A 57,671-nucleotide genomic window follows, 5' to 3' on the forward strand; every position below is an offset into this window, starting at 1 on the left:
AACGAACGATCCAGCAAACTATCCGGACTGTTTACAAAGCTGTCATTAATCGTATCCATGCGAAATTGCACGATCTGATAATCTCCACGTTTATACACATCGAATCCGAAACCTGCGCCATACAATTGCTCTAACTGTTCTCTGAATTGTGTAGTCTGCGGATACGATTCTGTACCCCGGCGCAGAACGAAAGGTACCAGCCCCACTCGAGTTACGGTTTCCTCCCGTAGCGGAGTGCCTACATACAATGATATAGCAAACGTCTTAAAGCGCTTGGTTGGCAGTACATGAATCCTCAGTTGTCTGCGTGTGCCACGCTCGAAACCTGTTTTGTTCAAGTCCAAAACTCCTTTGTGACGTCAATTGGCGTCTAGCCTTTGATTAGCATTAGCTGCTGTAAATCGTCCTCCTGTAAAGAGGTAAAGTGTACCAATCTTTATTCTAACCATGCAAAAGCCAAGAAGCAACCGGAGACAAGCTCCCGGCTGCTTCGGCGTTTTACATGCAAAAAATATGTTCCCCGATGGTTTTCACCTGCGGACGGGTCCAAATCCATTTGGAGGTGGCTGTTTTTGGATTAAAATAATAGAGACATCCTCCGCTTGGGTCCCAGCCGTTCAGCGCCTGTCGTACTGCCTTCTGTGCAGTTTCATTCGGCGTAAGCCAGATTTGTCCGTCTGCTACAGCTGTAAAGGCCCCCGGCTGGAAAACCACCCCAGATGGTGTATTTGGAAAACTAGGTGACTTAACCCTGTTCAAAATAACCGCTGCCACGGCAACCTGCCCTTCAAAGGGCTCGCCACGGGATTCACCGTAGACCGCATTAGCCAAAATCTTAAGATCGTTTGCAGATAGTCCCATGGTGTTGGCCGATCCCATCGTTTCATCTTTTTGATCCGCTTTATCATTATTGTCCGCTGTGTGTCCCTGAGCGGAACCTTGATTGTTACGATGCATAGGAGTTTCCGTTGGTTTCCAGTTAGGGGTAGCATTCACCAGCTTTAATTTCGTCTTTGCTCCGACCACTCCATCGGGACGGATACCAAATTCCTTTTGAAAACCTTTAACAGCTTTTAGTGTACTGCTGCCAAAATGGCTGTCCACTTTCCCGCCAAAAAAGCCCAGCAACTTCAAACGTGATTGCAACTCATATACATCCTGACCGTAAGATCCAAAATCAACCGCTCCCGAGCTGAATGTCGGCTCGGAAGGTTGCGCCGCTTGTACTTTCTGCTGTGTGCTGGACGGCTCTGCTTGCTGCTGTGCAGAGTCATTTTTAAAAAGTCCTGTGTACGTAATAGCCGAGGCTGCGAGGATACCCGTGCAAATCCAGACCATTGTCTTTTTCATATGCTGCGCTCTACCTTTCTTTTGTGGGATTAACAGGATGGCTACGTTTATTATGACAAGCTCCGCTTAAAGCTATTCACCCTTTTAATCTTCTTTCAGCAGGTAGTCGCCACACCTCAAAAATACATCATAAAAAACGCTGTTTGTGCACTTGGAGTTGTCATTTTAGAACAACTACCTTGCGAACGAACAGCGTTTTAATGTAGTGCTGGATAGAGATAATGCTTAGGAACTAACTTTATTTTGCTGATATTGCTCCATTGAGATAAGAACCTCACGGGGCTTGCTGCCCTCGTAAGGGCCGATGACTCCGCGAGCTTCCATGGAGTCAATCAGTCGAGCAGCACGTGTATAACCGATCCGCATACGGCGCTGAAGGAGCGAAACGGAAGCTTGTTTAGCCTCTAAAATGATGTTGACAGCCTGATCGTACAGCTCATCCAGCATTTCATCTGCATCAGCCGATACCTCTTCCACCTCCGGCACTAGCGTCTCATCATACTGCGCTTCACCCTGTTCACGTACGTAGTTAACAATATTTTCGACTTCTTGATCGCTCATGAACGCTCCCTGAACGCGGACTGGTTTAGAAGCACCCATTGGCATGAAAAGCATATCACCACGTCCGAGCAGCTTCTCGGCTCCACCCATATCCAATATAGTACGGGAATCTACCTGCGAGGAAACGCCGAAGGCAATACGTGAAGGAATATTGGCTTTAATTACCCCGGTAATTACGTCAACCGAAGGTCTTTGCGTTGCAATGATAAGGTGGATGCCTGCTGCGCGCGCCATTTGGGCAAGTCGTGCAATCGCATCCTCCACATCTCCCGCAGCTACCATCATTAAATCTGCCAACTCGTCCACAATAACGACGATGTAAGGCAGAAATGCATCCGGGTTATCTTTCATCAAATTATTGTATCCCTCAATATTACGGGTTCCTGATTTGGAAAATAACTCATACCTTTTTTCCATTTCAACTACAATTTTCTTCAATGCAAGTGAGGCACGCTTTGGATCAGTCACGACCGGAGCCAACAAATGTGGGATTCCGTTGTACACGTTCAACTCCACCATTTTAGGATCGACCATCAAAAATTTGACCTCATCCGGCTTTGCTTTGTACAAAATACTCGTGATGATCCCATTGATACACACTGATTTACCCGAACCTGTTGCCCCAGCTACAAGCAGATGGGGCATCTTGGCCAAATTACCGACAATCGTCTGTCCTGCAATATCACGTCCGAATGCAATAGACAAGCTGGAAGCTGACTCCTGGAAAACGGTTGTCTCCATTACCTCACGCATCGTTACAATGGAAACTTCATTATTCGGAACCTCAATTCCGATAGCAGATTTGCCAGGAATTGGAGCCTCCATACGGATATCTTTGGCAGCAAGCGCAAGCGCAATGTCATCCGTCAGACTCACAATACGGCTGACCTTCACTCCAATGTCCGGCTGAATTTCATAACGTGTTACGGCAGGGCCACGGACAACCTCCAGCACCTTCGCCCGCACACCGAAGCTTTCCAGCGTTGCTTCCAGTTTGCGTGCCGTTTGCATATAATCCTTTTGTCCCATACCTTTGCCTGCATTTTGTGGTTTAGCAAGCAAACGAAACGATGGTAGCTTGTACGGTTTAGGCGGCGGCGGAGCCGGGATAGCTGTATGGGTACCTTCAACCTCTTCGCCTGCCACCCCAGTTGCAATCGTCTGAGCTTGTCCCTGAGCACCTTCTAATGTCCCCTGGATCGTAGTCGAATCATCCATATCCTTATTCGCATTGGCACCCACAAAGTCATCATCCAGGGGTTCGTCAATAACGGAAGTCGTCTGCTCTGCCGCTGTCAGGGACTCTCCAAATTCAGCTTCCGTTCTTCTTTCCTCATGCTTTACTTGTTCGAAGAAATCCCTAATAATCGGCGACCTTTTTACCGGAATTGCAGCTTCCTGCTCAGCGTGTTCGACTACGTCAGACAGCTCTTCACTCTGGTTGCCGTTTCTCCACTGGGCCTGCGCGTCCTCAGCTTCATATGGAAAATCATGATCATCCTCATCGACGGAATGCTCTTCCTTGTCCGCTTTATCTGAATTCTTAAGACCAAACAACTGAAAGAAAATCGGTTGTTTGCGTGCAGGAGGCTGCATTTCGTCAAAGTCATCATCCATGTCTTCCTCATAGGCAGGAATCGGCTCAGACTTGATCTTTCTATTTCCATTACCTTTGCTAGATGCCGAAAGCGGAGTAGCTTTACCAGTCCATTTTTTGCGCACACTTCCCCCAGCTGCTAGCAGCTTGGTCTTTACAATCCGCACCAAATCCACATAGGATAGTTGGGTCATCAGCATGAAACAAATGACGAACATAACAATCATGATCAGTTTAGCTCCCGTGAGACCAAACAACCACAACAGAACAGTAAGCTGCAACGCGCCTACGTAACCCCCGCTGATATCCTTGTTCAGCATTGAGGAATGGCCCTGCTGATCAGGCGACAGCAACTGCTCGCGCATATCTATATGTATCTGGGTCATCACTCCGCCCGGCTGAAGCGCGTTGATCGGCCCCAAACGCTGCTCCATAGATGAAATAGAACTCATAAGTGTAAAGGCAAATACCAACAGGAGCAAACCCGTTTTACGCGAGTTCCACTGGTTCGGCCACTTGCGGTGAATCATCACCATCAGACCATAATAAATGCCAATCAGAGGGATAACAAAATAGAATTTCCCCAATACGAGCCCAAACATCTTGGATAGCGACCGACCAACTGCCGCTTCACCCGACAACGCAATGACCGCTAATGTAATCAGCACAATGCCGTAAATTTCAAATTTTAGAACTCCGCCAAATGCGGCTTTCTTTGTTCTTTTTCTTCTTCTGGACATACAAGGTCACCCCCCAGAAGAATATTATACCACGTCACCTGGTATCCGCACATATGTTCTTTTTCAGCAGTAAATGACCGATTTCTATACTATTCGACACCTTCTACGACCATTCGATGACTTGACCGGGTCCATAACGCGGATTCAGGTAGGCTTCCAGCGGGCAGTCCAACAACCGTACAATGATCCCCCGACGACTTTCAAGCGGCTGTACCTGCATAAGTAGACCGTCTACTCGAACCTCTGCAAGCTCCTCAGCCTCTTTCCACATCCCTTGCCACACCATTTCCATTGGCATTACAGTATATAATGTCATTGAGATAGCTCCCCGCTATGCTCCCCTGACAGTGTCTCTGTAGGAGTTCCTGTGGCACTGGGAATAAAAGGAGCATACGGAGCCTGCTGTTGGATCCCAGCGTTCCCGTTTTGCTGACGCCGCGTTTCAATAATGGTGTTCAGCTGTTTTAAAGCCTCTCCGATCCCTCCAACCGCGTCCATCAATCCATACTTCACTGCATCGGCTCCCCCAACCGCTGTACCAATATCGCGGTTTAACTCACCGGTTTTAAACATCAATTCCTTAAACTGCTCTTCTGTAATACGAGAATGAGAAACGACAAAGCGTACGACACGCTCCTGCATTTTTTCCATATATTCAAAAGTCTGTGGGACTCCAATGACCAGGCCGCTCATACGAATAGGATGAATGGTCATCGTCGCACTCTCCGCAATGTAGGAATAAGTGGAAGACACAGCAATCGGCACACCGATGCTATGCCCCCCGCCTATCACAATGGTCACCGTTGGTTTACTCATCGATGCGATCATTTCAGCAATAGCCAGTCCTGCCTCTACATCACCACCAACTGTATTCAGCAAAATCATTAATCCTTCGATACGAGGATTTTGTTCTGCCGCTACCAGTTGGGGAATAATGTGCTCATATTTTGTCGTTTTGTTTTGAGGCGGTAAAATGAGATGCCCTTCAATCTGACCGATAATCGTCATGCAAAAAATATTGGACTCGCCTCCAGGCATGGAGGTTTGACCCAGTTGCTGCAAAGCCTCCATAGCAGGTAACGCGGGTCTTTGCCCAATTTCTGGTTGATCTGGCGTTTCCGTTTCCTCGTTGCCAGATGATAGATTGCTGTATTGTTCCATATGGGTGATCTTCCTTTCGCTTTACGCATCTATATGACCCGTAGTCACCCTATAGTATGGGATGTAAATGGAATATTTTATACCTACCCCCATGCTTTTCCTTGCCCTGAAAAATCAAAAAAGCCTCTCCTTCCGCGGAAACCGTCCAATATTTCCTGCGGGAAGAGAGGCGACTGTGTGCCTGTGACTTAAGTTTTTAATTCAGGTTTTTGAACAAATTTCAATTGAATCACACTTCCATTATAATTGGCAGGATCATCGGTCTGCGACGAGTTTGCTCATACAAGAAGCGACCCAGTGCATCCTTGACATTTGTCTTGAGGGAAGCCCATTCATTTACATTTTCACTCATGAGCTTATGCAGTGTACTTGAGACAATACGATTCGCTTCATCGAGCAAACCTTCCGATTCACGGACATAAACGAAACCGCGGGAAATGATATCTGGACCCGATTTAATCGTTCCGTCTTGCTTGCTCAGCGTGACAACCACCACCAAAATACCGTCCTGTGACAGCAATTTACGGTCGCGCAATACGATATTTCCTACATCCCCTACGCCTAGTCCATCAATCAGTACGTTACCTGCTGTAACTTTACCAGCTCTGCGTGCTCCGCCATTCTGAATTTCAATGACTTCACCGATATCCGTGATGAAGATATTTTCAGGCTCAATACCTACGCCTTCAGCAAGAAGGGCGTGACGACGTTGCATTCTGAACTCACCATGAATTGGCAAGAAGAACTTTGGTTTCATCAGATTCAGCATCAGCTTAAGTTCTTCCTGGCTTCCGTGTCCAGAAACGTGAATACCTGGATTAGCTGCGCTGTAATATACATTGGCACCCAGACGGAACAGTTCATCAATTGTGCGTCCAACGTATTTTTCATTACCCGGTACCGGAGTAGCTGCAATGATGACTGAATCCCCTGGAAGAATGTCAACCTTTCGATGTGTGGAACGAGCCATTCTTGTCAAAGCGGACATCGGTTCGCCCTGACTGCCTGTGCAGAGAATAACTACACGGTCCGCTGACATTTTGCCAACTTCTTCAGGCTCAATCAGCATTCCATCCGGAATTTCCAAATAGCCCAAGTCCGAAGCAATGCCTACGACATTAACCATGCTTCGACCAATAACTGTTACTTTACGTCCCGTTGCTTCAGCAGCATTAATTACCTGCTGAATACGATGTACGTTAGAAGCAAAAGTGGCTACGACCACACGCTGTCTCGACTTGCGGAAAATGTCTTCCAGCACAATACCAACGCTCTTTTCCGAAGGTGTAAAGCCCGGTTTCTCGGCATTCGTACTGTCTGACAAAAGAGCCAGTACGCCACGTGTGCCAATTTCAGCCATACGCTGCAAATCTGCATATTGTCCGTTCACCGGAGTATGGTCAAATTTGAAGTCACCTGTATGAACAACAGCGCCTTCAGGAGTATCAATACATACACCTACAGAATCTGGAATACTATGGTTGGTTCTGAAGAAGGTTGCTTTTAGTGTGGAACCCAGCTTGATTTCGGAATCAGCATTGATCAAAATACGTTTGGTTTCACCAAGCAGATTCGCTTCCTTCAGCTTGTTTTCCACCAATCCCAGCGTCAATTTGGTACCATATACTGGTACATTCAAATGTTTCAACACGTAAGGCAAACCGCCGATATGGTCCTCGTGACCATGAGTCAGCACAATGCCTCTTACTTTGTCGCGGTTCTCTGTAAGGTAGGAAATATCAGGAATAACGATATCAATGCCCAGCATGTCCTCTTCCGGGAATTTCAGACCGGAATCCACCACGACAATGTCATTGCCGTATTGAACGACATACATATTTTTCCCGATTTCACCGACGCCGCCCAAAGCGAAAATCATCAATTTATCGTTGTTTGTTTTTTTAGACAAATGAATCTAAACCTCCTATGGTAGTTGGACGTCGTACCTTGATTTGTTATTTAATTTTCAAAAAAATACCGCACCCAGTCACTTGACCCCATTATACATGATTAAAATACGAAAAAACAAGTCATCCTGTTCGTTACGCTAGGTTTCCCATTGCCGTCTCAAACCATTAGTATCTGTCATTTTATCTATATGCATGGTTAAAAGCACAGCAAAAAGGACGTCCTATAAGAACGTCCTTCATGCTGGAGGACCTTGTCAGACAATAAACTCTATCGGTTTTGTACCTACCGACTGCCCTTAACAAGGTTACTCCTTAGTATTAATTAATATCCTACATTCCTATTTGTCTTTAGCGGGTAAATAATTTCTTAATAAATTCCGCTTCATCCTCAGTTGGAGGAATGAGCGGCAACCGAACCGAACCAACCCTAATCCCCCGTAATTCCAATGCATATTTTACTGCCACTGGATTAGGCAGAGGATGAGGACAGCCAAACAAACCCTTGAAAATCGGGAACAACTGCTGATGCAACTTTGCTGCCTCCTGCGAGTGTCCTCCTACAAGTGAATCGATCATCTGCTTCATTTCAGCACCTACCACATGGCTCGCTACGCTGATAATACCATAAGCACCTACAGCCATAGCAGGCAACCCAGAAGCATCATCCCCGGAATAAACCAGAAAACCCTCTGGCGCTGCCGCTGCAATCTGTGTAACCTGCGCAAGTGATGCACATTCTTTGGTTCCCACAATATTTGGAATTTGTGCAAGACGCAGCGTTGTTTCAGCTGTTAGACTCGCTCCAGTACGGCTTGGAACATTATACAGTATAGCTGGAAGGGATGTGGAGTTTGCAATACTTTCGAAATGCTGATACATCCCTTCCTGATTCGGTTTATTATAATATGGCACTACCAGTAGAACACCATCTGCTCCTGCCTGCTCCGCGGCACGGGTAAGATGAATGGAGTGACGCGTATTGTTGCTGCCAGTCCCGGCAATAATTTCACATCGTCCAGCTGCTTTTTCTACAACAAAAGCAAACAACTTGATTTTCTCATCATCGCTCAGGGTAGGAGACTCTCCTGTTGTTCCAGATACAACAAGTGACTCTGAATGCTGTTCTTCTATTAAATAATCAATCAACGAGGACAATGCAGTCCAGTCAATCTCTCCTTGCTGATCAAAAGGTGTCACCATCGCGGTAATCAATCTGCCGAAGTTCACCATGCTGCCTCCTTTTTGCAAATCCGAGCACGGACCATGCACCTATTGATGGAGTTCAAATTTATTATGCAATGCGCGTACAGCCTGCACCATATCTTCTTTTTTAACAAGTACCCAGATCGTCGTGTTGGAATCTGCGGATTGAAGGATCTGTACGTCTGATTCTGCCAATGCCTCCACAATCGTCGCCATAATGCCCGGTACCCCGTTGATACCACCGCCTATGACAGAAACTTTAGCACATCCCGCCAGTATCTTAGGTTCTAGACCCAAACCGTTCAATACTTCAACCGCTTTGCTTCCATCATAATCGAACACAGTATAAACTGCCCCCGATGGCGTTACATTAATAAAATCAACGCTGATTCCATGTTCAGCCATAGATTTGAACACTTGTAGTTGCAAGTGCTCCATACCCGGCTTTAATTCAACATTAATCTGAGTGACATTGCCAACATACGCAATACCGGTCACGAAACGGTCTACGATGTCTGCCTGCACGTCTTTAAAGCCTTCCGGATGGGTAACTAACGTACCTTCTCCTTCGGAGAAGGTAGAGCGAACACGGACCGGGATATTAGCCTGCATGGCGATTTCAACAGCACGAGGATGGATAACCTTTGCTCCCTGATGAGCCATATTACAAATCTCCGTATAGCTAACATGTGTAAGCGGCTTTGCGTTTTCCACAATGCGCGGATCGGCGGTCAATATACCATTCACATCCGTATAAATATCAACCATATCCGCATGTAGAGCAGCACCTAGAGCAGTAGCTGACGTATCGCTGCCTCCCCGACCCAAGGTAGTCATATCACCGTCTGCTGTTTGTCCCTGAAAACCTGTCACAATGACTACTCTGCCTTGGTTCAACTCTTCAACAACACGGTCTGGCTTTATATCCAAAATACGAGCATTGCCGTATTGATCATCCGTAATAAAGCCCGCCTGTGCCCCAGTTAGCACTGTAGCAGGAATACCTTCCTTCTCCATCAGGCTGCATAATGTAGCAGCAGAAATAATTTCACCACAGCACAGCAATAAATCCCGTTCGCGCTTTGGCAGACTGTCGCCGTTAGACACCGCCCAATCCAGCAGCGTGTCGGTGGCATAAGGCTCTCCTTTTCTCCCCATGGCCGACACAACAACAACCAATTGAAGATTTTGTTCCAGCTCCCTCTTCACATGTGCCAACACAAGTTTACGTGCTTCAGGTGTGGAAAGCGAGGTTCCTCCAAATTTTTGCACCAAAATACCCATTATTTTTCCCCCATATTGGAACGTTACTCCGCGTTTGCAGCAATAATTTCCGCGATTTGCACTGCGTTCCATGCCGCTCCTTTGAGCAGATTGTCGGATACGACCCACAAATTCAATCCACGGCTATTGCCCAAATCACGGCGTACACGCCCCACAAATACGTCAGGTTTTCCTGCAGCTTCAGATGCCAGTGGATAAAGCTGAGCAGCAGGATCGTCCACTAGCGTTACTCCCGGTGCTGAAGCCAGCAAATTACGGATTTCTTCTAAATCATAATCTTTTTTAAGTTCTACATATACAGATTCCGAGTGACCATATACAACAGGAATACGTACACACGTTGCTGTTACGTCCACCGATTCGTCACCCAGTATTTTTTTCGTTTCACGTACCATTTTCATTTCTTCCAGTGTATAACCATTGTCCTGGAATTTATCAATTTGCGGAATAGCATTGAAAGCAATCTGATGTTTTACTGGCAACGAGCCTACTGGCAACAGATCAGGCTGAACTTCATCACCGTTAAGAATCGCTGCGCTTTGACGATTCAATTCATCAATAGCTCGGCTTCCAGCCCCGGAAACGGCCTGGTATGTGGATACTATGATACGAGAAATGCCATACTGATCATATAATGGTTTCAAAGCAGCTACCATCTGAATGGTGGAGCAGTTCGGGTTCGCAATAATGCCTTGATGCTCGGCAATTTTGTCGCTGTTCACCTCAGGCACTACAAGAGGAGCTGTCGGATCCATTCGGAATGCATTGGTGTTGTCAATACAAACTGCCCCATGACGAACAGCATGCGGCGCCAATTCCTTACTTACGTCTCCACCTGCACTAAACAAAGCAATGTCGATTCCCTCAAAGCTGTCGGGGGTAGCAATCTCTACTGGAATTTGCTGACCTTTAAAGCTAATTAACGTGCCGGCAGAACGAGGCGAAGAAAGAAATTTGATTTTGTCCACAGGAAAATCCCGTTTTTCCAGCAGATTTACGATCTGTTCTCCTACAGCGCCTGTTGCTCCAACGACAGCTACATTAAACTTTCTATTGCTCATCTGGTATATCTCCCCTTCTCGACTAAAAAACCATTTTTTATTCTGAAAGCATCCACCGCCAACAAGAAATTAGACCCGATACAATATCGAATCATCTTCTAGGCGAGGGATGCTCAGCAGTTAACTATAATACTTCATGGGGTCTTGCGTTCCACAATCATCGGCTGAAGCTGTTTGCCCTGTAATGCTTCATAAGCAGCCTCCGGAATCAACTCCATGTTAGCTACAAGCGAGTTCGGCTTTTTAACTGGATTGTCCTGTCCGAACGGTACAAAAAAGATATTTTTGGCTACGAGTAATTTGGCGATATTGGCAGCATTTAGGCCCAGTCCATCATTAGTAGATATGGCTAAAAGAAGTGGACGGCCGTTGCGCAATTGCGCCTTGGCAGCCATCAAAACCGGACTGTCTGTCATCGCATTCGCTAACTTACTCATCGAATTCCCCGTCAAAGGTGCAATCACCAGCACATCGAGTATTTGGGAGGGACCCAGTGGCTCAGCCTCCACAATTGTAGAAATGATATCATTCCCTGTTATATCTTTCAACTGTTTTTGCCAACTTTGCGAAGTACCAAAGCGAGTATCCGTTGTTAGCACTGTATTGGATATAATAGGGACGACCTTTGCACCCTCATCAACAAAGCGCTGTATAACAGGCATTACCTCTTCAAATGTGCAATGTGAGCCTGTAATTGCATAACCTACTGTTTTCCCTTGCCAACTCATTGTGCATCCCCCCGATCAGGATTATCTTCCATTAACAACTGCACCAGCGTATTCGCTATAATGGCACCAGCAGTTTTGGGAGCAACAATACCGGGAAGACCAGGGGCAAGCATAGCCTTGATTCCACGCTTTTCCGCATAACGGAAATCACATCCGCCCGGGGCGGAAGCAAGATCTATAATCACGGTGCTCAATGGCAATTTAGACAGGATTTGCGCTGTGATAATCATAGAGGGTATCGTATTAAAAATCAAGTCAACTCCCTTTGTCTCATGCGCTAAATCCCTTGTCATAAAAGGCTTCCAACCCATTTCCACGGCTCTCGCTGCATCCTCTGCCCGCCGTACTCCAACCTTCACTCTAGCTCCCAATCCCTGTAGTGCCCTTGCCATGGTAAATCCAGTCCGTCCCATGCCTAGAACCATACAATCTGCACCGTGAATCGTAAAATCAGTATGCTGAATGGCCATCATCAGTGCGCCTTCGGCCGTAGGTATAGAGTTGTATATGGCCACATCATCTCGCTCCAGCAGCTCTACCAGCTTCAACTCATGTCTGGTACAAATTTCTTTTAAGTACGTCCGCGCCATTCCTGTATATACAATACAATGAGGTGGAAGAGCAGCAGCATGCTCATTCAGGAACTGAAGCTTCTGTGCTCCGAAAAGTGCATTTACGTTGCCTTCCTCATCGCATCCCACCACCGGCAAAATCAATGCATCTGACGATTCCAGCAGCTTGACAGACAGTGGTTCTAGTGTCACTCCTTTGAGTGGTACTTCAAGCTTGTCAAAACCGACCACACTGACGGTAGCATCCATGTCCACACATTTACGGATTACCTCAAGCTGCCTCGCATCGCCACCCAAAACAACGACGCGTATTCCTGTTAGCATCCGGATCACTCCTTTCCGAGACACGATATGCTTTTAGTCTATGCGAGTGCCCGGAAAGGGGTGAAAAAACACAAAAAAAAAGCCGCCTCTTTATGAGGCGACCTTTATATGCATACATGCTCTTAAGCAAGTAAATTCGAAGCTTTTACAAAATAGATATTCGTACATTTTAAACCAACCATCGCCTCAGCGTCCTGTATGACCAAAGCCTCCAGCACCACGCACTGTTTCAGATAATTGGTCTACTTGTTTCAGCTCTACCTCAGGTACAACTTGAAATACCATTTGTGCAATTCGCTCATTGCGCGTAATCGTGAATGATTCCTCGCCCAAATTAATAAGAAGTACCTTAATCTCCCCACGATAATCCGCATCAATTGTTCCCGGTGTATTGAGACAAGTAATACCATGCTTAAGAGCCAGTCCACTTCGCGGACGGATCTGTGCCTCCAATCCCGCCGGCATAGCTATTGCAAATCCGGTTGGAACGAGGCAACGCTTGCCGGGTTCCAGTACCAGATTTTCCTGTACTGCTGCATACAAGTCAAACCCTGATGCAAGCTCTGACATTTTGCGGGGCAGCTCAATATCTTCATTGCCCGCGAGTCTGTTAATTTCCACGTAAGTTAACAAAATAGTCCCTCCTCATATCCTTTACCGCTGAATCACTCGCTCCCACCATCGACAGGGCAAACGGCTCCGAGAACATCCGATCCAGCACTTTGTTCACATCATTCGCCGTCACTTGCTCGATATGTTCAATCATTTGATCCAGCGTATAATGCTGACCAAGCATTAATTCATTTTTTCCAAGCCGATTCATCCGGCTACCTGTACTTTCAAGGCTTAAAATCAAACTTCCTTTTAATTGCTCCTTACCTTTACGAAGCTCATTAGCGTCTAAACCGTTGACAGCCACATCTCGTAAAAGCTCCAGAGTCAAATCCAGCACGTCCTTTGTTTGTTTAGGAGCCGTACCTGCATAGATCGTGAACATGCCACTGTCCGCATGGGAGCTATGATAGGAATAGACCGAATAAGCAAGCCCACGCTTTTCCCGAATTTCTTGAAACAAACGTGAACTCATGCCGCCGCCGATCGCGTTATTCAGCAAAACCATAGCATACTGGAGTTCGTCACCCGTTGCAAATCCAGGTAGGGATAAACAAATATGATTTTGCTCCGTTGCTTTCTCATGATACAACAGTTCACCGTTAAACGCAGGTACTGTCAGCGGCGAAACAGTTCCATGATTGTCAAAATGTCCAAAATGTCGCTCCAACAATTCTACCAAGCGATCGTCAACATTACCAGCCACACTGATAACCGTATTGTCGATTGTATAATGTTCCCTCATGTAATGGCTGAGATGTGAGCTATCCATAGCAAGCAGGTGATCTTCGGTTCCGAGAATAGGATAAGCCAGTGGATGTTCACCATAGGCGGCGCGAGATACAAGATCATGCACCATATCATCCGGTGTATCCTCATACATGGAGATTTCCTCCAAAATCACATTCTTCTCTTTTGCCAATTCTTCCTGATCTAGTTTGGAATTAAAAAACATATCAGACAGCACATCAACTGCGATCGGTAGATGCTCATCCAACACTTTGGCATAATAGCATGTATATTCCTTCGAAGTAAAAGCATTAACATTTCCTCCGATGGCATCGAATTGCTCAGCGATTTCCTTAGCGTTAAAACGCTCTGTTCCTTTGAAAAGCATGTGTTCGATAAAATGAGAGATACCGCTATTGTCCGGCGTTTCATTCCGGGAGCCAGTTTTAACCCAGATGCCGAAAGAAACTGAACGCACGGTTGGAATTTTTTCAATGACCACTCTTAGGCCGTTTTTGAGTTGAATTCTTTCCACGATTGGCCCTCCTAAACTGAATTGCATACTTAGCCATAATGTTCAATCCTAACAGAAAAAAGACGTTCACTCAACCGGAACAGGTAGTTGCCGATCAGGGGAAAGCGTCTGACTGACAGTTCCGAGCATAAGTCCCTTACTACGAATGGCATGGATCATGCCTTTGAGAGCAGCCGCTGAGGAATCTGTTGGGTGCATTAATATCAGGGAGCCTGATTCTACCTTACTTCTGATTTTGTTAATCACCGATTCTGGTGACGGATGTTTCCAATCTACTGTGTCCAATGTCCACAACACTGTTTTGAGCCCACTTTCTGCTGCTATATCCACCGTTTGCTGATTAAAATCACCCGAAGGAGGGGCAAACCAGTAATTTTTGATACCCAAAGTTTCTTGGAGAAGTACTTGAGTCTTTTCAATTTCTTGTGTGGCTCTGGCCCGACTCAGACGGCTCATATTCGGATGAGAGTAAGCATGATTTGAAAGCTCATGCCCTCTTTTTTGAATCTCCTTGGCGAGATCAGGATTTTTTTTCAACCAACTTCCATCAAGAAAAAATGTAGCCTTGATCTTTTCCTCATCCAACGTGTTCAGTATCGGCAGGATAAATTCATTCCCCCATGCTACATTGATCATGAAGGAGACCATCGGCTTTTCGGGATTTCCCCTGTATATTGGAACATTACCGAGCTGATTTAAATGTATTTTAGGTGCCAATTGCCGATATACATATTGAATAGGTCGATCCGGAGATGCAATCGCTTTGCGATAGGTAGCATCCAAATCCACCTCCAGCCCGTTATAGCCTGGAATAGCCTTCCATACCCTGTCGATCTTGGCATCAACTGGCTCCCGCCGCTGACGGGCTGCTTCTGTTCTTAGTCGCTGCATAAGCGCATTATCGGGTAAAGCCGCCATCGCCATCGTTGTTTCAACTTTAGGCTCCCCAACTCCTATAACGTCTCCATTGCGTAATTGATCAGCGAAGTCACGAACCCCGCTAAACTGTCCGATTACCAGTGTGATGGCTAAACTGGCTACCACCCACACTGCTCGTTTTGCCCTACTCATAATTCCTTCATCCTCCCGCCCGTTTGTCCACATTGTATGCGACGAGGACAAGAACTATGACGTAGCAAGCTCTAGAAGCTCACTTGGGTGCAGCTTGTGTATATGTATGAAAAAAGAGCCAGAAACGTAGCTCTGCCTCTTTCCAAAAGCTTAAACAATGCTATTCAAATCCCTTGTACTGTTAATACGAAAAGCGACTCCTGTCTTTCTAGTCTGCAACATGCAGGTCCTAGGATTTTGCAGGTGCTTCTGCTGTCAGAACAGCCTTACGGGACAGATTGACACGACCTTGTTGATCAATTTCGGTTACTTTCACCGTAATTGTATCCCCAATAGCAATTACATCTTCAACTTTGGCTACTCGCTCAGTAGACAGTTGAGAAATATGAACCAGACCATCTTTACCTGGTAAAATTTCAACAAATGCACCGAATTTCTCAATCCGTTTTACTGTACCGATGTAAATCTCACCGACCACGACTTCCTTTACGATACCCTCAATAATGGAACGTGCTTTTTCATTCATCTCTTGATTTGTGGAAGCGATGAACACACGACCATCTTGTTCAATATCGATTTTCACGCCGGTTTCTTCGATGATTTTGTTGATGATTTTACCACCAGCTCCAATAACATCACGGATTTTGTCCGGGTTAATGTGCATCGTCATAATTTTTGGAGCATACGGAGACAACTGCTCACGTGGCTTCTGGATCGCTTCCATCATTTTGCTAAGAATGAACAAGCGTCCTTCTTTAGCTTGCTTGAGCGCATCCTGTAAAATCTGGCGGTCAATACCGTTAATTTTAATATCCATTTGAATGGCAGTTACGCCTTCCGCAGTACCAGCAACTTTAAAGTCCATATCGCCCAGGTGATCTTCCATACCTTGGATATCAGTTAATACAGAGACATGATCTCCATCCTTGATCAATCCCATCGCTACACCTGCAACTGGAGCTTTAATTGGTACACCTGCATCCATCATAGCCAATGTACTTGCACAAATACTAGCTTGTGAAGTCGAACCATTCGATTCCAGTACCTCAGAAACCAGACGGATGGTGTATGGAAATTCAGTTTCGGAAGGAATTACTTTGGAAAGCGCACGTTCACCAAGAGCACCATGTCCGATTTCACGACGACCTGGCGCACGCAAAGGACGAGCCTCCCCTACGCTGAATGGCGGGAAATTGTAATGATGCATGAAGCGTTTTGTTTCTTCCAAATCAATACCGTCCAAAATTTGCACATCACCCAATGCACCAAGTGTACAAATGCTAAGTGCTTGCGTTTGACCGCGTGTAAATAAGCCCGAACCATGAGTACGCGGCAAGATGCTAGTGTCGCTTTCAATCGGACGAATTTCGTCAAGCTTACGACCATCAGGACGCACTTTATCATGCGTGATCAGACGACGTACTTCTTCCTTGACGATATCATAGAGAACTTCGCTCACGTCGCTCAAAAGCTCTGGTGTCTCTATGTATTGTGCTTCAAAATGGGCAACTGTCTCTTCGTTGACTGCATCAATCGCCTCTTGACGGGCATGTTTTTCTGCAATTTTAACAGCTTCCATTAAACGTTCAGCTGCATAAGCACGTACTTCACTGTTCACTTTTTCATCAACAGCATGCAGTTTAACCTGCATTTTCTCTTTACCTGCTACTTGCACCAATTGTTCAATGACTGCCACAATGTTCTTAATCTCATCATGACCGAACATAATGGCTTCCAGCATAACTTCCTCTGGAATCTCATTGCCTTCGGCTTCTACCATCATGATGGCATCTTTCGTTCCGGCTACAACCAGGTACATGTCGCTTGCATTCTGCTGTGCAATATCCGGGTTAATCACAAATTGTCCGTCTACACGTCCTACAGCGACTCCACCGATTGGCCCATTAAAAGGTACATCCGAAATGCTAAGTGCTGCCGAGGTTCCGATCATTGCTGCAATTTCAGGTTCGCAATCCTGATCGACACTCATAACCAGGTTCAACACCTGTACATCATTACGGAAACCTTCCGGGAACAATGGGCGAATTGGACGGTCTGTCAAACGGCTGGACAAAATTGCTTTTTGACTCGGACGTCCTTCACGTTTAATAAATCCGCCAGGAATTTTCCCCACAGCATACAATCTTTCCTCATAGTTTACGGTCAGGGGAAAAAAGTCCAAATCTTTCGGTTCACGTGAAGCGGTCACGGTACAAAGCACAACCGTTTCTCCGTAGCTCACTTTAACTGCCGCATTGGCTTGTTTCGCAAGACGTCCTGTTTCCAGCACCAGCTTTCTTCCGCCGAGCTGCATTTCTACGCGTTGCTCCATGGTATCCCTCCATTTCATTTCATTGTAAAAGTTCTATACATATTCAGTATTTCCTGCGCAGGTCTTATTCATAAGAAGCTCGCAGGCAAATCAGGATATGTAATTCAAAAAAAGATTCCTCATTTCAAAAAAGAACCCGGCTGCTGTCCGCCGTCGCCTTAGCAGGGACAAGCGGTGAACAACCAGGCTTCTTTTCTCATTACATGTCTGAAAATTAACGACGCAGTCCGAGACGCTCGATCAACGCACTGTAACGTTTAACATCAGTCTTCTTCAGGTAAGCCAAAAGTTTACGACGCTGACCGACCATTTTCAACAACCCGCGGCGGGAGTGATGGTCTTTCTTGTGCGAACGAAAGTGACTTTGCAAGTTGACGATGTTTTCAGTAAGGATAGCGATTTGTACCTCTGGTGATCCTGTATCGGATTCATGAGTTTTGTACTCCTCGATCAATTGCTGTTTACGCTCTTGAGTCAATGCCATCCTGTTCACCTCCTTCATTATAATCGCCATTAGCCTCGTAGCCGCCGGTGAAAGCGGACAACCAAGCTAAGGTTCATCGTTGTTTACACAACATAAGTCAGTATAACACAGCGCCTGTCTTATGTAAATAAATTAGCCTAACAGCTTTTTAGCCGTTTGTGCGTCATTGCCAATTTGGTCGATCAGCTCATCCACCGAAGAGAATTTGCGTTCAGGACGGATGTAGTGGTGAAGCTCCACAAGTACAGACTCTCCATAAATTTGCTGATTAAAATCAAATAGATGTACCTCAAACGACGGATTCAGCACACCTTCATGGAAAGTAGGCTTAACCCCTACATTCATTACACCGTTTATCCAACGATCACCTACTAGTGCTCGTACAGCGTATACACCCTTGATCGGAATCACGTAAGTATCATTCAGTTTGAGATTAGCGGTCGGAAAACCGATCGTACGTCCACGCTTCTCCCCATCCATTACAGTACCCTGGATACGATAAGGACGTCCCAACCAGCGAGAGGCATGCGCTAGATCCCCAGTCTGTAAAGCACGGCGAATTCCAGAGCTGCTCACCTTGTCCCCATCCAGTTCGAACGGTGGTACGGTGTGCACAGACATCAGCTTTCCCCCCAGCGTCCGAAGTGTATTCTCATGCCCTGCTCCCCGGTGGCCAAACCGAAAATCAAAGCCTACTACCGCTGTTCGAATTTGCAATGGAAGCAGCACGTCGCTCATAAACGCCTCAGGGCTGACCTTGGAAAATTCTTCGTTAAAACTCAAAATATAAAGTACATCCACACCCATATCAGCCAGAATAGTCTGCTTGTCCGCAAGCGGTGTTAAATAACCTTCATAATCGCCTTTTTTCATGACTTCCTTCGGATGAGGGTGAAATGTCATGACAGATACCGGCATTTGCTGTTCACGAGCCAGCGCAACGGCCTCGCGTATCACGCTTGCGTGTCCAAGATGAAGACCATCAAACTGACCGATCGCCGTGACCTGTGTACGTCCCCATTGCTGCAAAAGCTCATCACTCAATGGATAAGATAACGATACGGTAACCATTATTAATTCACCTGCATTTCACATCATTTGACTAACTTCGTCAAAATTATAGCACAATTCAAGGTAAGAAAAACGTCTATCGACGTAATTCACGGAAGCCAGACCACGCCTAGCGGAAGTTTTTCTTGCGATTATAGAATTGTTCAGCTCCCCTGAAAATCTATAAATTCTATAATCTTAAAAAAACTTTAATGGGAGCAATCGCGTCTGATTCATCCCGTCCAAATATGCCTAAAAACGTTTTATCCTCTTTATACAAACGGAAGGGCTGGTTGTCCGTCACAGGTGGTGAAATCATATTCAGCGACAGGCGTTGGCCTTGCAGAGCCGCAGTTACCTTGGCTTCAGCCACAAAATGTTCAGGCATATAGTCAATCGCCTGATCCGTTGTAATAAGTCGCTCTCCAAGACTGCCATCCGCTACGAAACGCTCTATCTCTTCGAAAGTCAGACAACGTTCCGCAGGAATTCCCGCAGACATGGTTCGCTCCAGCTTGACCATCGTAGAAGGATATCCTAATTCACGGCCAATATCAACACATAGTGTACGGATATAAGTACCTTTGGAGCATAAGGCACGAAAAGAAATATCCACATACGCCTCCGTCTCCGCGAATCCCGTCATCTCCAACTCATAAATGCTTACTTCACGGCTTTGGCGCTCAACAGTTTTGCCTTCTCGAGCCAGCTCGTATAGACGTTTGCCGTCCACTTTTAGCGCGGAGTACATTGGAGGCACTTGGGAGATCGTACCAACAAAATGCTTCAGAACCGCTTTGACTTCCACTTCCGTCACCTCTACTGGACGTTCACTTTCTGCCGTAATTTCCCCAGTCAGGTCCTCGGTATCCGTGGCAATGCCTAATCGCAGTGTAGCCCTATATTCCTTGGGCCGCTCTTGCATGTATTCCACTACACGGGTGGCACGTCCCAGACACAAGGGCAAAACACCGGTTACTTGCGGATCAAGCGTTCCAGTGTGTCCGATTCGCTTCATACCTAATAAACGGCGAGCCTTGGCCACCACATCATGAGAGGTAAATCCAGCAGGTTTATAGACAGGTAGAACGCCTTCCCAAGTTGCCTGTTCCTTCTTCATCGAGTTCATAGCTCAGACTTCACCCGCCCTACAACTGTCTTAATGATATCTTCCAGTTTACCCTCTAGCCGACAGCCAGCCGCACGCACATGTCCACCGCCTCCAAATGATTGAGCCAGCGCAGCTACATCTACATTCCCTGCCGATCTCAAGCTGGCCTTGACCGCTTGATCATTAATAACCTTAAAGAAAATGCCTACCTCAACACCACGAATATTTCTTGGGTAATTCACGATGCCTTCCAAGTCCTCATTAACAGCGCCACATTCTGTCATATCGTCAGGTGATACAACGACCCAAGCGACTTTTCCATCCTCCGACATCGTGAGCGTTTGCAATGCTTTTGTCAGCACCTTCATTTGTGGAAAGGTCATCTCTTCGAGCAATTTCTCGGACAAAGATGGACCATCTACACCGTAAGCAAGTAGCTTTGACACCGTAGACATCACTTTCGGTGAAGTGTTGGAGTAGCGGAAACCTCCTGTATCCGTCAGTAACCCTGTATATACAGCCGTTGCTACTTCGACGTCCCATGTTACTGCAAACTCTTCCAGTAGATCAAAAAGAATTTCCGCTGTTGCCGCAGCATCCGACTTAATCACATTAACTGTACCATAAGCATCATTTGTTGGATGATGATCAATATTCAGAATAATGGCATCCTCCGTAAAAAACTGCTCTGTCAAACCAACACGACGGTAATCCGCACAATCTACACAAATGATCCGATTGTATTTCCGTTCTGGCGGTTGCTGGCTCATATCCATAATCTCATCGGCATGCCATAAAAAATCCATGCGCTTGGGAATAGGTCCCTCATTCAGCATGGTAAATTTCTTCCCCAGACATGAGAGAAGCCAGCCCACCGTTACGGTGGAGCTGACTGCGTCTCCGTCCGGCTGTACATGCGATACGATCAGGTAATCATCATGCTCCAGAATAAATTCCTTCGCTTGTTGAAGCGCCTGTTCATAGGTATGCATTGCCTTCTCCTTTACATTCAGTTCATGGTTCCTTCAGACAAACTAAAAGTTTTATTTTTCATCCTTGTCGATATCACTCAGCAGTTTTTCAATTCGACTGCCGTAAGCAATAGATTCGTCAATTTTGAAAATCAACTCAGGAATATGGCGCAGCCGTATCCGTTTGCCGAGTTCAGAACGAAGATAACCGTTCGCTTTGTCCAATGCTTTCAGGGAAGAATTTTTTTGTTCTTCATCCCCGAGCACGCTCAAGTATATTTTCGCTTGGGACAAATCATTTGTAAGATCGACACCCGTTACCGTGATAAAACCGATGCGGGGGTCTTTTAATTCAGTTTGGATGAGTTGGCTTAGCTCCTTCTTGATCTGCTCGCCAACCCGACCTGTACGTATTTTAGCCATGGATGCTCACCTCTCTGCCGTTAGCGCTCCACTGTTTCCATGACGAACGCTTCAATAATGTCGAGTTCCTTAACATCATTATAGCCATCAAGGGTAATACCGCATTCGTAACCTTGGGCAACTTCTTTTGCGTCGTCCTTAAAGCGTTTCAGTGAGTCGATTTTACCTTCAAAAATGACGATGCCATCACGAATCAGGCGTGCTTCTGCTGAACGGGTAATTTTACCGGATGTCACCATACAACCAGCGATCGTACCGACTTTAGTAACTTTGAACACGTTACGTACTTCAGCATGCCCAATCACATTTTCTTTATATTCAGGATCCAGCATGCCCTTCATGGCTTGCTCTATTTCTTCAATGACATTGTAAATGACACGGTGTAGACGAATGTCCACTTTTTCAGCTTCCGCTGTAGATTTCGCCTGGTTATCCGGACGAACATTAAAACCAATGACAATAGCATTGGAAGCTGCTGCCAAAATAATATCGGATTCGGTGATTGCTCCTGCACCACTGTGAAGAATTTTAACGCGCACACCTTCGACTTCAATCTTGTTCAAGGAACCTTTCAACGCTTCGACGGAACCTTGCACGTCACCTTTAATAATGACGTTCAGATCCTTCATTTCGCCATCCTTGATGTGTTGGAACAGGTCATCCAGTGTTACGCGTGTATTACTGCCCAGATCAGATTGGCGTTGTGTGATCGCACGTCTGTCAGCAATAGCGCGTGCTTTCCGCTCATCCTCAAACACCATGAATGGATCGCCAGCAAGTGGAACTTCTGTCAAACCAGTAATTTCAACTGGAGTGGAAGGACCTGCTTCCTTAAGACGACGACCTTTATCGTTGACCATGGCACGCACACGTCCGAAGCAGTTACCCGCTACGAAAGCATCGCCAACTTTCAGTGTACCATTCTGAACGAGGATACGAGCCACAGAACCGCGGCCTTTATCCAGTTCTGCCTCGATGATGGTACCACGTGCCCGTTTGTTCGGATTCGCTTTGTACTCATTCACTTCAGCTACGAGCAGAATCATTTCGAGCAGGTCTTCCAGACCCATTCTTTGTTTCGCGGAAACGTTGACGAAAATCGTATCGCCGCCCCACTCTTCAGGTACCAATTCATATTCAGTGAGTTCTTGCTTCACTTTATCCGGGTTGGCATCTGGTTTGTCGATCTTGTTCACAGCTACGATAATTGGCAGACCTGCCGCCTTCGCATGGTTAATAGCTTCGACCGTCTGAGGCATAACACCGTCATCAGCTGCAACCACGATAATCGTCATATCTGTCACTTGAGCACCACGTGCACGCATAGCAGTAAAGGCTTCGTGACCCGGTGTATCCAGGAAAGTGATTTTTTTGCTGTTAATTTCAACTTGGTATGCACCAATATGCTGTGTAATACCGCCAGCTTCGCCACCAGTTACATTAGTCGAGCGAATGGCATCCAGCAAAGTTGTTTTACCATGATCGACGTGACCCATAATCGTTACAACGGGTGGACGTGTTTTCAGATCCGCAGGATCATCATTTTCTTCCACCGTTTCAAAACGATCTTCTTCGACCGGAATTTTCACTTCTACCTCGACACCAAAGTCTCCGGCAAGCAAGAGGATAGTATCCATATCCAGTTCCTGGTTAATGGTCGCCATCGTTCCGAGCATAATCAGCTTTTTGATGACTTCTGACGCATCCTTGTGAAGAAGCTTGGCAGTTTCGCCTACGGTCATCTCACCACGAACAATAATTTTCTTTGGCGTGTTGTCGATTTTCTCGCGACGTTCCTGTTGTTGACCTTTACCACGATTGTTAAATTTCCCGCCACGATTGCTACCACCGCGATTATTGCCTCCACGACCACCGTTACCACCGCGTCCGCCGCCTTGACGGTTATCGTCAAAACGTCCTTGACCGGAACGGTTACCACCGTTGTTGGAGTTACTGCCTGTACGGTTGCCACCACTACGGTTCGCATTGTTGCTACCTGTGGAGGATGATGTTCTTACAGCCGTACCACCCTGACTACTTCCCTGAGGGCGTGAGTTAGTGCTTTGGCTACCTTGAGGACGCGAACCTGTGTTACCGCCGGGACGCTGTTGTCCTCCCTGTTGTTGACCATTACTGCGGTTTTGTGTACTTTGCTGACCAGTGGGTCTGCTAGTACTTTGTTGACTGCGGTTTTGACCGCCCTGCTGACTGCTTTGCGCTTTTGGAGCGCTGCTTCGGTTACTGTTTTGGTTGTTGTTTGTCCTATTCATACTTACCTGCTTTTCCTGTTGATTTTTGGTTTGCTCAGTTGAATGATTACTATTCTGGCTTGAACCGGCCTGATTCGAGCTTACTTGCACCGTACCTGCTTCGCCTTGCTTGGCCGCAGCATTGGATTTAATATTCTTAAAAAAACTTTCCACTTTACCTACGGCATCATGTTCCATGACGCTCATATGGTTGTTCACGGGAATATCCAGCCGTTTAAGAATGGTGATAATTTCTTTGCTGCTCATGTTCAACGATTTGGCGTATTCGTATACCCGCACTTTGTCTTTGTTTTCTTGTTTACTCAATATACTCCACCTCCGACATTATCCCCGTATGTTTCTTGATCAATTTCGCGAATCCTTGATCCGTCACAGCCAGCACAACCCGTTCAGGCTTGCCGATACTGCTTCCCAAGCTTTCCCGGTCAAATCCTATCATTAAGGGGATTTTGTACGTCCCGCATTTGTCGCGGAATTTCTTTTGAGTATTCATTGAAGCATCTTTCGCAAGAATGACCAGCTTGGCTTCTGAAGACCTGATCGCTTTATAAACGATCTCATCACCTGTTAGCAGCTTGCCAGCTCTCATGGCAAGACCCAATCCAGACAGCGCCTTATTCATCCTGCACGCTGCCTTGTGCCGCCAGGAATTCTTCCTCGACGGCAGCAAAATCACGACTTAGCTGCTCATAAATATCAGGATGAACCGAGTGCTTCAATGCTCGATCCAGTGCCTTGCTCTTTTGAGCCAGCTTGAAGCAGGCGGCTTTGCCGCACAAGTAAGCGCCGCGTCCCGACTTTTTGCCAGTCAAGTCAATCAACACTTCGTCTTCAGGGGTTTTGACGACACGGATCAACTGCTTCTTTGGCATCATTTCATGACAGGCCACACATTTGCGCAAAGGTATCTTTCTCTGTTTCATGCATTAACCCCCCTACACTCCGCTTAATCTACAGAAACGGAATCCTGATGCATTTCATCGGTGGATGTTCTCGGTCTGCCGAGTTCTTCCTCCGCCTGTGTTTCACTCTTAATATCAATTTTCCAACCCGTAAGCTTAGCAGCAAGGCGAGCATTTTGTCCTTTGATACCAATAGCAAGAGAAAGCTGATAATCAGGCACAATAACACGCGCCATTTTCTCTTCTTCAAACACCTGCACTTCGAGCACCTTGGATGGACTCAGCGCATTAGCCACGTATTCATCAACATTATCGGAATAACGTACAATGTCGATTTTTTCGCCACGCAGCTCGTTCACAATAGTCTGTACACGTGTTCCTCTAGGACCCACACAAGAGCCGACCGGATCCACCTCGACGTTACGGGAATGAACCGCGATTTTAGAACGGAAGCCTGCTTCACGCGCTACGGAACGAATCTCTACAACACCATCAAAAATTTCAGGCACTTCGAGTTCGAACAAACGCTTAAGCAGACCCGGATGTGATCGGGACAGCATAATTTGCGGTCCTTTGGTTGTGTTTTCTACTTTGGTAATATAAGCCTTAATTCGATCCAGATGGCTAAATTTCTCATTAGGCATCAATTCGCCTAACGGGAGAACCGCTTCCACCTTACCAAGATCAATATAAATGTTACGTGGGTCTTGGCGCTGTACAGTTCCTGTTACAATATCTTCTTCCTTGTCCACAAACTTGTTGTAGATCAGTCCCCGTTCCGCTTCGCGGATACGCTGGGTCACGACCTGCTTCGCAGTTTGTGCAGCAATCCGTCCAAAATCACGTGGTGTAACTTCAATTTCAGCGATATCTTCCAACTGAAAATGCGGGTTAATCTCACGAGCCGCAGGCAATGAAATCTCGGTGCGAGGATCCAATACCTCCTCAACGATCAGCTTGCGGGCATATACCTTAATGACTCCCGAGTTGCGGTTCATATCAACACGCACGTTTTGTGCGGTGTTGAAATTCCGTTTGTAACTAGAAATCAAGGCTGCTTCAATGGCCTCAAACAGCACATCCTTGCTGATCCCCTTTTCTCTTTCCAACTCGTTCATTGCTTCAATAAAATCCATACTCATGGATTACTGCTCCCCCTTTCAAATGATGCACCTGCGTACTGGTCGGCACACGAGGCAAAAAAACATGTAGTACATGTCAAACAGCAACAGTCAAATCTGAATTAAAATATGATCGCGAGCCTTGCACCAGCTACCTTGTCATAAGGTATAGCATGCTTCTTTTGTCCGCTTTGAACGGTGAGTTCCCCATCTTCAAAAGAAAGCAAACGACCTTCAAATTCCTTCAGGCCGTTGATCGGCTCGTATGTAGTAACGAATACGTTTTTGCCTACCGCTTTAGTAACGTCCTCCGCTTTTTTTAGCGGTCTTTCGGCGCCTGGTGAAGACACTTCCAGAAAATATGCTGTAGAAACAGGGTCATTTTCATCCAACTTTTGACCCAAATATTCACTGATCATACTGCAGTCGTCCAGATCAATTCCTCCGTCTTTGTCTACAAAAACGCGAAGAAACCAATTACTGCCCTCTTTGACATACTCGACATCGACCAGTTCAAAACCATGCTCTTCGAGGTAAGGTTGGGCCATTTCTTCTACTACTGATTTGATCTTTGGTGTGCTCAAAGATTATAACCTCCAAAAGTGAACTTTCCTGTGTTGAAAAAAAGATGCCCTATTGCATGGACAATGCTTCTCCATCACCGGCATTTTCATTTTCATTTGATGTAATGTTCATTTCGGGCTCACTGCAAATAAACCGGCGTACCGGTTTCGTGCCCAAAAACTACCTTTTCACGTTGTAACTGTATATCAAACAGTAAAGAGTGGGTTTCCCCACTCTTTTAGCAACGGTTTTATCTCCATGATTACCAAAAAAATTATAACATAACCGTAGTTATGTGACAAGTGCCAGAGCTTGACTACTGTGGTTTGGATTAAAACAGAGACAACTGATTACTCTCTGGAAGACCTCGAAAGCAACCCATCTGGGACAGCATTTCGACAATGGTTTTACTAGCCTTCGATTTTTGTTGAAAATCCTCGACAGACAAAAATTCACCATGTTCACGGGAGGCTGCGATGTTACGTGCCGCGTTGTCTCCAATTCCCTGAAGAGCTCCGAATGGCGGAATGAGTGAATCTCCATCCACCTTGAAGCGTGTAGCTTCGGAACGGTACAAATCAATGGATTTAAAACTAAACCCGCGAGCCGTCATTTCCAGAGCCATTTCCAGGATCGGAAGCATCCCTTTTTCTTTGGGAGGTGCCTGAAAACCGAGTTGCTCGATTTCGACAATCTTCCGCGCGATTGCATCATATCCCTGACAGCACAGCTCAATATCAAAATCGGCTGCACGTACTGAAAAGTAAGTCGCATAATATTCAATCGGATGATACAGCTTAAAGTACGCTGTGCGCACTGCTGAAATAACATACGCTGCAGCATGCGCCTTCGGAAACATGTACTGGATTTTCAGACAAGAATCAATGTACCACTGTGGCACCTTGCATTTTTTCATTTCTTCAATCCATTCAGCACTAAGCCCCTTACCTTTACGTACGCTCTCCGTAATTTTAAAGGCCAGACCTGCGTCCATGCCTGCCTTGTAAATCAAAAACAGCATGATGTCATCACGGCAACCAATTACAGTCTTGATGTTACAGGTATTATTCTTAATCAGTTCCTGTGCATTCCCCAGCCATACGCCCGTGCCGTGAGACAGTCCGGATATTTGCAGTAAATCGGCAAAAGAACTTGGCTGCGACTCTACTAGCATTTGGCGCACAAACTTCGTCCCCATCTCTGGTACACCATAGGTTGCTACAGGCGTGCGGATTTGCTGGGGTGTAACACCGAGCGCCTCCGTGGAGTTGAACATGCTCATCACCTTAGGATCATTCATTGGAATGGTCGTAGGATCGACACCAGTCAAATCCTGAAGCATCCTCATCATGGTCGGATCATCATGACCCAGAATATCGAGTTTGAGTAAATTCGCATCAAAAGCGTGATAATCAAAATGCGTTGTTTTCCATTCCGAGCTTGTATCATCGGCGGGGTACTGTACCGGCGTAATATCCTCGACCTCAATATAATCGGGAACAACGACAATTCCGCCTGGATGTTGCCCGGTACTGCGTTTGACCCCTGTACAGCCCGAAGCCAGCCTATTCAGCTCAGCCCCACGCCATTTTTTATGATGCGCCTCTTCATATTTCTTGGCAAAGCCAAAGGCTGTCTTCTCAGCAACGGTACCGATGGTTCCAGCACGGAATACACTTTTTTCACCAAACAGTACTTTCGTATAGTTATGTGCGACAGGCTGATATTCGCCAGAGAAGTTCAAGTCAATATCGGGAACTTTATCTCCCTTAAACCCAAGAAACGTTTCAAACGGAATATCCTGTCCCTCACCCTTCAGTTTGCCGCCGCAATTCGGACAATTTTTGTCCGGCAAATCAAATCCACTCGGCACACTACCGTCCAAAATCCATTCGCTATGTCTGCATTCAGGATTACCGCAAATATAATGTGCAGGCAGTGGATTAACCTCGGAAATACCGAGGAAGGTAGCGACCACAGAAGATCCAACAGACCCCCGTGAACCTACCAGATATCCATCCTTATTAGACTTTTTAACCAAGCGCTCGGAAATAAGATAGTTGGCAGAGAAACCGTATTTAATAATCGGCTCCAGTTCTTTTTCAAGGCGAGCTACAACCACCTCGGGCAATTCCTCACCATAGATAGATTTAGCCGTCTCATAGCAAGTGTTACGGATTTCCTCGTCCGCCCCATCCAGCAAAGGTGTAAACAGCTTGTCAGGGAACAACTCCAGCTCCTCAAATCGATCCGCCAACTCACTGGTATTCTTCACAACGACTTCATAGGCTTTCTCCTCGCCCAAAAACTCGAATTCTGCCAGCATTTCGTCTGTGGTGCGTAAATGCGCATCAGGCTTACGAATATCTTTTAGCGGACTAAATCCCGTAATGCCATGTATCGTAATATCACGGTACAACTTATCGCGCGTTTCCAAATAGTGAACATTGCCTGTGGCAATTACGGGCTTATCAAGTCGCCGCCCAATTTCGCATACTTTGCGTATTGCCGTTTTCAGAGCATCAGGCCCGCTTACCAGTTGTTTTTCTACTAAATGCATATACATCGTCAAAGGTTGAATCTCCAACACATCATAAAACTGTGCTATTTCCTCGGCTTCTTCCTCGGACTTGTTCAACACAGCCTCGAAGAACTCTCCTTTTTCGCAGCCAGAAATAATAAGCAGTCCGTCTCTCATTTCTGACAATTTTGATTTAGGAATGCAAGGCACACGCTTGAAATATTCGGTATGAGACATCGAAACCAGCTTGTACAGATTTTTTTTACCAATCGGATTGACGGCATAAATACAACAGTGAAATGGACGAACGGTCGATAAGTCCTTACCCACATAATCATTCAGACGATCGAGCATTTTTAAACCCTTAATTTGTTCCGCATCATTCAGCAAGCCATTCAGCACTTCAGTCAGTGCGACTGTATCGTCAATGGCTCGGTGATGGCTTTCGAGCGCCACTTTATATTTGGTCGTCAGCGTATTCAGACGATGGTTTTTCATTGTTGGAAACAGTAAACGAGCCAGTTCGAGCGTATCCAGTACCGGATTGGTCATTTCAGGCAAACCCATATTTCGAAGGGTGGCCTGGATAAAACCGACATCAAAACGCGCATTATGGGCAACCAATACAGCATCGCCAGCAAAAGCTACAAACTCCTTCATAACAGGTTCTACATCCGGCGCGTCCTTGACCATTTCATCGTTAATGTTGGTCAGTTGCTGTATATTATATGGAATGCGCTCATGCGGATTGACAAAGGTAGCATAACGATCAATTTCTTTGCCATCATGCATTTTCACAGCTGCAATCTCAATGATTTTATTCTGTGTAACCGATAAACCGGTGGTTTCAATATCAAAAACGACATAAGTCGCTGTTTTCAAATTTAATGGCTGTGCCTGCATTACAACCTCAACGGCATCATTAACCACATTGGCCTCAACACCGTAGATCATTTTAATGCCGTTTTTCTTTGCAGCCTTAGCAGCATCAGGGTAGCACTGCACTCCGCCATGGTCGGTGACTGCAATCGCCTTGTGCCCCCATTTGGCGGCTGTTTTAACGTATTGATCAATCGAGGCAACAGCATCCATTGCGCTCATCTTTGTATGGAGATGGAACTCGACTCGTTTTTCCTCTGCTTTATCCTTACGTGTGGGTGGAGCCTGTACTTCAACTAGATCAGAGGGAATCATAACCAGCTCGGGAATTTGCATAAAACGATCATATTCAACTCGACCCCGTACTTTGACCCATTTCCCGTTAGCCAACAAGCTGAGGATCTTCAGATCTTCTTTAGTTTTAGCAAACATTTTCATTTGCAGGGAATCACTAAAGTCGGTCAAATAATACGTAAACAACGTACTGCCATTGCGCAATTCTTTACTATCCAAACCGAAGATTGTTCCTTGTAAAGTGACTTTCTTCTCTTCGTCCTGAATATCTTGCATCGGAACAGCCGGTTCTTTGATGTCATAACCGAATTGAAGCCGTACGTCTCCTTCTTCTTCATCCAAAGGCGGCATTTCGGATTCCATACTTTCCATCATCTGCTGAATGACTTCGCGTTCTTCCTGCATTTTTTTCTCTTGGAATTGCTGTAACGCCTCCTGGTTACTTTCACCCACCTGGACTTTAATGCGCATAGAAAGCCCGAAATATTTATCGTAAAATTTGATGATAGCTTGATCTATCTGCTTTTTACGCGCCAGTTCCAACGACATACCGTCGCTCATCGTTAGCAATAATAGACCGTCGTCCCACTCATGCACAGCCCGATTCATCCAACCGTTAACCGATGGAATCTCACGATGTACCCACTCTAGAAAAAGTTTCCAGTATTCACTGATGATATCACCAGGCTGAATCTGCTCACTGTACTGAAAACGGAACGTAATTTTTGCGATGTGACTCATTTTTTCCTGTACTTGAATACAGAACGTACGATACACCTGAGCGGGGACCAATGTCTCCTTGGCAATGGTGATGTTCCAATCCTTATTGGTTCGGCTAATCTCCACTTGGTCAATCCAACCGTCCAAAAAATAAGGTTCAACCACTCCCGCCGGCATCCCAACTTGCTTCATTAGCAGTTCCAGCCGCTTTCTCTTTTCTTCAGCTCCGCCCATGGCTCTCCCCCCAATTTCAAATCTACCATTCTGAAAACATGAAAAGCTTCTGCGTCAAAAACATCTCCGACCGCAAAAGCTTTTCGTAGCCCTCTTCAATCCTCTTCACAACGACACATAGATCCTTCGGGACATTGTCCCGTAACAGTTACCATGTCAGCGAAGAGAATGAAGTGAGTATAGTGGTATTGCCCTACTTCTATATTAGTACGCCCGTGCGAACACTACTGTATGCTTGGCAGGTTTGCCACAGCACAAACATGTGGACTTTTGCTCGTTTGTTTTAAACGGTATATTACGGCTTGTAGCACCTGTCACTTCTTTAACTTTATCTTCACATTCTTCAGATCCGCACCAGCCTGCCAAAGTAAAGCCGCGTTTTTCTTCCATGAGAGTCTTCATTTCATCCAGCGTATCAACGGAATAGAAGTTTTCTTCCATGAAATTTTTCGCACGATCAAACATCTCCTGCTGTACCTGTGCGAGCATCGCGTGTACTTCCTCAACCAGATTATCCTGCTGCACGATTTTTTTCTCACCGCTGATACGGGATACGAGCACACAGACACCGTTTTCCATATCACGCGGCCCGATTTCCAGACGAACCGGCACACCGCGCATTTCATATTCATTAAATTTCCAGCCTGGGCTTACATCGCTGCGGTCGTCCATTTTAACACGCACTCCAGCTTGTTTCAACTGAGCGAATAGTTCATCTGCACGAGCGATAACGGCATCACGCTTCTTAGGTGGCCCAATTGGAACCATAATAACCTGCGTAGGCGCAACTTTAGGAGGCAATGCCAGACCACGGTCATCTCCATGGACCATAATCAGTGCGCCGATCAAACGTGTACTTGTTCCCCATGAAGTCGTATGCGCGAATTCCAGGTTGTTTTCACGACTCAAATATTTGATATCAAATGCAACCGCAAAATTAGTTCCCATATAGTGGGAGGTACCAGCTTGTACCGCCCGTCCATCCTTCATCATCGCTTCCAGTGAAAATGTATCCTTCGCACCTGCAAACTTTTCAGAAGGTGTTTTCTGTCCAGTAATAACCGGAATAGCCAGAACTTCCTCAATAACCTCACGGTATACTTCCAGCATTTTCATCGTTTCTTCACGTGCTTCTTCTTCTGTTTCATGGGCCGTGTGACCTTCTTGCCACAAAAATTCACTTGTGCGCAAGAAAGGCAGCGTGCGTTTTTCCCAACGCACTACATTAGCCCATTGGTTAATAAGCACGGGTAGATCACGATAGGATTGAATCCATTTGGAGTACATATGACCAATCATGGTTTCCGAAGTCGGACGAATTGCAAGACGCTCTTCCAGCTTTTCCCCGCCAGCCTCGGTTACCCAAGGCAGTTCAGGATTAAACCCTTCAACATGCTCTTTTTCCTTTTGAAAAAAGCTTTCTGGAATGAACATTGGAAAATAGGCATTACGGTGACCTGTTTCTCTGAAGCGCACATCCATGGCTTCCTTAATATGCTCCCAAATTTCAAAACCATCGGGGCGGAATACAATACATCCGCGAACAGGGGAATAATCCATCAGTTCTGCTTTTTTAATAACATCAATATACCATCGGGAAAAATCTTCACTCTGTGGCGTAATTTCCTCGACAAACTGTTTATCGTTCGACATAGAAATGCATGTCCTCCCATACAGACCGTTTTTATATAAGTCCGTCTCTAATTAACCATTAATTAAGCGTAAAATATCGTTATACGTGACCGCAATCATAAGCAGGAATAGCATAGCAAAACCAACGAAATGGACCATACCTTCCCTACTCGGATCAACGGGACGTCCTCTTACCGCCTCCACACCAAGGAAAACAAGTCTGCTTCCATCCAGCGCCGGAATAGGCAATAAATTAAATATCCCCAGGTAAAGACTCATTATAGCAGTCCAATACGTCAACTGCTCAATCCCCTGCTTGGCAATTTGCCCTGTCACTTCAAAAGTACGTACCGGGCCTCCCAGGTCATTGATAGAAAAACGTTGGATGAGCTGGCTAAATCCTTGGAAAATAATATCGGTCGTTCTGACCATAGATTGGCCGGCAAATTTGAACGTTTCTCCCACACCTGCTTGGCGTTTTGGAAGTTCGGGTACAATACCCACCTTGCCACCCTTTTGTCCTTCCATAGCACGAGGTGTAATCGTAAGATCAAAGGTCTTACTATCACGGCGAACCGTCCACTTCATCGGCTTGTCTTGAGAATCCGCAATCAGTTTGATCATGTTTTCAACATTTGCACCAATGGCTATTCCATTCACCGATTCGATGATATCTCCCTTATGCAAATCAGCTTCAGCAGCAGGCATACCTGCTGTAATTTCACTAATTTGGACATAAGTCGGGTTGTCCACTTGTATGCCGACCATCTGAATATGCAGACCAAACAAAATAAAAGCAAGAATAAAATTCATCAGGGGTCCAGCAAAAATAGCCATCGCACGCTGTCCTACTGTTTTACTCCCGTACTGCCGATCCTTGGGTGCAATCTGAATGGATTGACCTTTAGTTACCATCATCGCTTGCGGATGTACAGTGTATTGCTGATCTTCGCCATCCACATCCAATTTTAAAGTTAATGACTGTTCCAGATCAATATCCAACACTTCGCCGCGCACCACATTTTTACGATTATCCAGTTGATCTAGATAGATGGTTTTAACGACGTCATCCGTTACGCGTACAGCAATCGTTTGTCCGGCCTCAATTTCATTGACCTCCGGATCCTCTCCCGCCATTCGGGCAAAGCCACCGAACGGCAACAAACGCAACGTAAATCGCGTCTCGTTTCTTTTATAAGAAAACAGTTTCGGACCGAAACCGATCGCAAACTCCCGTACCAGAATCCCGGCGCGTTTGGCAAAATAATAATGCCCCCATTCATGCACCGTCACTATGACGAAAAACATGAGCACCGTCATCAACACTATTTGAATCGTTTCCAATCGTTTCTGTTCCCCTTTCAATGAGATCGAGTTTGTCTTCCTAGATTATCATTATTCTCCGATCCCGCACAAGAGAATCACATTTCGTTTCTAACCCAACTTAGCCTACAACCCCGAAGATATGCTACGAGTCTCTTCGTCACAGGCTTCAATTGCAGAAAGATCAGGATTAGCCACATTGACATGCCGCTCCAACACACGTTCAATAATAGCTTCAATATGCAGAAAAGAAATTTCTCCACGCAGGAAACGGGCAACTGCAATTTCATTAGCTGCATTAAATGCGGTCGGTGCTGTACCACCCATTTTACCACATTCGAAGGCAAGCCTTAAACAAGGAAAACGATTATAATCCATTTCCTTAAAATGGAGTTTACCCACTTCAGCCAGTGACAACGGCTTCGCCGGGGACTTCATACGCTCAGGGTAAGTCAATGCATATTGAATGGGTACTCTCATGTCCGGATTCCCAAGTTGAGCAACAATGCTTGTATCCTGAAACTCAACATAGGAATGAATAATGCTTTCCGGATGAAGCAACACATGAATGTGCTCATAATCAATTCCGAATAGCCAATGCGCCTCAATGACTTCCAGCCCCTTGTTTACCATCGTCGCTGAATCAATCGTAATTTTGGCCCCCATTGACCAATTGGGATGCTTGAGTGCATCTTTCACTGTAACTTCACGCAACTGTTCTCTTGTCAAATCTCGAAAAGAACCCCCTGATGCTGTGAGGGTAATATGTGCCACATCTTTCATACGCTCACCATTCAAGCATTGGAAAATAGCTGAATGCTCACTGTCAATCGGCAGCAACGGCACTCCTTTCGCCCGAGCTCGCGCTGTGACCAGATGACCAGCAGTAACCAGTGTCTCCTTATTGGCCAAACCGATCTGTTTTCCAGCCTCAATCGCGGCCAGCGTGGAGTGCAATCCGACACTGCCCATTACAGCCGTCACAACCATATCCGCCTCCGTGTTCGCAGCAAGCTCAACGAGTCCTTCATTTCCCCAATACAGTTCCATTCCAGAAGGCAGTAAAGGACGAATTTCATCCGCCAACTGCCGAGTACCCACAGACACTTTTTTGGGTTTATAAAGATGCGCCTGCTCAGCAAGTAACTTTATATTAGAACCACCTGCTAAAGCCTCAACAGTAAACTGATCCGGGTGCATGGACACTACATCCAGCGTTTGAGTTCCAATAGAACCGGTTGAACCAAGTACCGTAATTCTTTTCATGATGCACCTTCCTATCCTGAAAATCACTTTTATCCAGGAGCTCATTGATTATTATTCAGGCAGCTATGCTACTGGTTCCAACCTTCTAGTAGCGCAGAGTGAGCAGCATAGAGATTAGCCTGAGCATAAACTGTAATCAATAGACTCATGGAAGCAGCATCAGCATATGTACAAATGGAAAAACGACAATCCAGCTGTCGCAACGGTCTAGTATACCACCGTGCCCTGGCAGCAGATTACCGGAATCTTTAATGCCGTACACTCGTTTGTATGCAGATTGTACCAAATCGCCCAGTTGTCCCACAACTGCACATGACAAACCGATGCCGATGGCTTTGCCCCATGGCAGCAGTCCACCCGATAATCCAGCGAATACAAGAGCTATAACCAACGCTAAAACGATGCCGCCAATGGATCCTTCGACCGTTTTATTCGGACTAATCGCAGGCCATAATTTCGTCTTTCCTGCCATTTTGCCTACAAAATATGCCCCTGCATCACTTGCCCAAATACAAGCCAATAATAAAAATGTCCATAACAGTCCATGTTCCATATGACGTGATTCCGCAATATACGAAAATCCAAACCCTATATAAACGGTACCAAGAAATAATATAGCTACCGTTTGAATCGGGATTTTATTTTTTGTTCCTACCGTGATGATCATAAAAGCTATCATTACCAGCCAAAGCATACTGGCAAAGGGTAAGGGTGAGTGCAAGCCAAAAGGTTCATACGGGAATACAAAAGCTAATATGCTTACGTATCCAAGTATTGCTGTACCTCCAAAAGGAGATACCTGCGTCATTCGTGCGAACTCATAAAATCCGATTAGGGCCATCGCCAATATAAGCAAATGGTAGGCCAAGCCGCCCCACAGGACCATCGCCAAAAAGAATATGCCTGCCAGAATACCGGTAATTAATCTCTGTCTCAACGGCTTTCATCCTCCATTTACTTCAGTCCGCCATACCGTCGTGTTCTTTGCTGATATTCGATCACTGCTTCGTATAAGTGTTCTTTCTTAAACTCAGGCCAATAAATATCAGTAAACCACAACTCACTGTAGGCAAGCTGCCAGAGCATAAAATTACTAAGTCTAAGCTCACCGCTTGTTCGAATCAGTAAATCAGGGTCTGGCATACCGCTAGAAAGCAACGTACTACCGATCAGCTCAGATGTTATATCTTCCGATTTAAGCTTCCCATCCGCAATTTGACGGCCCAATGTTTGCATGCATTCGGTGATTTCCAACCGACTTCCATAATTTAATGCAAAATTAAGAACAAGTCCGGTATTATTTTCAGTTCGTCGAGTCGCTTCAGTCAGCGCTTCAACGGTATGGGAAGGTAAATGTTCTTTATTGCCCATCATACGTACTTGCACATTTTTTTCAATCAACTCATCTAGCTCAATAGCCAGAAATTCCTGCGGTAAGCGCATTAGAAAATCAACTTCGTCCTTTGGACGCGTCCAATTTTCAGTTGAAAATGCAAACAAAGTCAAATACTTAATACCCAGTTCATCCGCTGCAATTGCTGTGCGTTTCACTGCCTTCATTCCATTTTGGTGCCCTACAATCCGCGGCATTCCAATCCGTTTGGCCCATCTGCCGTTCCCATCCATGATGACAGCAACATGCTGCGGAATATTGTCTTTTGAAATGGCCGGTATTTGCTGTTTTTGTTCCCCGTTCCACCAAGACCGAACCCGTTTGATCATTCCAGTTCCTCCAGCATTCTCTGAAAATGTGCCTCAGGCTTGAAAAGAGACAAACCCCACCGTAAGGGAGGGGCTGCCAATCTTTTAGACTTCCATAATTTCTTTTTCTTTTGCAGCTAAAACTTTATCCACTTCAGCGATAAACTTATCAGTTGTTTTCTGGATATCTTCCTGATGTTTACGAGATTCGTCCTCGGAAATATCACTTTTCTCCAATTTTTTGATGTCATCATTGGCATCACGACGAATGTTACGAATAGCGATCTTCGCTTCTTCACCGTTCTTCTTTGTCAACTTCACCAAGTCAGTTCTGCGCTCCTCCGTCAAAGCAGGAATGCTAAGACGAATGGTGTTACCGTCATTCGAAGGTGTCAAACCTAAATCGGATTTTTGTATAGCGCGCTCGATATCGGCCAAGGAAGATTTGTCCCAAGGCTGAATCATCAAGGTCCGGCTGTCAGGTGTATTGATATTCGCCAGTTGGTTGACTGGAGTCATTGCACCATAATACTCTACCTGTACACGGTCCAGTAAAGCTGGTGTCGCCCGTCCTGCACGCAAAGATGCAAGATCACGTTGCAATGCCTGGATTGCTTTTTGCATGCGTTCCTCAGCACTCTTTTTCACAGATTGTGGCATTAATTTACACTCCCTTTGACGATCGTACCAATTTTCTCACCCAGCACGACACGTTTAATGTTACCTTGCTCTGTAATAGCAAAGACAATCAACGGAATATTGTTATCCATGCACAACGAGGAAGCAGTAGAATCCATGACACCGAGATTTTTGTTGAGCACATCCAAATACGTAAGCTGCTCATATTTCTCAGCTGTGCTATCTTTAAACGGATCAGCAGAATATACGCCATCCACTTTATTTTTAGCCATCAGAATCACTTCCGCTTCGATCTCAGCGGCACGCAGTGCAGCTGTAGTATCAGTCGAGAAGAACGGATTACCTGTACCTGCTGCAAAAATAACAACCCTACCCTTTTCTAAATGACGGATAGCTCTACGACGAATGTAAGGTTCTGCAATCTGTTGCATCGCAATGGATGTTTGTACACGGGTAGGTACCTCAATCTGTTCCAAAGCATCCTGTAAGGCCAGTGAGTTCATCACCGTTGCCAGCATACCCATGTAATCTGCCGTGGCCCGGTCAATTCCGTTGGCACTTCCAGCAATACCGCGCCAGATGTTACCGCCACCACACACGATAGCAACTTCTACTCCCAGTTCCACTACGTCTTTGACTTGTTCGGCAATGGATGCAATCGTATCCGCGTCAATACCGTAACCGTTAGGACCTGACAGCGATTCACCACTAACTTTCAGGACAACACGCTTAAACACAGGTTTTTCCAAATGATCACCCTCCAATATCATTTATACTTTATGTAACAGGATAGGTGTCCTGTTGCAAGAAATGGAACACTGATGTGTCCCATTTCCATTTTTCCATATGCGATTACCGTTCGTTGGTAATTATTGTTTCACTTGAGACATAACTTCTTCGTAGAAGTTGTCTTCTTTTTTCTCCAGACCTTCACCCAGTTCAAAACGAACAAAGCGACGCAGGGAGATGTTTTCGCCAATCGTACTGATTTTTTCGTTGATAAGCGTGGAGATTGTTTTGTCTGGATCTTTGATGAAAGATTGCTCCAACAAACAGAACTCTTCATAGAACTTACCAATACGGCCTTCAACCATTTTTTCAACAATTTTTTCTGGTTTACCTTCGTTCAGCGCTTGTGCTTTCAGGATTTCTTTTTCTTTTTCGATCTCTTCCTGTGGCACTTCTTCACGACGAACATAACGAGGGTTCGATGCAGCGATATGCATTGCAATGTCGCGTACAAAATCTCTGAACTGGTCTGTTTTAGCTACGAAGTCTGTTTCGCAGTTTACTTCTACCAGTACGCCGATACGGCCGCCAGCATGAATGTAGGATTCAACAACACCTTCAGTAGCAATACGACCTGCTTTGTTGGCTGCAGCTGCAAGTCCTTTTTCGCGCAGAACTTCAACCGCTTTTGTCAAATCACCGTTTGCTTCTTCAAGCGCTTTTTTACAATCCAGCATTCCTGCGCCTGTTTTTTCACGAAGCTCTTTTACTGCGCTAGCATTAACTGCCATATTATTTCCCTCCAAATTTGATTTTCAGTGGTATACCGTGCTTATTCCTTAAAAAAAGGGTAGTGAGAGGTTATACACCTGCCAACCACCCTTTTCATTTAATTCATATAGTTATTTCCTAATGGAAATGTTATGCTGTAGTTTCTTCGCCTTGGTTTGCTTCCATAACTGCATCAGCCATTTTACCTGTCAGCAATTTAACAGCGCGGATTGCGTCGTCATTACCTGGGATAACATAGTCGATTTCGTCTGGATCGCAGTTTGTATCAACGATACCTACGATTGGGATACCCAATTTGCGAGCTTCAGCAACCGCGATACGTTCTTTGCGTGGATCAATGATGAACAGAGCACTTGGAAGGCCCTTCATGTTTTTGATACCGCCCAAGAATTTTTCAAGACGATCTTTTTCTTTGCGAAGAATGATAACTTCTTTTTTAGGAAGAACTGCGAATGTACCGTCTTCTTCCCAAGCTTCCAGTTGTTTCAAACGGTCAATACGTTTTTGAATCGTTTGGAAGTTAGTCAGCGTACCACCCAACCAACGTTGGTTAATGTAGAATTGACCAGCGCGTGCTGCTTCTTCTTTAACGGAATCTTGTGCTTGTTTCTTCGTGCCTACGAACAGAATTGTACCATTCTCAGCTGCGATGCTTTTCACAAAGTTGTAAGCTTCCTCAACCTTTTTCACTGTCTTTTGCAAGTCAATGATGTAAATACCGTTTCTTTCAGTGAAGATATAACGATCCATTTTCGGGTTCCAGCGACGTGTTTGGTGACCAAAGTGAACCCCAGCTTCCAAAAGCTGTTTCATGGAGATTACTGCCATCTTCACGCACCTCCTAAGTTTGGTTTTTTGTGTGTCCTCCGCCGACATCATTTTTCATAAAGACTTTCAATTGGAAAGCACCCTTTATAAAATTAACCGACGTGCGTTTTTAACACCGTTAATTAATATACCATAACACTTGCATCGTTGCAACCAACTTTTCGACAATAGTTAGAACAACGCAAAATGTGACGTTTTACGCCTCTCATTGAACTTTTCAGGAAGAATAAAAGCCGTCCACTTCCCAGTCTGGTCAGTTGGACGGCTTTTTCGTAATTTTAGTAATGATAGAACTGAAATCCTCACCTTTAGCAAACTGATAGGTACCGGTACGAATTTTGGTATTGATTTTTTTAGCCTTAGCTGCTGCCTCAAATGCACTAGCATCCGATACGACCCCTGCCCGTTGCAATCCTGATGCCACACTTCTCAAATTGCTTCCCGATGCAATGCTATACTGCACTTGTGGGGTGACAGGCTGCTTGGGGATATTGGGAGTCGCTGTAGTGCCAGAACTTTGAGTTTGCGGCTTATTCGGACTTTGTGGAACCGATGTACTGCTCGAAGGTTTAGAACCAGCCGAGGATATGCTGTTTGCAGGTGCCTTTGGTGTTGCTGGCGTTTGAGCTGGTTTAGCTTTTTGGGGTGCAACGGGAGTTTTATTACCTTCCTTGATCACCTTATTACGCCATTCCTCTTCTGTCATTTTCGGGTCAGAGCTGTCACTGACCTGGAGATTTAATCCGGCTGCTGCCTTTTCTAATTGCTCTCGCGTCATGTTTTTCGGGTCTGTGGAAGATTGCTGCGATTGCCCCTGACCGATCAATGCCAGTTGCAATAGCAATGCCCCCGTTATAAGACCAGTACCCATGCCTAGCATAAATGAACGGTTTTTGATCACGTTACATCCTCCCGCTCCGCGAGTTGCAAAATAAGCTGTACTTCACCCCGTTGAATGCCTGATTGCTTAGCTATATAGTCCACCGACTTACCTTGCTCATGCAGCGCAAACAACTCTTGATAACGATCACGGATGGACTCTGCTTCCTGCTCAGTTTCAGGATCTTGTAATGCCGTCTGTTCCTCCATAGTTATGAGGGGAGCTTCTGAACCAGAGTAGCCTTCCTGCACAGACATCTCAGGTTGCGGACTTTGAAATTGACCGTATGCAACCGCTGCCTGATGAGAAGCAGCTGTATGTTGTATTTCCTTAGGTACAGGCTCGGTTTGCATAGACACAGTTGCAAACATAGCCTGGCGCTCAAGCTCCACGATACGGCTCCGAAGCTCAGCTACTTGCTCCTGTAATGCCGCCTGTTTCACTGTATGCTCCTGCTTCATACCAGAAACGAGTTCAATCAACTCGTCATTATCGTTTTCAATATCGGCCATATATTGCTCTAATGTGGCCTCGACCTTTTGGACGACGGCCTCTTCTGTTCCCCGGCCTGGCTGACGCTTAGGCTGTAGCCAGGCGTAGACAACAGCTGCGGCGCCCAGTAGAACAATATAAATCCATGGTTGATCCACTGCCCATCGTCTCCTTTAATAACGCTTCTCCACCTGTCGGATCAGAGCGAAAAATCAATATGGTGTCCCTTGAATGGATGCTCTGCCGGATGCTCCTTAGGCAGTTCAGCCTCATCTGGCCGGGAGCGGCTCTGCTGGGAAGAATCTCTGCTCTGCCCCCCTGTTTGCCGCTCACCGACGAATGTTTCCGCAGACTGATCTACAGCACTGCTTCGCTGACGCATATTCTCCGTCTCCAGCGCGGCCTTTTGTCCAAGCAATGCTTGATCATTCATCGGTCGCTGCTGGGACTCACTTTGGTATTTTCCAGCTTCGCTGGTGCGAGGTACGGCAATTTGCAATTCAACAGCCTTCAAGCTCATTGGACCACACCCTTTCCGATTGGGCATCCGTATCTTTCTTCCAAGGAATACAATGTTAAATGTTGTTTATCAGTGTGCCGAATTACACGTAGGAGGACATGCTGATGTCTCCCTCATGATAATAAAACGCCATTCTTTCCACTGAATCTTTAATAAATTTTGTATATCTGCCGATAACTATTTTAGAGCCACCATAAATCACATTTTTCACTTCTACCCGTGCGCGGCTTGTATCCTCTAATGTTCGTTCAATTTCAAGCATTCTGGACTTGGTTTCCAAAAGCTCCTGTTCATTAGATTTTTTAGTAGATGTCAGCTTGATTCGCATAGCCATTCTTTCAGGTGCAAGCTGTCCGGCGGCGGCAAGCTGATCCAATATGGTAAGGGCCTTATTCGTTTTATCCTGGCTGTCTGTCTGCTGCTTCAAACGTGCGCGGAGTTCTGTCAGTTCATCGCGCAGTTCGGGAAGTACACCCACTTCGATATTGGTAGCTGTGGACATCGTATTACCGACGGTACGAGCCACTACCTTTTTACCAGCTTGTACACTGCCACCTACGATAAGCCCTTTTGTTCCTTCGCAGATTACATTATTACTCGCTTTGATCTGGGAATGCATAATACTCTGGGATACAAGTACATCGCCTCCCGCAATCACGTTACCATCTTGTATAAACGAGCATTTCACATTTTGTGCAGCTTTCACGAACCCCTTATGATATCCGATAATACCGCCAGTGATTTCCACTGAACCTTCCGCCACAATTTCGGCCCCTTCCACACCACCGATGACACGAATGTCGCCAGCCGCCCGAACCCGGAAACCTGTCAAAACATTCCCACGAATGACGACGGTTCCAACAAAATCAATGTTGCCGACACTATAATCGACGTCCCCGTTCACTTCATATACGGGGAACACATTAAGTTTGCCCTTTTCAGTCGTAGTTACCAGTCCGTCAATAGCCGCATACATCGCAACACCTTCTGGATGGATCACTACATTTTTTCCAACTTTAAAACGCGCCTCTTTACCTGGAAGAAAAGGAATTTCCTCTCCGGTTACAGCAATCCCCGGTACACCTGGCAGAGGATCAACCCGTTCGGCAATCAGTTGACCACGTTTTACATTTCTTAAACGAGTTAGTTCTTTATAATCCACCCGTCCATCCACGGTTTCAAGCGGCTTATGTGCATCTTCGCCAGTCACAATATCAGCCAGATTAATTTTTCCGTCTGTACCATGGATCGGCTGCTTTCCCTGAGCAATCAGTAATTTTCCGAAGAAATGATCTTCTGGACTTGCCGCAAATACGCGAATTGCATCGGTTATTAAACCGTAGGATATTTTTTGGTTGCTTAGAAAACGCTCTAATTCTTCCACAGAACAGGCAAAGCCTTCTTCACGTTTGGCAAACTCCAAGTAGGCGGTTTGTTTGTCAGGTGAGACAACCACTTTTAAAAACTGGTCCAAAGCATATTGCTTCTCCACAAGGGTGCTCCTTCCGTCTAACTGTTACTGTAACCTCCCGTACGTTAATCTTTACGCATTAGCAAATCCCGTTGTTTGTCCAATGTCGCTCTCAGACGTAATATTGCTTTGGAATGCAACTGTGAAATTCGCGATGGAGATAGCGACATGACCTCAGCGATTTCGCTGAGTGACAAATCCTCGTAATACAATAAAGAAACAACGATACGTTCTTTTTCAGTCAATTTATCAATGCCTTGTGCAAGGGCATCACGAAGTGTAAATTCATTGACCTTATGATCCGGATTTTTCGCCTTCTCGTCCACCAAAAGGGAAAGCCGTGTTTCCGATTCCTCTTCGCGGATCGGATCCTCCAGTGAGACAATCGACATAACAGCGACCTCTTGGATCATATTTTGAAACTCTTTCTCAGAAACGTCCAAATAATGACTCATCTCTTCGTCGCTGACCGTGCGTAGATATCTTTGTTCCAAATGCTGGTATGCATCCTCGATTTTTTTCGCTTTTTCCCTAACTGAACGAGGAACCCAATCCCCTTGACGAAGACCATCCAAAATCGCTCCACGAACACGCCAAGAAGCATAAGTCTCAAACTGCAAACCACGCTCATAGTCAAATTTCTCTAAAGCGTCAATCAACCCCATAACGCCGTTACTCGCCAGATCATCCTTAGATACATTTTTAGGCAAGCCTACTGCAAGACGGCCTGACACATACTCCACAATATGGAGATACTTTTCAATTAACTGTTTTTTTGCTTCCTTGTCACCGTGTTCTTTCCATTGTTCCCATAGTTCGGAATGGTTTAAATGAGCGGCTTTTCGCTCGTTCATCGGCTTCACCCTCCTTATTTGTCTGTCAGGTGACGAACGGCCTTGGCCAATTCTTCAGGGTCCTTGTTGGAAACCAGCTTAGGTGGGTTTAACGGTGCAAAACCATTATCCCCCTCGTCCGTCTGCTCTGGTTTCGGTTTCAGCAATTCATTCAGGTCTTCATTTTCGTCTGGTGTCGTCAGGTCCAGATTCCCCCCTACGCCATCTACCTGAGAGCTTGCCCGGCTTTGGGCATTCCCCAGATCTGGCCGCGCTACAACACCTAGTGTCCAGCGCAGCACAAATGCAAGTAGGAACCAAAAAACGAAGGCGATCAAGCCACGAATTAAGCTCGTGGTCAGCAGATTGCTGCCAACGGACAACACAAAAGTCAGAATAAATCCGACTACTCCAGACCAAAGATTAATGCGTAAGCTGCCAAATAACATGTTTATAATTCCTTTACACCTTTTTGTACGCTTCGAATATTCAAAACGCCAGTTTCAGAGTCCAACTCAATCGTTCGTCCATAATTGCCGCCTGTGTCCTCCGCAATCAAAGGAATGCCGAGATCTACGAGCATTTCCTTGCATGATTCTACATTACGTGGACCAATCCGCATGGTGTCTCCACTACCAGCAAAGGCGAACATCTGCGCTCCCCCTGCCATTTTAGCAATCAGCCTGCGTCGTTCTGCACCCAATTTCAGCATCCTCTCAAATAACTCGGGCAGCGCCGTATCCGCATATTTGGCTATATTCAGCTGCCCTTCACGCGCAATATCTGAGGACGGTAGCATCACATGTGCCATGCCTGCCAGTTTCAAATGAGGATCATAGAGGGTCAATCCGACGCAGGAGCCAAGTCCTGTCGTACGAATCGAGTTCGGATTGCTGGTAACATTTAAATCTGCCATGCCGACTTTAATGATGCTTTTATCCTCAATCATCGTTCATCGGGACTCCTAACGACCTAAAGATTTTCCCGAACGATTCTGGATCAGGAATCAGGAAAAATTGACCCTCTATCTGATTCTGCCCTTCCAGAAACGATGTGTCAATCAATAATGCAGCATCTCCCATCTGCCCAAATTGCAGCAGTCCGTAGCTAAGAATTGCTCCTGCCATGTCCAACGCCAGCGCAGGGACTGTTGGATACATGGATAAACGTGTGAAATCGGCCAGCGAAGACAGGTAAGAGCCCGCTAAAATGTTTCCGATCTCCGACAGGGCTGAGTGCTCCATTTCGTTAAAACTGTCCTCGTCATCTGAAGGAATATTCGCCAAACGGGAAAGTAAGCCTTTTGCCGCCTGAGGCTGCAATATGAAGAATAGATTGCCGGGGGCTTCCCCTTCTACCCTAAAAAATATTGCAACAACAAGTTGCTCATTTCCACCGACTTTATCGGCAATTTCCTCAAAAGGCAGCATTTGTACTTTGGGCACACCCATGTCGACCGGTTTATTGAGAAGCCGGGAGAGCGCTGTAGCAGCGTTCCCCGAGCCAATGTTGCCGACTTCTTTCAACACATCCAACTTGAAGTCTTCGAGATTCCCAAGATTCTCCATATGTTAATCCTCTAAGCCTTCCAGTTGGTTCATTTCGCTACGATTCAGGACTTCGGACAAGTTCAGCATAATCAACAAGCGCTCTTCACCAATTTTAGCAACTCCGCGAAGATATTTAGCCTTAACTCCGCCAATCACTTCCGGTGGTGTCTCGATATTGTCAGTATTCAGGTCAATAACGTCATTCGCTGAATCAACGATAAAGCCGACTTGCATTTCGCCCACTGCAACGATAATGATGCGGGTTTGATCGGTATATTCAGCTTCAGGCAATCCAAATCGGCCACGAAGATCAATAACCGGAATGACTACGCCTCTCATGTTGAATACACCTTTTACAAAATCGTAAGTTCTTGGAACCCGTGTAATCGGCACCATGCGTTCAATAGATTGGACTTTTTCTACTTCAACACCGTATTCCTCTTCACCAAGCTTAAATACGATAACTTTAATTTCTTCTCCCATGTCTAAAAACCCTCCTTATTGATGTCAGCAACTTCACATTTCTTTCATTTCTGATGAAGACATTATTTAATGAAAACATTCGGGTCAATGATCAACGCAACCTGACCGTCACCCAGAATCGTGGCACCTGAAATTCCTTGGATGTTTGGAAGGTATTTGCCCAGATTTTTAAGGACAATTTCACTTTGTCCCAAAAAGTCCTGTACAGAAAGAGCTGCCAAACGGTCTCCCTTGCGGATGACCACGACCTCTGTCTCTTCTTCTTCATCTTCATTGAAGTCCGGTACCTCAAACAGCTGACTCAAGGAGATGAGCGGGATATGAGAATCGCGGAAAGCAATCATTTTATTGCCATGTACAGAACGAATTTGTGTCCGTTTGACAATCGCAGTCTCCACAATGGAGGACAATGGGATCGCATATTTTTCAGAACCGATCTGTATCATCATGGCTGCAATAATGGATAGGGTGAGCGGCAATTGCACAGAGAAATTAGTGCCTTGGCCCAGTGTAGAGTGAACCGTAACATTGCCACCCAAAGCAGTGATTTTGGATTTAACAACGTCCAAACCGACACCGCGTCCTGATACGTCTGAAATGACTGCAGCTGTGCTAAAGCCTGGAGCAAACAATACCTGATAAGCTTCCTCGTCGGTCATGACCGCTGCTTGCTCTGCTGTCAAAATCCCTTTAGAAATAGCACTGTTTAGTACCTTATCGCGATTAATACCATTTCCGTCATCTTCAATCTCGATGAATACGTTATTTCCGCTATGAAAAGCACGCAAGTTAACCGTTCCTGTCTCAGGTTTACCAGCTGCAATCCGATCGGCTACCGACTCAATGCCATGATCCACGGAGTTACGAAGCAAATGCACCAGAGGATCGCCAATTTCGTCGATAACAGTGCGGTCCATTTCAGTCTCTGCTCCAGTAATAACCAAATCAAGTTTTTTATCCAGCGATTTGGCCAGATCGCGCACCATACGCGGAAAACGATTGAAAACAGTGTCTACTGGTACCATCCGCAATTTAAGAACGACGTTTTGTAAATCGCTGCTCACACGACTCATGTGCTCTACCGTTTCTGTCAGTGCTGGATTGGAAGCTTCACTTGCCAACTGCTCTAACCGCACGCGGTCAATGAGCAACTCGCTAAATAAGTTCATAAGTACATCCAGACGTTCAATATCTACACGAATCGTACGGTTATGCGTAGGGGCAGCTGCCTTAGCTGCTGGCGTCTTACCTGCAGCTGCCTTAGCCACAGAGGCCGCAGCTGAAGACTGCGGCTGGGATGGAGCAGGTGATTGCACGGCAACAGGAGCTTCCTGTACCGCAGCAGTCTCAGCCAGTCCAGCAGTAACTTCGCTCATTTGTTTAAGCGATTCCTGATCTAGTTGTACCACTGAGACAGTGTCAATTTCAGAGATGCCCGCGATTTCCTTTTCCAGCTCCCCAACTTCTTTCTGCGTTATGTAATATAACGAGAAGCTTTGCTCGAATTTCTCCTGCTCAATATCCTGTACCGACGGATAGGCCTTGACGATTTCACCAGAGTTTTCCAGCGTATTAAACACCATAAAAGCACGCGCCGCCTTTAACTGGCTCTCTGAGCTGATTGTTACCTGTATATAGTGAACACGATGTCCTTCAGAAATAGATTGCTCCAATACAGAATACTGGAACTGATCCAAAACAAGCCCAGCACTATCGTTTTTGCCCACTTTTTTAGATGGAGACTCCTCAGTCGCAGCATTTGCGCCGGTCTTTTGGAAATCTCCGCTCACGATGGATTGTAGTGAAGATACAATAGAGGAGACATCCGCTTTTCCGTCGCCTCCCTCTGTAATGTGCTGCACCATGGACTCCAGAGCATCCAATCCCTTAAATAAGGTATCGAATATAAATTCATGCATCGCCAGCTTGTTGTTACGTACAAGATCAAGAACGTTTTCCATTTGGTGGGTAAGCGATGCTAGGTCTTCAAACCCCATCGTAGCAGCCATTCCCTTGAGGGTATGGGCAGAACGGAAAATCACCTGAACGATACCTAGATCAGTTGGATTGCTTTCCAGTTGAAGCATTTTTTCGTTAAGAGATTGCAGATGATCATTCGACTCATCAATAAACATGTTTAAATATTGGTTCATGTCCATTGTGAGACACCTCCTCCATGAGTTACACTCCGATTATTTCACAACTTGTACAAGCTTGGGGGCGATCTCCTGCATTGGCAGAAGGTGACGCACACATTTTAACTCTACTGCTGAGCGGGGCATTCCGTACACTACACAAGTTTCCTCATTTTCAGCAAATGTGGATTGTACCCCAGCATCATAAAGCTTCTTCATCATTTTGGCCCCGTCGCTCCCCATTCCAGTGAGCAATACTAGATGCCGCTCCAACGAGGTTAACGAGAGCAACGATTCAAACATCGTATCTACGGAAGGACGGTGACCATTGCGAGCTTCCTCCGTCTTCAGTGACACAGTGTATTTACCACCAGCTCCTGGTACAATTCTTAGTTGATATCCCCCTGGGGCAATGTAGGCCGTTCCAGTCTCCAACGTCATTCCCTGCTCAGCCTCCACAACTCGGAGTGGACTTAACGTGTTTAAGCGTTGTGCCAGCGAACGAGTGAAGTTTGGCGGCATATGCTGAACGATAACGATTGGAGCAGGAAAATCACCAGGAATGCGTTCCAACAGCGTCTTAAGCGCCCGCGGACCGCCCGTAGAACATCCCACCGCCACTAGTTTGCGAAAGTTGGACGTGTGCACACCTTTTTTAAGTGACAATCCCTTAGGTGCGGCAGGAACTGTAGGTGCCGCTACTGGAGGCGTAGCAGCCGCAGGAGTACGAGTAGCTGATGAAATCACCGTCTTATGGGGCTCCGGCTTAACCAAGCCTGCTTTATCCTTACCATGCAGCGATTTGCCAGCGGCCGTAGTAGTACTGTTTAGTTGCCCTGGTGTTCGTCCTATCCCCTTGGACAAATCTTCCTTCTTCTGAACAGTAGGTGCTTGGACTGACTTATTGCTTGGCTGAGCAGCTGGCTGCTGTTCTATGCGCCCCGCTGTAACAGATGTTCCAGACTGTTGTCGTTTAGTTTCCTGCTTGGCTACTGCCGGAGCGGACTTGCCAACATCACGCTTCGGCTGAGCTGATACAGCAGGTGAAGGAGCAAGCGGAACAACAGGAGACTTGTCTGTCGAAGCTTGACTGCCTGATCGCTTCTCAGTCACAGCCTGTCCTGGAGGCTTTTGCTGTGGCGTTTTTTTCGCTTGTTCCAATGCAGCTTTGCGCTCATTAGCTTCCTTGCGCTCCAGACGACTCCGCACTGCTTGCATAGCAGTGTGCATCTGTTCCAGCAGCGCCTTACTCACTTGCTCAATATCTTGCGCATGAGCGATGGAAGGCTTTCTTATAAAATCGAAAGCTCCTGCCTCCAGAGCCATGATGGTCTCCTTCATGCCTTGTTCATTAATGCCTGACAGCATAATTACAGGTAGCGGATGGGCTGCCATAATCAATGGCAATGCTTCAAGACCATTCATTTCAGGCATCTCGACATCCATGGTGACCAAATCGGGCTGCAATTCCTTCACTTTCTCTACAGCCTCTTTGCCATTGGCGGCTGTACCTACGATGTTGAACGACTCATCCCTTACAATTAAATCTGTAATAATTTTGCGCATAAAGGCCGAATCATCTACAACCAGCACCCGGTAAGCACACATGTTAAACACCTCTGTTTCCTCTCATCAAAATCAATGTACAGAACGCCGCAACCATTTTTGCATAAACCCTTTAATTCCACTCAATGCACCTGATTGCGGAATCTGTGGCATTGCTGCAAAACGGTGTGCCAGATTCAATACATCTCTTGAAGCCGCACATCCCGGAAAAGCAACCATAAATGGTACTTGCCTTTTGACTGCTTGCATGACATGAGTATCATCACTGATATGTCCAAGCAACGGGATATCGATCTCCAAAAAGCGTTTCGCAACCAGTGCGATCTTATCGGCAACTTGACGGGCCTCATTATCGTTATCGGCACGATTGACTATAATTTTGAATACCGTATCCTTTTGCAAACCGCTGACGACTTTAATTAGCGCATACGCATCTGTTAAGGACGTCGGTTCTGGCGTAGTTACAACCAGACATTCGTCAGCTGAAGTGATGAATTTAAGGTTTTCTTTGGATAAACCAGCACCTGTATCAAATAGAATATAATCCATATCTGCCGCCATTTTCTCTACTTCTTCGGCAAAATAATTCAGATCGTCATCCGATAACGTAAACAATTCGCTCAAACCCGATCCTCCAGCAATATAAGGCAAACCACCTACACCCGTTTGAATAATTTCATCAATTGATTTCTCACGTTTTAGCAGATGTAAAAGATTGTATTGTGAATTGGCTCCCATTAATACATCAATATTGGCCATACCTATATCAGCATCAAACACAAGTACCCTTCGACCAAGGGATTGCAGAGCAAGAGCAAAGTTCAGCGTGAAATTGGATTTGCCCACCCCGCCTTTACCACTGGTGATCGTTATAATTTTTGCTTGACGACTACGTGGGGGCAATCGATATTTATCCAAGGAAGAAGCCATTTGTCTAAGTGATTGGGCTTGGTCACTCATATGGAATCTCCGTTAACTCCTGTTGATGTTTTGGGTCCAAGCAGCATGCTTGTGACCATTTCTGTATCGGGATGAAGCAGGTCATCAGGAACATTTTGTCCATTGGTAATATAGGCCAGCTGCATAGGAAATTGATGCAAAAGATTAAACATTCCACCGCAGCTACCTGTCTCGTCCATCTTAGTAAATACAACCTTACCGAGACCAAACTTGCTGAAATGTCCAGTTATATTGAGCATATCTTTACTTTTGGATGTCAGGCTGAGTACCAGATACGTCTCACTTTCATTAATAGGCGAAAGCAGACTTTGCAGTTCCGAAACAAGTAATTCATTACGATAATTTCGTCCTGCGGTATCCATGAGGATCAGGTCACAATGTTCCAGCCGTTGAATGGCTCTGTGGACGTCACCAGGAGATTGCACAACTTCAAGCGGTACATTCAAAATCGTAGCATATGTTCGCAGTTGCTCGACGGCTGAAATCCGGTACGTGTCAGAAGTAATAAATCCAACTTTGCGATGATGCTTAAACAACTGTTCTGCTGCTAACTTGGCAATGGTTGTTGTTTTCCCTACTCCGGTAGGACCTGCCACATACACAATTTTGGTATCTTTGGAGATCCCTTTGTCCAGTCTTGTCTGAATAAAACTGGCCACTTCCTCACGAAAGGCTTGTTCCCAATCGAAAGTTTCAGGCGCAAAAGGGTGCTCGCTCCGACGCACATATACCTTTTCGAGCCAATACTCCAGTAAATCACGTTCCACTTCCTGTTCCAGCACACGCTCACAAATCTCTTGCAGCGGCTCCGGCCAAGTACTTTCCATTGAAGAGTTTCGGGAAAACCGAGTCATCATAGTCTTCATTTCCCGCAATTCATTAAGCAGAGCCTGATTTTCCTCCGCTCCGCTCTTGTCTGGAACGCTTGCTTCAATGGGCTGTTTAAACAGTTCACTGGATGATTTCATGTTCGAAAGTAATGCTTCATGATCAAGTGCTTGAGACGTAGTCTCCAGATTATTAGCAGACCTAGATGACAAATGCTCAGTTGCTGAAGCTGCTTGTTCTGCATCGATCATTAATTCAGCTTGTTCTTCTTTGGAACCACCCGTCATCTGCGTTACCCGCCGATAAGCTTCTGGAGCAGCTTGTCTGGGAACCACAGGCATAAATGATTTTTCTGGCTGTTCAGGAGCATTCATTGAAGATGAAGCCGCCTGGGCAAGCTCTTGTGAAGATAGTCCAAAACGTCGTGGCTTTTGAGGTTGCTTCTCCTCTACCGCAGCTACCACTTCGATTTTCTTTTTACTGAACATTCCCATGAAACCGCCGACCTTCATTTCCTTTGTACTTAAAATGACGGCGTCTGTTCCTAAGTCACCCCTGATTTGCAGCATAGCTTCTGGCATGGTATCCACTACATATCGTTTCACTCTCATAAGTTCACCACCCCGACACTTTGAATTTCAACGTTCGGCTCCAGCTCACTGTACGACAGCACTGGGACATCCTGCATCGTCCGCTCCATCACTTGCCGCAAATACATACGAATTGTCGGTGACGTTAACACAATAGGCTGCTGTCCAGATTGAATGAGACGGTTGATTTGCTCCATCATTCTTTGATACACCGTTTGCGTTGACACCGGGTCTAGAGCTAAATAGCTACCTTGCTCCGACTGTTGCACGCTTTCAGCAATTTTCTTCTCCAATCCTGGTCCCACTGTAATAACGCGTAACGTCTCCCCTTGTTGGGCAAATTGCTGCGTAATCTGACGGGACAACGCCTGACGGACATATTCAGTCAGCACGTCGGGATCTTTTGTATAAGTACCGTAGTCAGCTAGTGTTTCGAAAATAGTCACCATATCGCGAATGGAGATTTTTTCTTTCAATAGCTTGGCCAGCACTTTTTGTACATCCCCAATCGCAAGCACAGAAGGAATAAGGTCGTCCACCAGCACTGGATAATTCTCTTTGAGATTGTCGACCAGCGACCGTGTTTCCTGTCTGCCAAGCAACTCATGAGCATGTTTCTTGATCGTCTCCGTAAGATGAGTAGCTACAACTGAAGGTGGATCAACTACGGTATAACCAGATAATTCCGCAACATCCTTGGTGTTCTCATCAATCCAGAGCGCAGGCAATCCGAAGGCTGGTTCCGTCGTTTCGATTCCTGTAATAGAATCATCGTCGTATCCCGGACTCATAGCCAGGTAATGATTTAACAGAAGCTCTCCGCCGCCCACGGTATTACCTTTAATTTTAATTACATACTCGTTTGGCTTGAGCTGAATGTTGTCCCGAATACGAATGACCGGCACAACCAGACCTAGCTCCAAAGCACATTGACGACGGATCATAATAATCCGATCTAATAAATCCCCGCCCTGCTGTGTATCCGCCAGCGGAATTAACCCGTATCCAAATTCAAATTCAATTGGATCTACCTGAAGCAAATTAATGACACTTTCCGGACTACGGACTTCTTCAATTTGTTGCTCCTCTTCCAGCTGTTCATCGGCTATCTGCTTGCGCTCCATATTGCCCTGCATTCTTCGAGCCGCAAAAAACAGCAGAATCGCCAGTGGAAGAGTTGTAATGATATGAATAGGTGTGAAAAGCCCTAATAATGCAATTGTGGCAGCCACAATGTAGATCAGTTTTGGATAAGAAAAGAGTTGTCCAGTTAAATCCTCTGCCAAGTTGCCATCTGACGTAGCCCGCGTAACAATCAAGCCTGACGCCGTGGATATGAGCAGTGCGGGAATCTGACTGACCAGTCCGTCACCGATGGTGAGGACAGAATAAGTCGACAGCGCCTCTTGAAATCCTTTTCCCTGAACGGCCATACCGATAATAAAGCCACCGACCAAGTTGATGATCAAAATGATAATACTAGCAATGGCATCACCTTTAACGAATTTACTCGCACCATCCATCGCTCCGTAAAAATCCGCTTCCCGTTCGATTTTACTGCGTCGTTCACGGGCTTGCTGCTCATTGATCAAACCTGCATTCAGATCCGCATCAATACTCATTTGTTTACCCGGCATTGCATCCAATGTAAACCGTGCGCCTACCTCAGCAACCCGCTCAGATCCCTTGGTGATAACAATGAACTGTACGACCACGAGAATGAGAAAGACAACAAAACCGACGGCAATTTGCCCTCCTGCAATCCAACTACCAAACGTAGCAACTACTTCCCCTGCATGGCCCTCACCTAAAATAAGTTTGGTTGTAGAGATATTAAGTGCCAAACGAAATAACGTTGTAATGAGCAGCAATGAAGGGAAAATAGAGAACTGTAAAGCTTCCTTCGTATTCATAGAAACGAGTAGAATCATTAAAGCAATAGAAATATTAATGACGAGTAGGATATCCAGCAGCCATGATGGGATCGGGAGAATCATCATAAGAACGATACCGATGACGCCTGCAAGGACAGTTATTTCTTTTATTTTCACGGGTCTCTAGCCCTCCGATCCCTTTATTTCACTTTACCTTTTAATTTATATACATACGCCAGCACTTCGGCAACGGCCTGGAACAGATCAGCTGGTATCGCATCCCCGATTTCGGCTCTTTGAAACAGCGCCCGCGCCAGCGGCTTGTTTTCCATCGTTATAACGCCGTTTTGCTTGGCAATTTCTTTAATTCGGAGCGCAACGTAATCTTGCCCTTTCGCAATAATCTGCGGCGCTTCCATCTCCGAACCGTCATATTTCAAAGCCACAGCAAAGTGCGTAGGGTTGGTAATGATGACATCTGCATTAGGAACCTCCTGCATCATACGCTGCATAGCCATACGGCGCTGACGCTCGCGAATTTTCCCTTTGATCAGCGGGTCACCCTCCATTTTCTTGTATTCATCCTTGATGTCCTGTTTGGACATTTTCAGGTTTTTCTCATGCTCATAACGTTGATACATATAGTCCAATACCGCTAAAACGAACAGCACCACACCAATTTTGAGCCCCAGTTCCATCGTTAATGAAGCTGTAAAGCTCAACATCTGATCGCCGGACATTTCAGCCAGTTTGGGTAGGTCAGCCTTTGTTTTCCAGAGTACGCTGTACACCAGATAACCAATTACGGTCATCTTTAAAACAGATTTCAGGAATTCAACCAATGACCTCATGGAAAAAATATTTTTGAATCCTTTAATCGGATCAAGCTTGCTAAACTTGGGCGTAATGCCCTCTCCAACTAATAAAAAGCCGATCTGCATGTAATTCGCTGCTATCCCGATGACAATGGCCCCAATAAAAATAGGTGCCAGCATAATCATGATTTGCACGCCATACTCACCCATCATTAGCAGCGTTGTGTTCGGCGTTACCTCCATAGAAAGCCGATTCACAAAAATATCCCGAAACAAGCGGACCGCATGATCCTTAAAATACCCGCCGAAAATCATGAGGCAAAAAAAAGTAACCAGCAGGACACCAGCGGCGGGCAATTCCATGCTTTTGGCAACCTGCCCTTTTTGTCTTGCATCCTGTTTCTTTTTGGGTGTAGCTTTTTCCGTTTTTTCCCCTGAGAACAACTGCAGGTTCATAGCATATTTAAATGACAAACTACGTTCCTCCAGACCAGACATTAAGGACGATTACCCATAATATCCAACAAATTGCGCATGGATTCGAACATCACAGAAAACAATTTCTCGAATATAAAAGCAAAACTTGGCATGAGAAGTAGTAACATGAACAGTCCCACAAAAATTTTGAGCGGTACACCAATGACAAAAATATTAAACTGGGGAGCCGTTTTAGCAAGAAATCCGAGTCCCACATCCGTTAAAAAGGTAGCCACTACAATGGGAGCAGCAATTTGAAAGGCCAGCATAAATGATTCCGCAAAAGAACGTACCAGGAATTCAGTTACACTGCCACCATACAGCTTTACAAAAAAATCATTTGTTAGCGGTACCCAATCATAGCTGTATAAGATAGCATTTAGCAGATGGTGATGCCCGTTTATGCTCAAAAAGAGCAATACAGCTAAAGCAAACTTGAAATTTCCTGTTAAAGGCGATGAAGCTCCTGTCATAGGGTCAAGCACATTGGCCATTCCGAAGCCTACCTGTAGGTCAATAAATGAACCAGCGGTTTGGATCGCAGTCATGAACAAATATGCAGTAAACCCCAATAACAACCCAATTAGCACTTCACGACCCACTAACAGCACATACGCTACATCAGTCGGTACCTGTTGATGCGTACCATACGTAAGATACACGACCAAAGCTAGAAATCCTGAAATTCCAACCTTAAAGATATTAGGTACCCCTCGGGTTGAAAAAATAGGTGCTACTACAAAAAATGAGGTAATCCGACAAAAAATCAGCAAAAAAACAGGAAAACTCTGTAACAATATGCTCATAACATTCAGCCTAACCTATATATTTGTACAAATTGTCCAGAATGTTATACGTAAAGTCCACTAATGTGGTCAATATCCAGGGCCCGAACAAAAGCAATGCCAGCAATACGGCAACAATCTTCGGAACAAAGGCCAGTGTCTGCTCCTGAATCTGGGTTGTCGCCTGAAAAATGCTGATAATCAAACCCACGACTAGCCCCAAAATCAGCATCGGAGCGCTCACCTTGAGTACAATATACACCGCTTGCCCAGCTAGGGAAAAAATAAACTCCGAAGTCATTGCCGTCCTCCTTGATTGCTGTCCCTGCATGAAATATTCATGTGTTAAAACTCAGAAGCAATGATTTGACTACCAAATACCAACCATCTACAAGTACAAATAGCAGTATTTTAAAAGGAAGTGAAATCATTACCGGTGGTAGCATCATCATCCCCATAGCCATGAGTGTACTCGCTACTACAATGTCTATAACTAAAAATGGTATGAAAATCATAAAGCCCATCTGAAAGGCCGTTTTCAACTCACTGATTGCATAAGCCGGAACCATCACCGTTAGTGGAATATCCTGATAATTCTTTGGTTTTTCCATCTTGGTGTATTTCATAAAGAGCAGTAGATCCTTCTCACGTGTATGAGAGAACATAAAGGTCTTGATCGGTACCGATGCCTTGTCCAGCGCCTGAGACTGTGTTATATCCCCCTTGAGATACGGCTGAAGCGCAGTTTCATTCATAGCTGAGAACGTCGGTGCCATAATGAATAAAGTGAGAAACAAAGCCAGTCCAACAAGCACCTGATTAGGCGGCATCTGCTGGGTTCCCAGCGAAGTTCGCACAAAGCCAAGCACAATCACAATTCGCGTAAAACTTGTCATAAGTACAAGCAACGCGGGCGCTACACTAATGACAGTAATAAGTAAAATAATAGACAGCGAGGTGGCACCGGGCTGTCCTTTGTCCGAATTGCCGACTTGAATATCAATGTTCGGAATCGGTTCCGCAGAGGCCGCCGTCACCGAAATGAAGCTGAACAAGACAAGCAGCAAACATGCAAGTATAATCTTTTTTCTCATGAATCTCCCGACCGATCTGTAGTATTCTCCTCATTGCGCAGCTTTTCAAGTTTATCCTTGCGATTCGGCATTTGCCGAAGCTTGGATTCAAACA

General features: G+C 45.7%; 54 protein-coding genes (2 of these 54 only partly in view). All 54 read right to left on the reverse strand.

From position 1 onward, the window contains the following. On the reverse strand, positions 1 to 338 hold the 5' portion of the coding sequence (gene yfmF / locus G9G53_RS10870; RefSeq protein ID WP_029517037.1) for an EF-P 5-aminopentanol modification-associated protein YfmF. 943 nt of this gene lie to the left of the window's left edge; only the first 338 of its 1,281 coding nucleotides appear in the window; it begins with the start codon at positions 336 to 338; the stop codon falls past the left edge of the window. A gap of 160 nt (positions 339 to 498) precedes the next feature. Beyond that, on the reverse strand, positions 499 to 1,350 hold the full coding sequence (gene sleB, locus G9G53_RS10875) for a spore cortex-lytic enzyme (protein ID WP_165147550.1): 852 nt from the start codon (positions 1,348 to 1,350) through the stop codon (positions 499 to 501). Positions 1,351 to 1,575: 225 nt separating this feature from the next. Further along, entirely contained in the window at positions 1,576 to 4,248 is a 2,673-nt protein-coding gene (locus G9G53_RS10880) for an FtsK/SpoIIIE family DNA translocase (protein WP_165147553.1), read from the reverse strand. A gap of 103 nt (positions 4,249 to 4,351) precedes the next feature. Continuing rightward, positions 4,352 to 4,564 carry a YlzJ-like family protein gene (locus G9G53_RS10885; RefSeq protein WP_023988229.1) on the reverse strand — a complete coding sequence of 71 codons (213 nt, stop codon included), beginning with the start codon at positions 4,562 to 4,564 and terminating at the stop codon, positions 4,352 to 4,354. Next, complete coding sequence (locus G9G53_RS10890) at positions 4,561 to 5,409, reverse strand: ClpP family protease (RefSeq protein ID WP_029517034.1); 849 nt, start codon at positions 5,407 to 5,409, stop codon at positions 4,561 to 4,563. The genes G9G53_RS10885 and G9G53_RS10890 overlap by 4 nt, the downstream gene beginning before the upstream one ends. Before the next feature lie 229 nt (positions 5,410 to 5,638). Continuing rightward, the gene (locus G9G53_RS10895; RefSeq protein WP_013309942.1) at positions 5,639 to 7,318 is read right to left on the reverse strand and encodes a ribonuclease J; all 1,680 of its coding nucleotides are present in this window, start codon (positions 7,316 to 7,318) and stop codon (positions 5,639 to 5,641) included. Between the two features lie 349 nt (positions 7,319 to 7,667). Then, a complete protein-coding gene (gene dapA, locus G9G53_RS10900; RefSeq protein WP_165147556.1) occupies positions 7,668 to 8,549 on the reverse strand; it encodes a 4-hydroxy-tetrahydrodipicolinate synthase in 882 nt (293 codons plus the stop codon). 39 nt (positions 8,550 to 8,588) lie between these two features. Beyond that, positions 8,589 to 9,806 carry an aspartate kinase gene (dapG, locus tag G9G53_RS10905; protein ID WP_069011410.1) on the reverse strand — a complete coding sequence of 406 codons (1,218 nt, stop codon included), beginning with the start codon at positions 9,804 to 9,806 and terminating at the stop codon, positions 8,589 to 8,591. Between the two features lie 23 nt (positions 9,807 to 9,829). Then, entirely contained in the window at positions 9,830 to 10,867 is a 1,038-nt protein-coding gene (locus G9G53_RS10910) for an aspartate-semialdehyde dehydrogenase (protein WP_013309939.1), read from the reverse strand. Between the two features lie 134 nt (positions 10,868 to 11,001). Continuing rightward, positions 11,002 to 11,595: a dipicolinate synthase subunit B gene (locus G9G53_RS10915; protein WP_029517031.1), complete on the reverse strand. Its 594-nt coding sequence runs from the start codon at positions 11,593 to 11,595 to the stop codon at positions 11,002 to 11,004. Further along, positions 11,592 to 12,491, reverse strand: coding sequence for a dipicolinate synthase subunit DpsA (gene dpsA / locus G9G53_RS10920; protein ID WP_029517030.1), 900 nt, complete (start codon positions 12,489 to 12,491; stop codon positions 11,592 to 11,594). Before dpsA ends, G9G53_RS10915 begins: the two co-directional genes overlap by 4 nt. A 186-nt stretch (positions 12,492 to 12,677) precedes the next feature. Continuing rightward, the gene (gene dut, locus G9G53_RS10925) at positions 12,678 to 13,124 is read right to left on the reverse strand and encodes a dUTP diphosphatase (RefSeq protein ID WP_013309936.1); all 447 of its coding nucleotides are present in this window, start codon (positions 13,122 to 13,124) and stop codon (positions 12,678 to 12,680) included. Then, entirely contained in the window at positions 13,102 to 14,367 is a 1,266-nt protein-coding gene (locus tag G9G53_RS10930; RefSeq protein WP_023988223.1) for a M16 family metallopeptidase, read from the reverse strand. The genes dut and G9G53_RS10930 overlap by 23 nt, the downstream gene beginning before the upstream one ends. A gap of 66 nt (positions 14,368 to 14,433) precedes the next feature. Beyond that, complete coding sequence (locus G9G53_RS10935; protein ID WP_185156352.1) at positions 14,434 to 15,438, reverse strand: polysaccharide deacetylase family protein; 1,005 nt, start codon at positions 15,436 to 15,438, stop codon at positions 14,434 to 14,436. Positions 15,439 to 15,667: 229 nt separating this feature from the next. Beyond that, a complete protein-coding gene (gene pnp, locus G9G53_RS10940; protein WP_039274655.1) occupies positions 15,668 to 17,770 on the reverse strand; it encodes a polyribonucleotide nucleotidyltransferase in 2,103 nt (700 codons plus the stop codon). A gap of 214 nt (positions 17,771 to 17,984) precedes the next feature. Continuing rightward, positions 17,985 to 18,254, reverse strand: coding sequence for a 30S ribosomal protein S15 (gene rpsO / locus G9G53_RS10945; protein ID WP_007430074.1), 270 nt, complete (start codon positions 18,252 to 18,254; stop codon positions 17,985 to 17,987). A gap of 132 nt (positions 18,255 to 18,386) precedes the next feature. After that, a complete protein-coding gene (locus G9G53_RS10950; protein WP_165147559.1) occupies positions 18,387 to 19,325 on the reverse strand; it encodes a bifunctional riboflavin kinase/FAD synthetase in 939 nt (312 codons plus the stop codon). 169 nt (positions 19,326 to 19,494) lie between these two features. Beyond that, entirely contained in the window at positions 19,495 to 20,433 is a 939-nt protein-coding gene (gene truB, locus G9G53_RS10955) for a tRNA pseudouridine(55) synthase TruB (RefSeq protein WP_165147562.1), read from the reverse strand. Beyond that, positions 20,430 to 21,407 (reverse strand): DHH family phosphoesterase, encoded by a 978-nt coding sequence (locus G9G53_RS10960; RefSeq protein ID WP_165147565.1) that lies wholly within the window; start codon positions 21,405 to 21,407, stop codon positions 20,430 to 20,432. Before G9G53_RS10960 ends, truB begins: the two co-directional genes overlap by 4 nt. Positions 21,408 to 21,458: 51 nt before the next feature. Then, positions 21,459 to 21,809: a 30S ribosome-binding factor RbfA gene (gene rbfA, locus G9G53_RS10965; RefSeq protein ID WP_010346342.1), complete on the reverse strand. Its 351-nt coding sequence runs from the start codon at positions 21,807 to 21,809 to the stop codon at positions 21,459 to 21,461. A gap of 20 nt (positions 21,810 to 21,829) precedes the next feature. Next, a complete protein-coding gene (gene infB / locus G9G53_RS10970; protein ID WP_029517022.1) occupies positions 21,830 to 24,385 on the reverse strand; it encodes a translation initiation factor IF-2 in 2,556 nt (851 codons plus the stop codon). Then, positions 24,378 to 24,701, reverse strand: coding sequence for a L7Ae/L30e/S12e/Gadd45 family ribosomal protein (locus tag G9G53_RS10975; protein WP_029517021.1), 324 nt, complete (start codon positions 24,699 to 24,701; stop codon positions 24,378 to 24,380). The genes infB and G9G53_RS10975 overlap by 8 nt, the downstream gene beginning before the upstream one ends. Continuing rightward, positions 24,694 to 25,002 (reverse strand): RNase P modulator RnpM, encoded by a 309-nt coding sequence (rnpM, locus tag G9G53_RS10980; RefSeq protein ID WP_007430067.1) that lies wholly within the window; start codon positions 25,000 to 25,002, stop codon positions 24,694 to 24,696. The genes G9G53_RS10975 and rnpM overlap by 8 nt, the downstream gene beginning before the upstream one ends. Before the next feature lie 23 nt (positions 25,003 to 25,025). Beyond that, positions 25,026 to 26,123, reverse strand: a complete 1,098-nt coding sequence (gene nusA / locus G9G53_RS10985) for a transcription termination factor NusA (RefSeq protein ID WP_165147568.1) — start codon at positions 26,121 to 26,123, stop codon at positions 25,026 to 25,028. A 101-nt stretch (positions 26,124 to 26,224) separates the two neighbouring features. After that, on the reverse strand, positions 26,225 to 26,686 hold the full coding sequence (gene rimP, locus G9G53_RS10990) for a ribosome maturation factor RimP (RefSeq protein WP_029517020.1): 462 nt from the start codon (positions 26,684 to 26,686) through the stop codon (positions 26,225 to 26,227). A gap of 311 nt (positions 26,687 to 26,997) precedes the next feature. Further along, positions 26,998 to 31,314, reverse strand: a complete 4,317-nt coding sequence (locus G9G53_RS10995; protein WP_165147571.1) for a PolC-type DNA polymerase III — start codon at positions 31,312 to 31,314, stop codon at positions 26,998 to 27,000. 204 nt (positions 31,315 to 31,518) lie between these two features. Continuing rightward, positions 31,519 to 32,967, reverse strand: coding sequence for a proline--tRNA ligase (gene proS / locus G9G53_RS11000; RefSeq protein WP_039274666.1), 1,449 nt, complete (start codon positions 32,965 to 32,967; stop codon positions 31,519 to 31,521). Between the two features lie 51 nt (positions 32,968 to 33,018). Next, a complete protein-coding gene (gene rseP, locus G9G53_RS11005; RefSeq protein ID WP_069011406.1) occupies positions 33,019 to 34,290 on the reverse strand; it encodes an RIP metalloprotease RseP in 1,272 nt (423 codons plus the stop codon). 105 nt (positions 34,291 to 34,395) lie between these two features. Beyond that, complete coding sequence (locus G9G53_RS11010) at positions 34,396 to 35,535, reverse strand: 1-deoxy-D-xylulose-5-phosphate reductoisomerase (protein ID WP_165147574.1); 1,140 nt, start codon at positions 35,533 to 35,535, stop codon at positions 34,396 to 34,398. 145 nt (positions 35,536 to 35,680) lie between these two features. Further along, positions 35,681 to 36,472 (reverse strand): phosphatidate cytidylyltransferase, encoded by a 792-nt coding sequence (locus tag G9G53_RS11015; protein WP_029517015.1) that lies wholly within the window; start codon positions 36,470 to 36,472, stop codon positions 35,681 to 35,683. 17 nt (positions 36,473 to 36,489) lie between these two features. Next, the gene (locus tag G9G53_RS11020; protein ID WP_039274672.1) at positions 36,490 to 37,257 is read right to left on the reverse strand and encodes an isoprenyl transferase; all 768 of its coding nucleotides are present in this window, start codon (positions 37,255 to 37,257) and stop codon (positions 36,490 to 36,492) included. Positions 37,258 to 37,341: 84 nt separating this feature from the next. After that, positions 37,342 to 37,896 carry a ribosome recycling factor gene (gene frr / locus G9G53_RS11025; protein ID WP_029517013.1) on the reverse strand — a complete coding sequence of 185 codons (555 nt, stop codon included), beginning with the start codon at positions 37,894 to 37,896 and terminating at the stop codon, positions 37,342 to 37,344. Beyond that, the gene (gene pyrH, locus G9G53_RS11030; RefSeq protein ID WP_013309918.1) at positions 37,896 to 38,624 is read right to left on the reverse strand and encodes a UMP kinase; all 729 of its coding nucleotides are present in this window, start codon (positions 38,622 to 38,624) and stop codon (positions 37,896 to 37,898) included. The genes frr and pyrH overlap by 1 nt, the downstream gene beginning before the upstream one ends. Positions 38,625 to 38,744: 120 nt before the next feature. Beyond that, complete coding sequence (tsf, locus tag G9G53_RS11035; RefSeq protein ID WP_013309917.1) at positions 38,745 to 39,395, reverse strand: translation elongation factor Ts; 651 nt, start codon at positions 39,393 to 39,395, stop codon at positions 38,745 to 38,747. A gap of 130 nt (positions 39,396 to 39,525) precedes the next feature. Continuing rightward, complete coding sequence (rpsB, locus tag G9G53_RS11040; protein ID WP_013309916.1) at positions 39,526 to 40,224, reverse strand: 30S ribosomal protein S2; 699 nt, start codon at positions 40,222 to 40,224, stop codon at positions 39,526 to 39,528. Positions 40,225 to 40,477: 253 nt separating this feature from the next. Beyond that, positions 40,478 to 41,125, reverse strand: coding sequence for an endolytic transglycosylase MltG (locus G9G53_RS11045; protein ID WP_165147577.1), 648 nt, complete (start codon positions 41,123 to 41,125; stop codon positions 40,478 to 40,480). After that, positions 41,122 to 41,754, reverse strand: coding sequence for a hypothetical protein (locus G9G53_RS11050; protein ID WP_039274678.1), 633 nt, complete (start codon positions 41,752 to 41,754; stop codon positions 41,122 to 41,124). Before G9G53_RS11050 ends, G9G53_RS11045 begins: the two co-directional genes overlap by 4 nt. Before the next feature lie 41 nt (positions 41,755 to 41,795). Then, positions 41,796 to 42,116: a hypothetical protein gene (locus G9G53_RS11055; RefSeq protein ID WP_029517010.1), complete on the reverse strand. Its 321-nt coding sequence runs from the start codon at positions 42,114 to 42,116 to the stop codon at positions 41,796 to 41,798. 82 nt (positions 42,117 to 42,198) lie between these two features. Further along, positions 42,199 to 43,608 carry a DUF342 domain-containing protein gene (locus G9G53_RS11060; RefSeq protein ID WP_039274680.1) on the reverse strand — a complete coding sequence of 470 codons (1,410 nt, stop codon included), beginning with the start codon at positions 43,606 to 43,608 and terminating at the stop codon, positions 42,199 to 42,201. Between the two features lie 44 nt (positions 43,609 to 43,652). Then, positions 43,653 to 44,441 carry a FliA/WhiG family RNA polymerase sigma factor gene (locus G9G53_RS11065; RefSeq protein WP_013309911.1) on the reverse strand — a complete coding sequence of 263 codons (789 nt, stop codon included), beginning with the start codon at positions 44,439 to 44,441 and terminating at the stop codon, positions 43,653 to 43,655. A gap of 14 nt (positions 44,442 to 44,455) precedes the next feature. After that, positions 44,456 to 44,869 (reverse strand): hypothetical protein, encoded by a 414-nt coding sequence (locus G9G53_RS11070; RefSeq protein ID WP_029517008.1) that lies wholly within the window; start codon positions 44,867 to 44,869, stop codon positions 44,456 to 44,458. Positions 44,870 to 44,871: 2 nt separating this feature from the next. Beyond that, positions 44,872 to 45,369, reverse strand: coding sequence for a chemotaxis protein CheD (locus G9G53_RS11075; RefSeq protein ID WP_010346358.1), 498 nt, complete (start codon positions 45,367 to 45,369; stop codon positions 44,872 to 44,874). Beyond that, positions 45,362 to 45,988: a chemotaxis protein CheC gene (locus tag G9G53_RS11080; protein WP_029517007.1), complete on the reverse strand. Its 627-nt coding sequence runs from the start codon at positions 45,986 to 45,988 to the stop codon at positions 45,362 to 45,364. Before G9G53_RS11080 ends, G9G53_RS11075 begins: the two co-directional genes overlap by 8 nt. Positions 45,989 to 45,991: 3 nt before the next feature. After that, positions 45,992 to 46,453, reverse strand: a complete 462-nt coding sequence (locus tag G9G53_RS11085) for a chemotaxis protein CheW (RefSeq protein WP_007430046.1) — start codon at positions 46,451 to 46,453, stop codon at positions 45,992 to 45,994. 62 nt (positions 46,454 to 46,515) lie between these two features. Continuing rightward, the gene (locus G9G53_RS11090) at positions 46,516 to 48,612 is read right to left on the reverse strand and encodes a chemotaxis protein CheA (RefSeq protein WP_069011401.1); all 2,097 of its coding nucleotides are present in this window, start codon (positions 48,610 to 48,612) and stop codon (positions 46,516 to 46,518) included. Positions 48,613 to 48,645: 33 nt separating this feature from the next. Continuing rightward, positions 48,646 to 50,196: a chemotaxis protein CheB gene (locus G9G53_RS11095; protein WP_029517004.1), complete on the reverse strand. Its 1,551-nt coding sequence runs from the start codon at positions 50,194 to 50,196 to the stop codon at positions 48,646 to 48,648. Positions 50,197 to 50,226: 30 nt separating this feature from the next. Beyond that, the gene (locus G9G53_RS11100; protein WP_029517003.1) at positions 50,227 to 51,114 is read right to left on the reverse strand and encodes a MinD/ParA family protein; all 888 of its coding nucleotides are present in this window, start codon (positions 51,112 to 51,114) and stop codon (positions 50,227 to 50,229) included. Continuing rightward, on the reverse strand, positions 51,111 to 52,553 hold the full coding sequence (gene flhF / locus G9G53_RS11105; protein WP_165147580.1) for a flagellar biosynthesis protein FlhF: 1,443 nt from the start codon (positions 52,551 to 52,553) through the stop codon (positions 51,111 to 51,113). Before flhF ends, G9G53_RS11100 begins: the two co-directional genes overlap by 4 nt. Further along, positions 52,550 to 54,583, reverse strand: a complete 2,034-nt coding sequence (flhA, locus tag G9G53_RS11110) for a flagellar biosynthesis protein FlhA (protein ID WP_016820963.1) — start codon at positions 54,581 to 54,583, stop codon at positions 52,550 to 52,552. The genes flhF and flhA overlap by 4 nt, the downstream gene beginning before the upstream one ends. A gap of 23 nt (positions 54,584 to 54,606) precedes the next feature. Beyond that, the gene (gene flhB, locus G9G53_RS11115; RefSeq protein WP_165147583.1) at positions 54,607 to 55,719 is read right to left on the reverse strand and encodes a flagellar biosynthesis protein FlhB; all 1,113 of its coding nucleotides are present in this window, start codon (positions 55,717 to 55,719) and stop codon (positions 54,607 to 54,609) included. Beyond that, on the reverse strand, positions 55,719 to 56,504 hold the full coding sequence (gene fliR / locus G9G53_RS11120) for a flagellar biosynthetic protein FliR (RefSeq protein ID WP_165147586.1): 786 nt from the start codon (positions 56,502 to 56,504) through the stop codon (positions 55,719 to 55,721). The genes flhB and fliR overlap by 1 nt, the downstream gene beginning before the upstream one ends. Positions 56,505 to 56,514: 10 nt before the next feature. After that, complete coding sequence (fliQ, locus tag G9G53_RS11125) at positions 56,515 to 56,784, reverse strand: flagellar biosynthesis protein FliQ (RefSeq protein ID WP_165147589.1); 270 nt, start codon at positions 56,782 to 56,784, stop codon at positions 56,515 to 56,517. 37 nt (positions 56,785 to 56,821) lie between these two features. Further along, entirely contained in the window at positions 56,822 to 57,577 is a 756-nt protein-coding gene (fliP, locus tag G9G53_RS11130) for a flagellar type III secretion system pore protein FliP (protein ID WP_016820959.1), read from the reverse strand. Then, on the reverse strand, positions 57,574 to 57,671 hold the end of the coding sequence (locus G9G53_RS11135) for a flagellar biosynthetic protein FliO (protein WP_029517000.1). Its footprint extends 436 nt past the window's final position; the window shows 98 of its 534 coding nt (coding positions 437-534); its start codon lies beyond the right edge, outside the window; it ends in the stop codon at positions 57,574 to 57,576. Before G9G53_RS11135 ends, fliP begins: the two co-directional genes overlap by 4 nt.

The organism is Paenibacillus sp. EKM206P (assembly GCF_011066155.1).
In the GTDB taxonomy this organism is placed as follows: domain Bacteria; phylum Bacillota; class Bacilli; order Paenibacillales; family Paenibacillaceae; genus Paenibacillus; species Paenibacillus polymyxa_D.

What these genes read in the sequence shown, in the direction of transcription:
- tsf (WP_013309917.1), bottom strand. Translation starts at nt 39,395, where the DNA reads ATGGCAGTTAATGCTAGCGCAGTAAAAGAGCTTCGTGAAAAAACAGGC.
- truB (WP_165147562.1), bottom strand. Translation starts at nt 20,433, where the DNA reads ATGAACTCGATGAAGAAGGAACAGGCAACTTGGGAAGGCGTTCTACCT.
- G9G53_RS10890 (WP_029517034.1), bottom strand. Translation starts at nt 5,409, where the DNA reads ATGGAACAATACAGCAATCTATCATCTGGCAACGAGGAAACGGAAACG.
- G9G53_RS10915 (WP_029517031.1), bottom strand. Translation starts at nt 11,595, where the DNA reads ATGAGTTGGCAAGGGAAAACAGTAGGTTATGCAATTACAGGCTCACAT.
- rbfA (WP_010346342.1), bottom strand. Translation starts at nt 21,809, where the DNA reads ATGGCTAAAATACGTACAGGTCGGGTTGGCGAGCAGATCAAGAAGGAG.
- fliP (WP_016820959.1), bottom strand. Translation starts at nt 57,577, where the DNA reads ATGAGAAAAAAGATTATACTTGCATGTTTGCTGCTTGTCTTGTTCAGC.
- G9G53_RS10995 (WP_165147571.1), bottom strand. Translation starts at nt 31,314, where the DNA reads ATGGGCGGAGCTGAAGAAAAGAGAAAGCGGCTGGAACTGCTAATGAAG.
- G9G53_RS10950 (WP_165147559.1), bottom strand. Translation starts at nt 19,325, where the DNA reads ATGGTTACCGTATCGTTATCTTATCCATTGAGTGATGAGCTTTTGCAG.
- G9G53_RS11075 (WP_010346358.1), bottom strand. Translation starts at nt 45,369, where the DNA reads ATGATTGAGGATAAAAGCATCATTAAAGTCGGCATGGCAGATTTAAAT.
- G9G53_RS11095 (WP_029517004.1), bottom strand. Translation starts at nt 50,196, where the DNA reads ATGTGTGCTTACCGGGTGCTGGTTGTAGATGATTCGGCCTTTATGCGC.
- G9G53_RS10910 (WP_013309939.1), bottom strand. Translation starts at nt 10,867, where the DNA reads ATGAGCAATAGAAAGTTTAATGTAGCTGTCGTTGGAGCAACAGGCGCT.
- frr (WP_029517013.1), bottom strand. Translation starts at nt 37,896, where the DNA reads ATGCCACAATCTGTGAAAAAGAGTGCTGAGGAACGCATGCAAAAAGCA.
- pnp (WP_039274655.1), bottom strand. Translation starts at nt 17,770, where the DNA reads ATGGAGCAACGCGTAGAAATGCAGCTCGGCGGAAGAAAGCTGGTGCTG.
- flhB (WP_165147583.1), bottom strand. Translation starts at nt 55,719, where the DNA reads ATGTCTGGTCTGGAGGAACGTAGTTTGTCATTTAAATATGCTATGAAC.
- proS (WP_039274666.1), bottom strand. Translation starts at nt 32,967, where the DNA reads ATGTCGAACGATAAACAGTTTGTCGAGGAAATTACGCCACAGAGTGAA.
- rpsO (WP_007430074.1), bottom strand. Translation starts at nt 18,254, where the DNA reads ATGGCATTGACTCAAGAGCGTAAACAGCAATTGATCGAGGAGTACAAA.
- nusA (WP_165147568.1), bottom strand. Translation starts at nt 26,123, where the DNA reads ATGAGTATGGATTTTATTGAAGCAATGAACGAGTTGGAAAGAGAAAAG.
- rpsB (WP_013309916.1), bottom strand. Translation starts at nt 40,224, where the DNA reads ATGGCAGTAATCTCCATGAAACAGCTTTTGGAAGCTGGGGTTCACTTT.
- fliQ (WP_165147589.1), bottom strand. Translation starts at nt 56,784, where the DNA reads ATGACTTCGGAGTTTATTTTTTCCCTAGCTGGGCAAGCGGTGTATATT.
- G9G53_RS11010 (WP_165147574.1), bottom strand. Translation starts at nt 35,535, where the DNA reads ATGAAAAGAATTACGGTACTTGGTTCAACCGGTTCTATTGGAACTCAA.
- G9G53_RS11100 (WP_029517003.1), bottom strand. Translation starts at nt 51,114, where the DNA reads ATGAGTGACCAAGCCCAATCACTTAGACAAATGGCTTCTTCCTTGGAT.
- flhF (WP_165147580.1), bottom strand. Translation starts at nt 52,553, where the DNA reads ATGAGAGTGAAACGATATGTAGTGGATACCATGCCAGAAGCTATGCTG.
- G9G53_RS10885 (WP_023988229.1), bottom strand. Translation starts at nt 4,564, where the DNA reads ATGACATTATATACTGTAATGCCAATGGAAATGGTGTGGCAAGGGATG.
- G9G53_RS11085 (WP_007430046.1), bottom strand. Translation starts at nt 46,453, where the DNA reads ATGGGAGAAGAAATTAAAGTTATCGTATTTAAGCTTGGTGAAGAGGAA.
- fliR (WP_165147586.1), bottom strand. Translation starts at nt 56,504, where the DNA reads ATGAGCATATTGTTACAGAGTTTTCCTGTTTTTTTGCTGATTTTTTGT.
- G9G53_RS11090 (WP_069011401.1), bottom strand. Translation starts at nt 48,612, where the DNA reads ATGGACATGAACCAATATTTAAACATGTTTATTGATGAGTCGAATGAT.
- sleB (WP_165147550.1), bottom strand. Translation starts at nt 1,350, where the DNA reads ATGAAAAAGACAATGGTCTGGATTTGCACGGGTATCCTCGCAGCCTCG.
- G9G53_RS11070 (WP_029517008.1), bottom strand. Translation starts at nt 44,869, where the DNA reads ATGTTATTTGGCAGCTTACGCATTAATCTTTGGTCTGGAGTAGTCGGA.
- G9G53_RS11080 (WP_029517007.1), bottom strand. Translation starts at nt 45,988, where the DNA reads ATGGAGAATCTTGGGAATCTCGAAGACTTCAAGTTGGATGTGTTGAAA.
- dpsA (WP_029517030.1), bottom strand. Translation starts at nt 12,491, where the DNA reads ATGCTAACAGGAATACGCGTCGTTGTTTTGGGTGGCGATGCGAGGCAG.
- rnpM (WP_007430067.1), bottom strand. Translation starts at nt 25,002, where the DNA reads ATGAAACAGAGAAAGATACCTTTGCGCAAATGTGTGGCCTGTCATGAA.
- G9G53_RS11065 (WP_013309911.1), bottom strand. Translation starts at nt 44,441, where the DNA reads ATGAACGAGCGAAAAGCCGCTCATTTAAACCATTCCGAACTATGGGAA.
- G9G53_RS11020 (WP_039274672.1), bottom strand. Translation starts at nt 37,257, where the DNA reads ATGATCAAACGGGTTCGGTCTTGGTGGAACGGGGAACAAAAACAGCAA.
- G9G53_RS11055 (WP_029517010.1), bottom strand. Translation starts at nt 42,116, where the DNA reads ATGAGCTTGAAGGCTGTTGAATTGCAAATTGCCGTACCTCGCACCAGC.
- G9G53_RS10960 (WP_165147565.1), bottom strand. Translation starts at nt 21,407, where the DNA reads ATGCATACCTATGAACAGGCGCTTCAACAAGCGAAGGAATTTATTCTG.
- dapG (WP_069011410.1), bottom strand. Translation starts at nt 9,806, where the DNA reads ATGGGTATTTTGGTGCAAAAATTTGGAGGAACCTCGCTTTCCACACCT.
- G9G53_RS10935 (WP_185156352.1), bottom strand. Translation starts at nt 15,438, where the DNA reads ATGAGTAGGGCAAAACGAGCAGTGTGGGTGGTAGCCAGTTTAGCCATC.
- dapA (WP_165147556.1), bottom strand. Translation starts at nt 8,549, where the DNA reads ATGGTGAACTTCGGCAGATTGATTACCGCGATGGTGACACCTTTTGAT.
- G9G53_RS10880 (WP_165147553.1), bottom strand. Translation starts at nt 4,248, where the DNA reads ATGTCCAGAAGAAGAAAAAGAACAAAGAAAGCCGCATTTGGCGGAGTT.
- G9G53_RS10975 (WP_029517021.1), bottom strand. Translation starts at nt 24,701, where the DNA reads ATGAATAAGGCGCTGTCTGGATTGGGTCTTGCCATGAGAGCTGGCAAG.